We start from the raw sequence: 55,410 nt of genomic DNA on the forward strand, positions 1-55,410 counted from the left end.
ACCCGATGAAGGGCTAGCTCGGCGAAGCTCGACGTGCCTCACTGCTGCGGGCAGGGTGGCCGTCCACTTCGCGGATGAAGTTGCGCAAGTTGCAAGGACACCGGAATGGCGCGTGGCGCAAAGGCATGGCTGAAGCGAAACAGCGCGCGGGCATCTCTCCTGTTGCTGAACGCCGCGCTGCTTGTCCGCTACCGCCGGTTGACCCAGCGTTTCCTTGAGCGGATGCGGCATCTGCCGAATTTGCAGCCCCGGTGACGTTCACGGAAAAGATCCACTGGCGCAAGATTTTCGATGACGATCCTCGCTTTGCCGGCCTTCTCGACAAGCTCAAGTCCAAGGAAATCGTCAGGGAGCGGCTTCCCGGGCTCGCCATCCCGGAGGTGCTGTGGCAGGGCGACGATCCGCGCCAGATCCCTTTCGATGACCTGAAAATCCCATACGCCGTCAAATGCAACCACGGTTGCGCCATGAATGTCATCGTTCGCGATCCGGCCAACGCCGACCGGGAGACGATCATTGCCGAGATGACGGAATACCTTGGCCAAACCTATGGCGCCCGCAAGCTGGAGCGCAGCTATGCGCACATAGAGCGGCGGGTTTTCGTCGAAGCGCTTGTCGGCAAGGACCAGGATTATGACCCGGTCGACCACAAATTCTGTGTGCTGGCTGGCCGCGTCGCCTACATCGTCGTCGTCGCCTTCCGTTCCACGGCCAAGAATACCGGCCACCTGGATCGCGATTGGCGCCCGCTGAACATCGTCCAGGGCGCGATCGACTCGAGCCTGGAAATTCCCCCTCCCAAGAGCCTGGCGCGGATGATCGAGGCAGCCGAGGCGCTCGGCAGCGAGTTCGACATGGTGCGTGTCGATTTCTACGAGGAGGAGGGGGAGCCGATCTTCGGAGAATTCACGGTCTACCCACGCAGCGGCTTGCTGCAATTCGACCCGGCTGCCTTCGACCGCGAACTGGGCGCGCATTGGGATATTGGCGCGTCAGGTTACCTCAGTCGTTTGCCCAGCCGATTTGCCCAACGATACAAGGCGATGCTCGTCGCCGCCGGCTATCTCGACGTTTGAGATGGCTGCCTTGGGTGGCGTGCCACCCGAAGCTCGAAGAGCGAAGGGTGGTGCGGAGAACCCATACGATTAGAGATCGAGGCAAACTGATAGCTCAGCAGGTCAATAGCCGTGATTTCGAAGTGCTGCCTCAACTGAGCCGTAGCGGTCAATTTGCCCTGCTGGGATCAATCTTCGTGAGCCGCTGCCTGGTCTCGACCACGCGCCTTTGCGCAGATCGGATTCGGCAACACAAGGCGAGATTCATAGCGACGCCGCAGTCTTCATCGAGCAAGTTTTCAGCGCGCTTCCTGCTGCGACTCGGCCGATTACCGCTAAGGTTACCGGCAAGCTCTCCCACGTCCGGACTGGGTCGAGATCATTTGAAGAACTCTTTCAGTTGTTGAGTCGATTGTCGCCAGAGGCCTTCCGGCCTTCAGGACACGCCGCCTCGCCGATCGTATCCTGCTGGATAAAGCGAGGTTCTCAGCCACCATTTTCTCGCTGAGTACCAGCGCGAACTCGGTCTGTTTGATGCGCTGCTGAGCATCAGCGAGTTGCATCGTGAAAAGATCGGTTGCCATTGTTGATCCGGGATCCGCGAGATTCATGATTGCGTAACACATGGCGGCCGAAATCGTTCCTAGTTGTCGGGCGAAGCCGGTGCCGCAAAGGGCGGCTGAGTTTGAACTTCCCACCCGACCAGACGTCCGCGAGCGCCAAGGCATCGAGAGCCCAGTGATCGGAGGGCCACTACGAGCGGGCGCAACCCGACCACTTAAGTGATCAGCCTCGCTACAGCCTTGACAGGTACAGTCGCGGCCTCATCAAGGGGAGGTATCAATGGTCTCGGCGATTGGAAACCAACATCGGCAGGCAGCTGAAACTCGACCGAAACCCGCAAAGACAGAACCGGGCGAAGGATTTGCGCCAGGCAAAAGCGCAGACAGCGTAGGACATCGCGCCAAGGCAATGGCGGCAGAAAGTGGCGACACGGATTCTGGCGCCCAGGGGCGCGCCGCATCGACAATCGCCAGGATGGATATCACCGTTTTGGCTCCACAGAGCGAAGAGCCGCCTTTGGAGTAACCCGGGCGGCCGTGCCGCTGCCTCGGTCCTTGTGCAGCACGACGCGCGCTGGCTACGCTCGGTGGACATCGTCGTCTCGAAACACTTCGGGCGTTGCACTGCCGCGAGCCGCCTTCGCTGCTGGTCGAGGGGCTGTAACCCTTGGTGAGGCCGGCATCGCCTCGCCGGTCGTTGCGAGCCCACGATCGCGCGGCCAAGCGACCTTCCCTGTGTCGGTCTCTATTTGATACTAGGGGACGGCGGTTTCATCACGGGCAATTGCAGCTGGTCAATGGTTGCGACGATGCCGGCGGCAATGGCTTCCGCCTCATGGATCAGTTCCGGACCATAGAGCCCATTGACCATCTCTTCGCTCGGCAGCACGCCAGGAGGACAGTGCTCTTCCATTGTGCGCCGGATGAGCGTCAGCGCTGCCCGGCATTGGTCGGCTTCGATCTTCATAGCCCTTCAAAGATCCAATTCGTCTAAAATGTTCCGGAACTAATTTAGCGATAGCTAATTGAAGTCGTGGTTCTGCGAGTCAGTGCATGCGTCTGAAATTCATCAAGCCTATGGAACCCGAACTGGTCGACACGCCGCCGATGGGCGATGATTGGATTCATGAGATCAAATTCGATGGCTACCGCACCCAGGTCATCAAGGATGATGACGGGATTCGGCTGATCACCAAGAACGGTTATGATTGGACGGGCCGCTACATCCAACTTGCCGGTGAGGCGGAAGCGATCGAGGCGAAAGACTTCATCATCGACGGCGAGACCATTACGATCAATGAGGCTGGCCTATCCGACTTCCATGCGCATCAATCAGCCGCGACCAGCCGCAAGCCGTCGCGCGATCTGTATCTGCTAGCATTCGACCTCTTGCATCTGAACGGGCATGACTTGCGGAACACGCCGGTGGAAGACCGTCGCGAGATCCTCCGGGCGTTGATCCCGGACGGCGGCCGAATCCAGTTCAGCGAAGCGATGCCGGGCACTGGCGACGCCGTCTTTCATCTGGTCGACCAGGCTGGGCTTGAAGGTATCGTTTCAAAGCGGAAGGGCAGCAAGTATCGGTCGGGTCCGACGACGAACTGGCGCAAGATCAAGTGCTATGCCGAAAAGGAGATGGACATCATCGGCGTGCAGCGCGAGGCCGGCAAGCCTGCCATGGTGCTGATGGCCGACAAAGGCCACTATGCCGGCGGCGCCTTCGTCACCTTCAAGGCGGACAAGCGCCAGCGCCTATGGGACCGCGTGCAAGGCAAGATTGGCGGGCCGGCGCCGAAAGGGCTCAAGAGTGACAAGGCCGAATGGCTAAAGCCGGGCCTGGTCGGCCGCGTGCGGTTCCTAAAGGGCGAGGAGAAGCTTCGCCATGCCAAGCTGCTGGATTTCCGGGAGGAGACTTAGCCCGGAGGCTTGTCCCGGGGCTGTGCCGGTCCTGTCCCGTTCCACTGGATGAACTTCGCCTTCTGGCCGGTGATGGTCTCGATCGACTTCAACAGGGGTCCATGGACCTTACGTAGAGCTTGGTAGTGCTCGCCGTGGTACGCCAGGAGCGGCCCGACGATGCTCTTGTGCAGCGCTTCGGCTGCCGCCAGGAAGCGCTCGATTTCAGCCCGGGAAAGTTGTTCCGAAGGTTTGGTTCTGGCCATTGGCGCTCTCCATTGAGGGGTCGCCGCAACGAGGACTATAATCCTACATGCCGGACTGCCTGACAAGAGGGCTCGCCGGCCTTACCCCGCAGGTAGCAGTAGGGCGACGGCGTCAAGCGCAGCCATCAGGAGCAACCACCAGCAAAGATGAGCAACGGCAGGCCCGGCGACCTCCTTTGGCACACGGGACAAACAAGAAGGTCGCCGAGCCTTACCGGCGCTGCTTTGTGAGGGAGACGACGCCGGATGAGATGAGAGTATGCGATCGTGCTAATCTCTGCGAACCATGCGAACGAAGGAAAGCCTTGTGGCACCGACGTTGAGATCAAGGTCGGGCGGGGCGCTGATCGCTGCGGCAGGATTCTTCCAAAGCGGTAGTGAGTCCAGAGCGGAACATTAGCGTCGGCTAACGGTTAATTCGGCAGTGTTCCGAACCGTGATTGGTAGAGCGATGGTGACGTTTCATCTTGTCTATTTTTCCGGCCTGACGGCAGACCAGCTGCTAGGCAGCGCCGTTTCTATCCTGGCGTGTTTGCTGCTTTATAACGCTCTGGCTTCGGACGCCTGACTGATAGGTCGGCCAGCGGCCCGGCATCCTTGGCAGCCGGCGATTGCGATCCCGATGCCAACTTCAAGACCTATCACGAGGCCAAAGACAAGCTTGCCGACGAAATCAATGGCGAGGGCCGGACAGGACGCCACACGTCCAGGCAGGGCTCTCTGAGGGCATTGGCGATGCCCGTTGCCTCAAGGTGGCGAGCTTTTTCGTTAATAGGCCTCCGCGCTGGGCAATCTGTTCCGAGAGCTTCTGTGATGCCTCTATGACGCGGCAAACCTTGGAAAAGGTTTCCGTGGCAGGACCGGGGTACGATTCTAACCAACTAGGGCTGTATAGGCCACTAGCGCCCGACGATCCGGCTAATCATGTCGTCGTCAGGTGCGCTGTCGGTGAATTCCCGTAGGAGCGCCTTCGCGTGGTCTACCCAATGCTCTTCAGCCAGGTTCAGCTCCCGAACGGATCTCCTGAAGGTCTCGCACACCACATCGAAATCGAAGGCGTCAATGCTGTAGCCTTCCTCGTCATGGTCCATCGGCAGCTCCCCCAATGGGGGAAACTGTACGGAATCGTACGAAGCAAGTGCAAGGGCATTCAAAAGCAATTGGCTGATGCCGCCCGATCGTTCCACAATGTGTTGCTAATATGCAGCACCGACTGAATCTCCGATCAGCGGCACTTGTGGTTGGTTCCAACAGCTGCACGTTGACGGCAAGATGCCAAAGCCAACGACATGCGGGCGACGAAGATGGACAAGCGACAAAACACAAGAAATGTTGAGTTGGTCGGTCTTCTGGCCGTGCCGTTGTCAGTTCTAATCACGCTGCTGATAGCTGGAATGATCCTTTGCTGAAATGTTTGAGTGGCAAAAGGCTGGGGCGGCGGGTTTTTCCCCTTTGAAAGAAGTCACGATGTCCCAATCCGTCGAACCCCCGATATTGCCAGAGGATAGCCCAGACCGTGAGGTGAACTGTGAAGTCGCATTAGAAGCCGCGTTTGCGGCCTTGGTGACTGCGTCAGAAGCGCAAGGTTGGACGCCACAGGAAACGGCTGCAACTCTTCTCAAAATCGCGACGGGGCATGCCCACCGGGTTGAGGCCGCTGCGGCCCCAGCCGGCTCCCAAGGGAGTGCTTTGCGCGGTCGGTCGCTACCGACAGGAGTGTTGCAGCAGGTATTCCAGCAAGAGTGTTAAACCTCTTCAGTTTTGTCCCTCTCCTCTGCCAATGCGCTCTTATCAAAGCCAAGCCCCAGTGGCATCGGCATGATAAGGTCTGTGAGTTGCGGCTTACACTCGAAGAGGACTGCCCTGGCCAATAGGTGGCCGGCTCGCAAAGGTCTTTGAGACGTTCTGCAGCCAAATCCTGATCTAATGCCCGTCAAGGCCGGACGACGCGTATTTCTCATGTCCTTACCGCAGCCAATACCGAACACCAAAACACCACCGGCCGAATTGATGAAGGCTGACAGTGCTTTTGCCAACGCCGCCCGACCATCCTTAGTTGGTTGTTCTTGAGGTGTGAAAGCGGGCCCCTGTTTTCCGACCGCAGGTGTCTTGAAGTCTAGGCTTAGGCTTTCCTGCATCTCGGCCTCAACTGCTGATTTAGCAGAGCTTCCCTATGAGCGACCAAGTCATGAAAATCCAGCATGGCAGTTTCCGGCTTTGTATCCCGGCTGCCCCTGCGGCTACCCGCGTCGGCCTTTTCTATGGTAGCCAGTGAGTTCGTACAGAACGAATCCTAAGCATTTCAATTGGTGCGGACGACGGGAATCGAACCCGTACGATCAGAAATCGAGGGATTTTAAGTCCCTTGCGTCTACCAATTCCGCCACGTCCGCAGGCCAGCCCTTTTCAGACGCCAGCGAAAACCCGTCAAGCATCTTTTGCCGAGTGTCGAACTCATGAAAGGTGGTTCGTGTTTCAAACAATTGGTTGTCGCGAAAATCTCAGTCGCCGAGAACGCTCAGAATTTGTAGCTGAGATTGATACCGACCGCGTTCAGTTTCACATCCTGATCTCGATCGTTGAAGGGTTCCGCCACGTCATAGTGCTCGGAGCCGAAATCATAATAGCGATATTGCGCGCCGACGATGAATTTGTCGGTCAGCGCATAGTCGACGCCGGCACCCAAGGTCCAGCCGACATTCGTGCGTGTGCCGGCGAACGACGCGCCCGCGACTTGCGACGTTTCGATGCCGGCAAAGGCGACGCCGCCGACGCCGTAGACCAGCACGCGGTCGATGGCGAAGCCCGCTTTGGCGTTGACAGATCCGAACCACTTGATGTCCGTGCGGAATGTGCTGCCAAGGCCTGATACGGCCGTACCGTCGATGGCGGAATAACTGAGCTCCGCCTCGGCGCCGAGCACCGCCTGATCGAACTGCCACAGGCCGGCGACATGGCCGCCGACGAAACCGCCGTCAATGTCGGGCGAGATGGAAAACGGCGCGCCTTCCGTCACTGATATGTCGGACTGGCCCCAGCCGTAGCCGGCCTGCAGGCCGGCATAGTAGCCGGTCCAGTCGAAGCCTGGTTCGGTCATCGGCACCGCCATCGGGTCGGCGGCGAACGCCGGCCCGGCCAGAGCAATCAGAAATCCGGCACTGGCAATCGTCAGACAGCGCATCGAGTTCTCCGAAAAGGCGGTTCAGAAGGCGCCTTGTCGGAAGGTAATCCTATTCGCCGCAAAACGGAACCCATTGTTCAACAATCGGAATGCACCCGTTGCTGTGCTGGGTGCTCTAGCTGGGGGCGCTATTTGGCGTCAATGAAGTCCAGCGCCGCCTGGCTATATTCGTCCGGCGCCTGCAGCATGGCGAAATGACTGGCGTTGGGCAGGATGATGAGCTTGGCGCCCGGAATGACGGAGGCCATGTATTCGGTGTGTTCGCGCTTGATCGCCTCGTCATGGTCGCCGGCAACGATCGCGGTCGGCGTGGTTATCTTGCCGAGCTGTTCCTTGGTCCAGGCCGGCTCCGACTCCCACATGTGGCTGATCTGCGCCACGAAGGCATCGTACTGGTCGGGAGTCTTCGACAGTTTCTTGTAGTCGCGGCCCGAGCGGTCGATATAGGCGGCAAAGGTCTTGTTGGTCAGCACACCCGGATCGACGCCATCGGTGGTGACGTTGGCGGCCTGCGCAAAGAGCCGTGTCAGCCGCTCCGGATGATGCAGCGCGATGTCGATGCCGATAATGCCCCCGTCGCTCCAGCCGACAAGAGCGGTCTTGTCGATCTTGAGATAGTCGAGCAGCGCAAGATAGTCCGACTCCATGAGGTCATAGCCGTAAGCTTGCTCGGTGCGGGTAGAACGGCCATGGCCGCGGCTGTCGGCAATGATCACCTTGTGCGTCTTGGACATCGTCGCCACCTGGCTTGCCCAGATGTCGCCATGGCCAAGGCCGCCATGGATCAGGAGAATCGGATCACCGGCGCCGAAAACGGCGTAGTACATCTGAATGCCGTTGACCGGCGCATATCCGCTCTGTTCAGGCTTGGGCATGGCCGCCGGTTCGGGCAGCGTCAGCCAGCGCTCCTCGGCGGATGCAAAGCCGGCCGAGATCAGGAACAGGGTGACGAAGGCGAGTGCTTTCAGGAACCGGGTCATGACTTCACCTCAGGAGGTTTCGGCCTCATCATAACAAAAACCCGCCTCGCGGCGGGTCGTCGGCGCAAATCAGCACCATCGCCAGAATGGTAACATAAGTGCCGGCACAAGCCAAACTGAATGACCGCACCGTTGATGCTGTCGTCGGGGTGAGCAGGTGCGGCGCATCCGCCCGGACGAATCTCATCAAGCGGATTTCGTCCGTGATCGCTGGCCAAAACCTTGCCGGCTTGGCACAGTCTGGCAAACAGGAGTCTTTCATGGCCAAGCAGCCGTCGGCGACGAAACCCAAGCCCTGGACCGAGATGGCGACGCATCTGGTCGACGTCGCGACGGGGCGCAAGCCTGCCGATCTCGTCATTCGCAACGGCCGCTGGGTGAACGTGCACTCCGGCGAAATCATAGCCGGCACCGACATCGCCATATCAGGCGGCCGCTTCGCCTATTGCGGGCCGAATGCCAGCCATGCCATCGGCCAGGGCACCAAGGTGGTCGACGCCGGCGGTCGCTATCTCGTGCCCGGCCTGTGCGACGCGCACATGCATGTCGAGAGCGGCATGGTGACGGTGACCGAGTTCTGCCGCGCCGTCATCCCGCACGGCACCACCTCGATGTTCATCGATCCGCACGAGATCGCCAATGTGCTGGGTCTGCCCGGCGTGCGGCTGATGCATGACGAGGCCGTCGCCATGCCGATCAACGTCCATGTCCAGATGCCGTCCTGCGTGCCGTCCGCGCCGGGGCTGGAGCATGCCGGGGCCGAACTGACGGTCGCCGATGTCGCGGAAGCGATGACCTGGGAAAACATCATCGGGCTCGGCGAAGTGATGAATTTTCCCGGTGTCGTGGCCAACGATCCGGTGATGTCGGGCGAGATCGCCGCCACGGTGCGAGCGGGCAAGACGGTCGGCGGCCACTATGCGTCGCGCGATCTCGGCCTGCCGTTCCATGGCTATGTCGCCGGCGGGCCGGAGGACGACCATGAAGGCACGCGCGCCGAGGACGCGATCGCCCGCGTGCGCCAGGGCATGAAGGCAATGCTGCGGCTGGGCTCGGCCTGGTACGATGTTGCCTCGCAGATCAAGGCGGTGACCGAGAGCGGGCTCGACCCGCGCAACTTCATCCTGTGCACCGACGACAGCCATTCCGGCACGCTGGTGCATGAAGGCCATATGGACCGGGTGGTGCGCCACGCCATCCAACAGGGATTGAAGCCGGTGACGGCGATCCAGATGGCGACGCTGAATACCGCCCAGCATTTCAAGCTGGAGCGCGAGATCGGCTCGATCGCGCCGGGACGGCTGGCCGATCTGCTGATCGTCGCCGATCTCGCCGCCATGACCATCGACGAGGTCTATGGCCGCGGTATCAGGCTGGCCAAGGGCGGCAAGCTCGAGATCGACATCCCGGCCTATGATTACCCCAAATCGGCGAAGAACACCGTCAAGCTCGGCAAGAAGCTGAAGCCAGGCGACTTCGACATTGCGGCGCCCAAGGGCGCCAACGAGGTGCGGGTGCGGGTCATCGGCGTGATCGAAAACCAGGCGCCGACGCGGGCGCTGGAGGCCGACCTGCCGGTCGAGGACGGGCTGGTCGCCATGGACCGCCGCAACGACATCTGCCAGATCGCGCTGGTCGAGCGCCACCGCGGCACCGGCGGCGTCACCAATGCCTTCGTCTCAGGCTTCGGCTATATGGGCGACTGCGCCATTGCGTCGAGCGTCGCACATGATGCCCACCACATCATCTGCGTCGGCACCAACAAGGAAGACATGGCGCTGGCCGTCAACCGCCTGGGCGAGGTCGGTGGCGGCGTGGTGCTGTTTTCAAAGGGCAAGGAACTGGCGCTTGTCGAAATGCCGATCGCCGGGCTGATGTCGGACGAGCGCGCCGAAATCGTGGCGGCCAAGGCCGAGAAACTCACCGAAGCAATGCGCAAGATGGGCTGCTCGCTCAACAACGCCTACATGCAGCACTCGCTGCTGGCGCTGGTCGTCATTCCGGAGCTCAGGATTTCCGATGTCGGCCTGATCGACGTGACGACGTTCCAGAAGGTCGATCTTTTTATCTGAGATCAGCCCGCTGCTTGGCTCTCATCCGCCGGTGGCGATGGTCAGCACCTTGAATGGCGTGGTGATGATGATCTCGGCGACGGATCCGACTGCCTTGCCGAGGCCTCGGCCGAGATTGTCGATCTGGCCCTGCGTGGGTTCGTCCGATGCCAGGCCGGCTGGAGCGCGCAGACGGTCGCCGAGCAATTGCACCAGGAACGGGTTGTCGGCGAATTTGGCGTGGTTCAGGCGGTCGCCGCCCTTGATCTGGCTGAGGTCGGCCACAACGACGCCGTAACTGGCAATGTCGGCGGCGTTGCCGTAGTCGCCGACGCGCGGCTTGTCGCCGGATAGCAGGCTGGACAGTCTCAGAGCACGGTCGTCGGCGGAAAGCAGGATGACGAACGGCCTGTCGGGCTTGCCGTAGCGGATCATCTGCTTCTTGAAGACGTCGACATCGATATCGGGCGATGCCAGGACGACACGGCCGAGCTTGCCGTCGAGATCGCGGTCGCCGGTGATGGCGAGCTGGCGCAGCGCTTCCATCGTCACCCAGGTTCCCATCGAATGCGCGATGATGTCGATGCTCTTGACCTTTGTCTTGGCGAGCATCCTGAGCGTCGCCTCGAGGTCGTCGCGCGCGGCGTTGGCGCTGTCCTTGTCGTAGATATAGCCCGTGGTCTTGCCGCTCGAAGCCCACGAAAACAGGATCGGCGTGCCGGGATATTCGGTGTCGTGGGCGATCTGCGCCAGCCGGTAGACCCCGTCGTCGAAGCCGTTGTTGAAGCCGTGGACGAAGACCAGCGCGCGGTCGCCATTCATGGTGATGTTGGCGCCGACGGCCTTGGCGAATTGCGAGGCGTCGCCATAGTGGACGACGTCGGTGGCGGTGAATTGCTTGGCCGGGTTCGAATTTGCCGAGCCCTTGGCGCGCTCGATGGCGCCGACCTGGTGGACCTTCGGCACGGTGACGTCGACGCGGGCGTAGCTGGTGGTCAGCGAGCGATCGCCATCGAACACCTGGCGTGGGTCCTTGGTCGCCTGCTTGCGGGTGGTGGCGACGAAGATTTCGTGGGTGGCCGCGATGTCGGAGGCAGGCACCGAAACCGTCGTCTCGTTCAACAGGTCATGGGTGTTCGGGCCGGCGCAGCCGGCGGCAGCGAGCGCGAACGCAAGGACCAGGACAGTCTTCCAACGCTCGTTCACGCGGGCTCCCGCTGGCGCATTGGCGCCGATTTCAATGTCGTAGAGGCAGAGACCGGCCCGGTCCAGTTGAAAGTGATCGGGCCGAGCGGCATTCGCGACCTCACGCGGCGACGGTCGCCGCAAGGCGACAGCCTTATTGTCCGAGCGCGCTGATACGGTCGGTCACCGTCTGGTCGCTGGCAAAGCCGTCATCCTCGCGCAGCCGCTGGCCGATCATCTTCACCAGTTCGGGATTGTCGGCGAATTTGGTGTGGTTGAAGCTGTCGCCTCCCTTGACCTTGGAGAGGTCGACCACGGTGACGCCATAAGCGGCGAGGTCGGCGGCATCCTTGTAGTCGCCGACGCGTGGCCGCGAGCCGGCGATCAGGCCTGAGAGCCGCAGCGCCCGGTCGTCGTCGGAGAGCAGCAGGATGAACGGCTTGTCCGGCTTGCCGTAGCGGCGCATCTGGCTCTTGAAGACGTCGACGTCGATGTCGGGAGAGGCCAGCACGACATCGCCGAGCTTGCCGCCGAGATCGCGGTCGCCGGTGATGGCCATCTGGCGCAGCGTTTCCATGGTCACCCAGGTTCCGAGCGAGTGGGCGACGATGTCGATGCGCCGCGCGCCGGACTGCTGCAGCATGCGCAATGTCACCTCCAGCTGATCGCGGGCGGCGCTGGCGCTTTCCTTGTCATAGACATAGTCGGTGGTTCTGGCGCCGGATGCCCAGGAAAACAGCACCGGCGTGCCGGGATAGCCGGAATCGTGGACGATCTGGGTCAGGCGGTAGACCGCGTCGTCGAAGCCGGTGTTGTAGCCATGCACGAAGACCATGACGCGGCCGCCGCGCGCGGCAATGTCGGCATTGAGCGCGCTTGAGAATTGAGGCTGCGCATCGTAGCCGACGACCTCGGAAGCCATGAAGTATTTCGCCGGGTCGTTCGACTTGCCGCGCGAGCGGCGCTCGATCTGGCCGGTCTGGTGGGTGCCGGGAACGGTGACGGTGACGCGGGCGTAGTTCAGCGTCGCCGAGCGTTCGCCGTCGAAAACTTTGTTGGGATCGTCGGATTTCTTGCGTGTGGTGGCAATGAAGATCGAGTGATTGCCCGAGATTTCGGTCACCGGCGTGGACATGACGGCGCTGCCGAGCAGTTCCTCGGTTTTGCGGCCGCCGCAGCCGGCGATCAACAGGGCAAGTGCAAGAATGCAAATCGTCTTCAAACGCACGTCAAAAATTCCAATCGAAAGATGAATTCACATAGAATTCACTTTGAGGCCCAAAGGCCTGTCTACCCTCGGCCCGTCTACCCTCCGCGACACCTCCCGGACAGTGAGAGTGCGGCAGAAGTAAGTCGTGTCCAGCCGAAATGTGGTCAGCGTCGGGTCACAGCCATCGCACTGTTGCGCGAAAGCCAGAATGGCGGCAGGAACGCCGGAATGTTGGAGAAGGGCAATACCTCGGGTTTGAGCCTGATGCCCAGCACGTCGCGCATGAAGGCGCGGCGCGCCTCGATGCGGCGCCATGCCTCGGGATAGCGGGCCGCGATCTCCTCGCGCAGGGACTCATCGGCAAGCGCGATACCGTCTTCGATGTTGGTGGTGAAATAGCTGGTTCCGGTCGCCGGAATGATGTCGACCTGCAGCGCCATGCCCGATTGCAGCTTGATGTCCGAGCCGGAAAACACCGGCGAATGCATCCATTCGTCCATATGGACGAGATGGCCGGGATTGAGCGAGACGCCGAAGAACGGGTCGCCTATGCGGTCATGCACGGCTTTCCAAAGCGCTCCGCCGGCAACGCCTATGCCGATGGTCTCGTACCAGTCGACGACGGCGGCGAAATAGGGCGCTACCAGCTTGTCGATATAGTCGTCGATCTCGCGCGGCAGTTCCGCGGCGCTCTCGACCAGGAAGCCGGCGCGGGCGTTGAGCGAGCCCTGGATGCCATAGGCCATGGTGACGGGATCGCCGCGCTTGATGATGTCGAGGCGCGGGCTAGGCAAGCCGTAGGGCGCACGCCTGCCGGCGGACAGCATCGGGTGGCAGCACAGGGGCAGGCCGTTGATCCCCATCAGCCGCGCGGCCTGCAATTCGCTCATGCCGGGCTCAATATTCCCAAGCACGTTGCGCAGGCCCTGCGAGGAAAAGGTCGCGGCGAATTCGAAGGACGCCAATTGGTCTGCCTCGTTGATGGCGCGTAGGCCGTCGGATGGGTTCATCAACAGGTTGGCGGCGTTGACCACCGCGCCTCTGTCGCCGGCCAGTGTGCGCAGCGTATCGGCGATGAAGGACGGCAGGTCGAGCGTCGTCTCGCCAAAGCCGCCATCGCCGGCGCCGAACGGCTTCCAGCCGATGGCGCCGATTTTCTGGCCGGCCTTCAGGCCGCAGGCGGCAAGCGTGTCGGATAGAGAGGCCGAGCGGTCGCGTGGCTGCGCCGGCAGCGAGAAGGTCTGGTAGAGGACGCGCTCGTAAGGCCCGTCGCAGATTTCGGCATAGCCCCAGCCCTCATTGCCGACGAGAAGCTTTGGCTGGCTGCCGGGGACGATGACCAGCAACGTCTCCTCGAAACGCGGATCGTAACCACTGAGATAGGCGACATTGGCCGCGTGCTCGCGGTCGCCATAGACGGCAAAGGCGTCGAGCCCGGCCTCGGCGCCGCGCGCCAGCAGAGCCTCGATGCGCGCTTCGTAGGTCCGCCGCTGAACTAGCGGCATCACTGTTGGTTCGCCGAATTCAGGAAGGTCTACGGTCTTCAGGGCGACAGCCGAAACAGGCATGAAGATGGCTCCAATGGATTTCCTGCTGGCGCGTCAAAGCGGCCGGCCGCATCGGTGGCTGCAAACGGCGAATTGTGCAATAGGCTTCGCCTTCGAACCATTCGATCCAGAGGTGACGGCGCCATGAACAGTTTCTCCTCCCGTGTCGCCACCGCCGCAACCGCGATCCGCGAGATCTTTCCCGAAACGCCGCTGCAGGAAAACGACTATCTGTCGAAGAAGACGGGGGCTCGGGTGCTGTTGAAGCGCGAGGACCTTTCACCGGTGCGCTCCTACAAGATCCGCGGCGCCTTCAACTTTTTCCGCAAGGCGCTTGCCGCCGGCAACGAGGCCGAGCTGTTCGTCTGCGCCTCGGCCGGCAACCATGCGCAGGGCTTTGCCTTCGTCTGCCGCCATTTCGGCAAGAAGGGCGTGGTCTTCATGCCGGTGACGACGCCGCAGCAAAAGATCGACAAGACGCGGCTGTTCGGCGGCGATTTCGTCGAGATCAGGCTGGTCGGCGACTTCTTCGACGACTGCTACCGCGCCGCCTTCGAATTCACCGAAAGTTCCGGCGCGCATATGGTGCCGCCCTTCGACCACAAGGACATTATCGAGGGGCAGGCGACGGTCGCCTATGAGATCGCCGGCCAGATGCCGGGCGCGCGCATGCCCGACATCATCATGCTGCCGGTCGGCGGCGGTGGCCTGGCCGCGGGGGTGACGCACTATTTCGCCGATCAGCAACGTGACGCGCGCTACGTCTTTTGCGAACCGGCCGGTGCGCCGAGCCTGCATCAGAGCCTCGCCAGCGGCAAGCGCGTCCGGCTCGCCAATGTCGACAATTTCGTCGACGGCGCGGCGGTGGCCGAGATCGGCCGCGAGCCGTTGCGCCACCTCAAGGAGTTCGCCGCTCAGGCGGTGCGGCTGATCCCTGAGAACCGGCTCTGCGCCACCATGATCGAGATGCTCAACATCGAAGGTGTGGTGCTGGAGCCGGCCGGTGCCTTGGCGATCGACGCGTTGAAGGATTTTTCGCGCAAGGAAATCCGCGGCAAGACCATCGTCGCGGTGGTGTCGGGCGGCAATTTCGATTTCGAGCGGCTGCCCGACGTGAAGGAGCGGGCGCTGCGCTTCGAGGGGCTGAAGAAATACTTCATCATCCGCTTTCCGCAGCGGCCGGGCGCGCTACGCGACTTCCTCGAACTGCTCGGTCCCGACGATGATATCGCCCGCTTCGAATATATGAAGAAATCGGCACGCAATTTCGGCTCTGTGCTAATCGGCATCGAAACCAGGGACCGGCGCAATTTCGACCTGCTGAAGGCGAATTTCGAGGCCGAGGGCGTCCACTATCAGGACATCAGCGACAACGAGACCCTGGCCGGGTTCATCATATGAGCGGTGCCGTGTTCGTCGCGCTGTTTTCCGGCATCAATGTCGGCGGCAACCGCATCGTCCAGATGGCGGAGTTGCGGGCGTTATTCGAGGCGCTAGGCTTCACCGATGTCGCCAGTTATGTGCAGAGCGGCAATGTCGTGTTCCGGACCAAGAAGGGCGACGCCGCCACGCTGGCGAAACAGATCGAAATGGCGTTCGAGAAAAAATGGGGCTTTCACTCGCGCATCATGGTGCGCGATCTCTCCTGGTTCGAACGGTTGGTGAAGGAGAATCCTTATCCGGAAGTCGCCGGCGATCCGACCAAGCTTCACGCCTACACGCTGGAGCGCCAGCCGACGGCGGACGAGATCGCCAGGCTTGCCGAAAAATGCACCGGCCCGGAAAGCTTCGAGGTCAGGGACGACGTGCTCTACCTCAAGGCGCCGGACGGGCTCGGCAAATCGGTGTTCGCCAATCTCATCCCGCGCGTGCTGAAAGTGCCCGGCACCGCGCGCAACTGGCGCTCGGTGCTGGCGCTGCTGCAGATAGCGCGTTCGCTTTGAACCGCTTCTACGTTGCGGTCGCGATGCTAATTAAGCCTCGGCTAAACAGTTGTTTTTCTGCAACAATTTTCGATTATCCGGCCTAGGCAGCTTAATGAATACTGCATGTCTGTGCTATGCTCTTTCCGACGCATTGGGGAGTTTCATGAAACGTCTGCTTCTCGCATCTACTTTCCTGATTTCGGCTTGCGGCGCGGCGTTCGCCGCCGACGTGATTGAGACCGTACCGGCAGGGTTTGTCTGGTCGGGTGGCTATGTCGGCATCAACGCCGGCTATGGCTGGGGACGCGGTGACGCGGTCGACCAGACGGATTCCTTCTTCGACGAGGAGCTTGGTCAGACCCATGACGTCGATACCGACGGCTTCCTCGGCGGCGTTCAGGCCGGTTACAACTGGCAGTCTGGAGCATTCGTCTATGGCGTCGAAGCCGATCTGGGCTATCTCGGCCTCGATGGCGACAGGACTATCGTCGAAGAGCCCGACAATTTCGGATCGGCGAAACTGGGCGTCTATGGCGATCTGACGGCACGTCTGGGCTACGCCACCGACAGGCTGGTGATCTACGCCAAGGGCGGCGCGGCGGCGACTCACTACAAATTGAGTTATGGCGATACTTTCGATTTTGACGGGGTGCCCGACCCGGACAGCAGCGCATCGAAGAGCGGAGGCCGCTTCGGCTATACGATCGGTGGCGGTGTCGAATGGGCCTTCGCCGACAAATGGACCACGAAGCTGGAATACCAGTACTTCGACTTCGGTAAGGTCCGTTTGACAGATATCGAGGGCAACGACGCAAAGGTGAAGATCGACGCCCATACGATCAAGATCGGCCTGAACTACAAGTTCTGATCGATCCGTCGTTCCGACGGTTCAGATGGCGTCGCAACCAAGTGACGCCATAACGTCGCCCGGGGCTGGCAGCTTCCGGCGTTCGGCGTTGCGGCTGACAGCAGATCAGGTCGCCGGAGCCTGCTTCCACTCGAAAGTCAGTTCCTCGCGGAAGGCAAAGCGCTTGATGTGATCGGCAACAACGCTCTCCATGCGCTCCAGCGATCCGCTTTCCTCCGTCGACACCGTGATATGCAGCGCTGCCGCATCGGCATCGAGAACCGTGCGGCCGAGCGACAGATCGATGGTGCCGTGGTTTGGATCGAACACGACGGGAAATTTGTGCGCCCAGTGCTTGCACAGCTGCTGCAAATAGCGGCTGGCATATGCGGTGGTGACATCGGCACGGCTGGTCGGCATAAATGAATTCTCCTGGATGAGGCACTGGCTTTGCTTGGCTGGCGCGACAGGCAGGTAAATAGGTGCCGTTGGTCGAAATGGCAAAGGCGGCCGGCTTGTCGGCGCGGCCGCCTCGCTCAAGATGGCGTGATCGCTACCAGGTGCCGGTGTTCGGCATCGATGCCCACGGCTCGGCCTTGGGTTTGGCCGGGCCCTTCTGCAGCAGTTCGAAGGAGATGCCGTCCGGCGACTTGACGAAGGCCATGTTGCCGTCGCGCGGCGGCCGGTTGATGACGACGCCATTGTCCATCAGATGCTGGCAGGTGGCGTAGATGTCGTCGACCTCATAGGCGAGATGGCCGAAATTGCGGCCGCCCTTGTACTCCTCCGGATCCCAATTGTAGGTCAGTTCGATCAGCGGCGCCTTCTCAGTGATGCCGCTTTCTACATCCTCGGAGGCGGCGAGGAAGATCAGCGTGAAGCGGCCCTGCTCGTTTTCGTAGCGGCGCACTTCCTTCAGGCCGAGCTTGTTGCAGTAGAAATCGAGCGAGACATCGACGTCGGCGACACGGACCATTGTGTGGAGGTAGCGCATGGGATTTCCTCGGGGATGTTTGGGTTGCGAGGCAACATAAGGTCCACCCCGTCGGAGGGCAACGAGCATCGGACTGGAAAAGTGATCACCGGTTTTTGGAAAATCAGGTTGCTCTGACAAAAGCGTCCGACCACAAGTGGTTGCCGATTTCGGCAAAATCCGATGCAAATTGCCGACCGGTTGACGGCCTTGACGGATCGCCATTGCAGCCGGCAGCGACGCCGGCAAACAACAAGTCAGCTATTCCTGTATTCAACCGTGAAAAAAGGCACGGCAGGTCTTGCACACCCCGGAAGCGGCGGTGTTAATCTAATGTCAAGAATCACTTGCGGTTTTCTTGAAAAAAAGGGGGCGTTCTTATGGGGGATAAGGCCTCTTTCACGAGGCGGGATGAGAACCTTGACGACGCCCTGAAGAGTGACAGTGGCGGCGATAGCGCCGACCTTGTCGAAATCGCCGGCGCCATCAAATGGTTCGACGTGGCCAAGGGCTACGGTTTCATACTACCCGATGACGGTTCCTCGGGCGACATCCTCCTCCATGTCACCTGCCTTCGAAAGGACGGTTTTCAGACGGCATTGGAGGGCGCGCGTGTCGTGTGCCTTGTCAAGCATGGCGACCGTGGTTTGCAGGCTTTCCGGGTGCTGTCCATGGACACCGCCACCGCGGTCCATCCGGCCGAGATGCAGGAACAGCGCACCCATGTGGCGGTGACGCCGGAAAGCGGGCTCGAGCGGGCGCTGGTTAAGTGGTTCAACCGCACCAAGGGCTTCGGCTTTCTGACGCGCGGCGAGGGCACCGAGGATATCTTCGTCCATATGGAGACGCTGCGCCGCTATGGCATCACCGAGCTCAGGCCCGGACAGGTCGTGCTGGTGCGTTTCGGACGCGGTGACAAGGGCCTCATGGCTGCCGAGATTCACCCTGATATGGGCACCTTGCCGGTCGCGCATTAGGACGCGAGCCTTCCTGAGGAAGTCAGGACGGCGTTTTTCTTGGTTTCACCACGATCTTATCCGAATACCTGAGACCACTTTTAGGGATCATGGTCTTTGGTCGAGGATTTCCAATGGCGTACAGGAACTGGCTGACAGCGGGCGCGCTCTGCGTCATCGTTGCGGTAGCCGCAGGCGCTTACTTCTATTCCGGGCAGCCGACCGCATCCCAGCAGACGATCGCCGGCGGTCAGGCGATGATCCTTCCCGTCGATCCGACACCCTTGGTCGTGGCGACGAAAGGGGGCGATAAATCCTTTTCGATCGAAGTCGCCGACACCGACTCGGAACGCGAGGCCGGCCTGATGTATCGCCAGGATATGGCCGACAATCATGGCATGCTGTTCGTCTTCGAGATGCAGAAGCAGGTCGGCTTCTGGATGCACAACACGCCGATGCCGCTCGACCTGATCTTTGTTGGACAGGACGGCAAGGTCCGGGCCGTCAAGCACGGCACTCCATTGTCCGATGCAGTCATCTCGCCGGGTGTGCCAGTGCGCTTCGTGCTGGAGCTCAAGGCCGGCACCGCCGCCAAAAACGGCATCGACTATGGCGATCTGCTGCGCCATCCGGCCGTCGGCACGGTGTCCGGCCCCGGCATGCCGCCATCGGACAAGGGCAACGCGCCCACGCCCGGCGCCGGCTGAGCCGCTCCCGATGCAATTCTTCTCCCATGACGGGTTCGACTTCGCCTTCCTCGACCGCCAGCCGGCGTCGGGGGCGGGCGATCCGGTGCTGATGATCCACGGCTTTGCCTCCAGCCACTATGTCAACTGGGTATCGCCCGGCTGGTTCAAGACGCTGAACGATGCCGGCTATCGCGCCATCGCCTTCGACAATCGCGGCCACGGCTCGTCGTCGAAAAGCTATGACGAGGCCGACTACACCCCGGCCAAGATGGGCTCGGACGCGGCGGCCCTGCTCGACCATCTTGGCATCGGCCGCGCGCATGTCATGGGCTATTCGATGGGCGCGCGCATCGCGGCGTTCCTGGCACTGTCGGATCCCGACAAGGTGGCGACGCTTGTCTTCGGCGGGCTCGGGATCGGCATGGTCGACGGCGTCGGCGACTGGGATCCGATCGCCGAGGCGCTGCTGGCCAACGATCCGGCCGCCACCAGCCATCCGCGCGGTCGCTCGTTTCGCGCCTTTGCCGATCAGACGCGCAGCGACCGCCGCGCGCTGGCCGCCTGCATCGCCACGTCGCGCGAACTGCTCAGCGAAGACGACATGACGCGCATCGCCCAACCAACGCTGATTGCGGTCGGGACGACAGACGATATCGGCGGCTCGCCCGACGAGCTCGCCGCGCTGATGCCGAACGCCAAGGTGTTTCACATAGACGGCCGCGACCATATGCTGGCTGTGGGCGACAAGACCTTCAAGCAGCGGGTTTTGGAGTTTTATGCCGAAAATCCGCTTTAACCGGTAAGCGATTTTCGGGCGATATGGATTGGGCGGCCGGCGAGGGGTGGCAAACAATGGCACAATGGGGAAGAAGCGCCGACGCTCTGCCGGGCGCCGTCGTGACAAGCAAGTTCGGCAAGCGTTCCGTCATCCTGGCGCTGCTCGCCTTCGGTGCCGGTGTGATGGCGCTGACCACAATGGTGGCGCTTCCGACCCACGCATCCGAGCGTGCCCAGAACATCGCCACGGGTTTCTTCATGGCGGTTTTCCTGCTGGCAGGGCCGTTGGCGCATATTGCCGGATTGATTTTCGGACTGATGGCGCTGGTGCGTTCGAACGATAGCCGCGTGCTTGGGGTCGTCGGCATCCTGCTCAACGGCGGCTCCCTGGCGGTTGGCTTCCTGCTGCTTGTGGCAATGGCATCGACGATAGGCGCTTTCACCTGATCGGGGACGAGTAATGGCCGGATGGGGAAGAAGCACGATAGCAATGCCCGGCGTGGTGGGGCGGAGCAGCTTGGGCAAACGCTCGGTGATCCTGGCCCTGCTGGCGTTCGCAATGGATTTTGCGGCGGTGGTCACGCTGGCGTTGATGCCAGGCGAGGCGTCGCTGGCCGCTCAAAACGTCCTCGGCGGGGTTTTTCTGGTGGTGTTTCTCGTTGCGGCGCCGCTGGCGCACATCACCGGCGTGGTTTTTGGCTTGATGGCACTGGGACGTTCAAACGACAATCATGTCCTCGGCATCATGGGTATCCTCCTCAACGGGCTGTCGTTGGTGATCGGCCTGTTCTTTGTTTGGGCGGCGACCAAGTCCGTTGGCGCCTTCAGGTGATCGATCTTCGTCTGGCTTGCAGCCGGAGGCGGTGCCGCTTTGGTTGAACTTTTCGTCACCTATATGGAAATGCGCCAGGCCGATCTGGCGCCTGCGCGCGCCAACCCGGCGGCAAGTGCCAGGGTTGTGCGTGAGAGGCTGGACCGCGCCGCCTATCTCAGCCTCTACCGCGCTGTCGGCGAGCCGGTGCAGTGGGACCAGCGGCTGCGCATGCCGGCGGAAGAGCTCGAGCGCCTGCTGGCGCTGCCCTCGACATATATCCATGTGCTGCGCGTCGAGGGCGAAGCGGCTGGTCTGTGCGAATTCAACGGCGTCGGCCAGCCTGAGGTCGAGCTGGTTCATTTCGGGCTGGTCCCCGTCTTCCAGGGTCGCAGGCTTGGGCCGTTCCTGCTCGACCAGGCGCTTCGCGCCATCTGGTCGCACGCGCCGCAAGGGGTCTGGCTTCATACCGACACATACGACCATCCGGCTGCGCAATCGGTCTACAGGCGCGCCGGGTTCAAAGCCTATGCGCAGCGCATGGAGACATTTCCGGATTAGGATTTGAGCGTTTCTAGAGACCGCGCCAGGTTTTGCCTGGCCTGGGGCTCGAACCTCTGGCGGAATTCCTGCGTGTGAAAAATATGCTGGCGCGCGAGGAAAGTCTTGAGAATCGCGCCGCGACCGGCGCGCCACATCGGCTCCTCGACCCAGCCATATTCGCGGCGGACCGCTTGTTCATAGGCGTCGAAAGCGTCGGCTGACGCACCCAGGATCGCCAGGTCCATGTCGAGGAAAAGCGCTGCGTCGCGGAGGGCGTTCTCATCGGCAAGGCACCGTGGTTGAAGGCTGGGCAGTTCATGCGTGGCGGTGGCGACGATCATCGCCGCTATGCGGCCGAGGCGCTCCGGATCGGTGCGGGCGGCAAGTTTGTCCTGCGCAAGTGCCGCACTCCTGGCCTCGTTGTCCTTGGCGCGGCTGTCATAGATGGCGTCATGGAACCAGATTGCGGCTTCGACGGCGCCGGAATCATGCAGCGATGCTCGATATTCGTCCGCCAGCGCCAGCAACGCCTCTATATGGGCGAGGTTGTGATAGTGGCGATCCGGAGCTTGATAGAGCGCGGAGAGCGCGCGTTTCAGCGGAGCGTCGATCAAGGGTTCGTTTTCCATGGCGGCTTGAATTTCCGTGAACCAAATCCATTTCACCGAGCACTAAGGAAAATTGAGTTCAATCGTGCTATGATCTGGCTTATATGTGCCGCCGGAGAATAGGCAAGCGGCCAGGACGCAGGACAAGACGTCGATGAACAGCATCAGCATTTCCCGCCCCACAATGGTCCAGCCGATCGATCCGATCTGGCGTTCGGTCCGCGACGAGGCGATGGAAGCGGTCAACCGCGACCCGCTTCTGGCGGCGTTCCTCTATTCGACCATCCTCAACCAGGAGAGCCTGGAGGAAGCTGTCATCCATCGGCTCGCCGAGCGGCTCGCGCATCAGGACATCGGCTCCGACCTCATCCGCCAGACGTTCAAGTCGATGCTGGCCGACGACAAGGAATGGTCGTCGATCGTGCGTGTCGACATCCAGGCCTATTACGACCGCGATCCGGCCTGCGACCGCTTCATCATGCCGGTGCTCTATTTCAAGGGTTTCCATGCCATCCAGACGCACAGGCTGGCACATTGGCTGTGGAATCAGGGCCGCAAGGATTTCGCGCTCTATCTGCAGAGCCGCTCGTCCTCGGTGTTCCAGACCGACATCAACCCGGCCGCCCGCATCGGCAAGGGCATCTTCATCGACCACGCCACCGGCCTCGTCGTGGGCGAGACGGCGGTGATCGAGGACGATGTGTCGATCCTGCATGGCGTGACGCTGGGCGGCACCGGCAAAGCCGGCGGCGACCGTCACCCCAAGATCCGTTACGGCGTGCTGATCGGCGCCGGCGCCAAGATTCTCGGCAATATCGAGATCGGCCATTGCTCGAAGATCGCGGCAGGCTCGGTCGTGCTGTCGCCGGTGCCGCACAACAAGACGGTTGCCGGCGTACCGGCCCGCGTCGTCGGCGAGACCGGCTGCGACCAGCCTTCGCGGCAGATGGACCAGCTTTTGCCGTCGCAGTCGATGGACCAGGTCGTCAGCTTCGACATCTGATTTGCAACACCCGGCGTGCCGGACTGAGTCCGGTTGCCGGCGCCGTTGCCTCTGAAGCATGATGCCGAAAAGTGTGAGGCGGTTTTCGGACGACATCATGCTCTACCTCCTTGATTTAGAGGCGGATTTGGATTCGACCTGAAATCATCCGGCCCCAGGGTTCGCGTTCTATCCAGCCGGCTTGCCTTTACATCGCCATTGTCGACGTGCCAGAAGCGCGTTCCAACGAGCAAGCCCGACGATCGGAGAAGACTTTTGAAGCCGGACGAAATCAGAAAGCTGGACGCCTATTTCAAGCGCGTCTTCCAGAATCCCAAACTCGAGGTGAAGGCGCGGCCGCGCAAGGAAGATTCGGCCGAGGTCTATGTCGGCGACGAGTTCCTCGGCATCGTCTTCAAGGACGAGGACGACGGCGACTATAATTTCTCGATGGCGATCCTCGACATCGATCTGGCCTGATCGCGGAACTGGGGATCGGAGTTGCCTATCTCCAACGAAGTGGGGAGATGAAGAGCAAGCCTCGGCGATCCTTCCCACCCCCCTCTGTCCTGCCGGACATCTCCCCCGCAAGGGGGGAGATCGGCAGTTCCTCGGCTCTTCTTCTGCAACCTCGATAATTGGCGAAAGCAGTGATGGGGGCGTAATCTCCCCCCTTGCGAGGGAGATGTCCGGCAGGACAGAGGGGGGTGCTGTCCCGCCAACGTTCGTAAACTTCTGCGCCGCTTCGCTTCGCCCGAACAGAGGCAGGCTAGCGCCCCGTCTTCAGGACGCGCGTGGCCTCGGCGACGATAGCGGCGTCAAGCGCCGGCCAGTTGCCCAGCAACTCCCGGGGAAAGCGGTAGGTCAGGCTGAGGCTGTCGCCGACCTGGATGTCCCGCTCGCAGGGCGCCAGCGATTCCTCGGCGCTCGGTCCGCTCAGGCAGCGGGCGACGAACGGGTCCTTGCCGGCCCGGCCGGCGACCGCGAGCACCTCGTTGAGATAGCCTGATTTTTCCGTAAAACCGTAAATCGTCGTGCCGCCGGGGCCGGGCGCGCCGGGCTGGCTGATGAGCGCGCTATAGATCGGCGCGAAACGGCCGCTCATGTCGCGCGACATCATCTGCGGTTCAAACGACAGGAAGATGATGTTTTTGGCGGCCCCCGTGTGGTTGAAATCGTCGCGGGCGGCTTCGCTGTAGCCGTCCATCTGGGGATAGCGCAGATAGAGGTCGAGGCGCGAAGCGATGCCGTCGCGCCGCGCCTGCAGGAAGCGGATGGCGTTGGCCGGCACGGCAATGACATTGTTGCCGATCACTACCCTGTGGACCGTGGTGTCGTCGGTGTAGCCGGCCATGGCGATCGAGCGGCCGAACCATTTTCCGCCAAGGCTGATCGCCAGCGACAGCAGCGCCAATGCGGCAAAAGCATAGAACACCCGCTTCATCAGCACGGAATCGACGACGTTGAACTCTTCTGCGGTCGCTGCCTGCTTCATCGCAATCCCCATAGTCGCCGCCCTCTGTCCCTGGGCGGCACACATGCCGCGGCATGGCTCTTGCTGCGCTGGACGCGACTGTGCGATTTCATGGTAAACGGAAGGTAAAGATGAGCCTGCTGCTGCCCGTTCTCTTCGCTTTCGCCGTCGGCCTCACCGCCTGCGGGCTTACCGGGTCCGTGATGGAACTGGCGGCGGGCCGCCGGCTTGCCTTTGCCGAGCCGTATGTGTCGCCGGCGTACATCCTGCGCTCGCTGGCCGCGACCGCTTGCGCCGGGCCGTTCATGCTCGCCAACGATGCGCTCGATGCGCGGCGCGAGGGCCGCATTTCGACGCTGATGCTGATGTCCTGCGGCTGCACGGTGATCGCCTGGGCGCTGACGCTGGGCATCGTGCTGATCGCCATTGCCTCCTGGGGCATTGGCTCTCCTGGTGCGCTTCAGCTTTTGGTGGAATCGCTGGCGCGGTATTTGCCTTGAGGCAATTGCTGGGGGAAACCGCTACGCGGTTTTCGTAGGATTGTTCTAGGGTTTGTCCCGGCCTGCGACGAATCGGAGACTGCAAATGCCGACCTATGCAATCGACGGAAAGGCGCCCCGTTTCGATGATCCCGACAGCAACTGGATCGCGCCGGACGCGACGTTGATCGGCGACATCAGCGTCGGTCGCAATGCCGGCTTCTGGTTTGGCGTGGTCATCCGCGGCGACAACGAGGCGATCGTCATCGGCGCCGACAGCAATGTCCAGGAACACACGGTGATGCACACCGATCCCGGTTTTCCCCTGACGATCGGGCAGGGCTGCACCATCGGCCACCGCGCCTTGCTGCATGGCTGCACGATCGGCGACAACAGCCTGATCGGCATGGGCGCCATAGTGCTCAACGGCGCCAGGATCGGCAGGAATTGCCTGGTCGGCGCCGGCGCGCTGGTCACCGAAGGCAAGGAGTTCCCCGACAATTGCCTGATCGTCGGCTCGCCCGGGCGGGTGATCAGGACGCTGGACGATGCCGCTGTCGCCAGGCTGCGCGCCTCGGCCGCGCACTATGTCGCCAACGGCAAGCGCTTCAAGGCCGGGCTGAAGAAGGCCTGAACTCTATTCCTGTTTGGCGATGATCTTTTCCGAACGGCGGGTCAGCGCAGCAAAAACCGGTTCTCACTTTTCGCTGCCGCGGTCCTTCGGTTCGGGATCATGGTCTGAAATGGTGGAGCCGGCCCAGGGACGGGGCCGGCTCCTTAAAACCCGGTCGTTGGGGACGGGGAGGGTGGGGACTCGACCGGGCTTTCTCGTTAGGCACGTCGCATTATTCGATGTGCTTGACCTCTGTGATGGCGTCCTAGCGGACGCTGGCAACCGCGTCGGCGCGACCGTCATTGATCGTCACCCACACGCCGGAATTCTGGTCGGACTGGCGCTTCAGGTATGTATAGTCGGTGTCGGTCCAGGACAGCACCTTGGACTCCAGATTGTCGAGGATGAACTCGCCGAGGCTGGTGCGCACGGTCAGCACCGCGTGGCCGTCGCCATTTTGTTGGCGCGCCACGGTCATCAAGAGATTGCCGGCGGGAACGCCGATCGCCATCAATTCGCGGCGCTTCTCCAGCGCATAGTCCTCGCAGTCGCCGAAGCCGCTGTCGGGATAGGACCAGACCTCTTCCTTACCCCACATTTCCATATCGGTGCGCGGCACGATCCGGGTGTTGACCGAATTGTTGACGTCGACGATCGCCGCCCACAGCTTGCGGGTCAGTTCGACCGGTGCCTGCTTCGGCGTGCGCTGAGCGCACTCCTGCGGCAGCTTCTGGCAGAATTCGTAGTGACCGACCGGCTGTGTCGTGCGGCCGCCAGTGTGCATGTAGGCCGGTCCTGCTGCTTGCGCAGTTCCCCAAGCGGAAAGCTGCATCGCCATTGCCAAGAGCAACAGCTTGCCCCAAATCTTCGCCATTGGTCTGTCTCCCCGTTTGAGGAGACAATGACAGCGCTGGATTTATTTGACGCAAAAACCCGAAGTAGACATTGAGTAAAAGCTCAATAGAATACGCGTAAAATTTGACCTATTTTAATATAAAATCGTTCAGGTCTCGGCGTAAAACCGCGGTGTCGGGGCGCGGATTTCCGGGTGGAGCCGTGGATTTGCTGCGTGCCGCTACAAGCTGGAGAGGCAGGCGGAACGCCGGCAACAAAAAACCGGCCGCGCAGGGCCGGTTCGTTTTTGCTGCCTGTTGCCGATCGTTCAGGCGCGCGGGGCGTTGAACTCGGAATCGAGCGTTTCCGGGCGCTGGATGACGGCGAATTCGATGGCGACGCCATCCTCGAAATGACGCACCACCTGGCCACGCATGGTGCCCAGCATCACCTGGATGCCGAGCGCCGGCTTGACGTCGATCTCGACCGCCGCGCCCGACAGCGACAGGTCGATGATGCGGCACTGATACTGGCGCCCGTCGGTGAGCTGCAGCACGCTTGTCGGATTGCGCGGCGCCACGCGTTCGTGGCGGCGGTCTTCCGGCAGGTCGAGTTCATGCTTGTTGGCGAGCCAGGTCAACTGCGCGGCCAGTTTGTCCTTCTTGCGATCCGAGGCAATGACGGTCATGGCAAAGCCGTCCTGCGAAGTGCGCGTCACCACGCCCTCGATGCGGCCGATATGATCGATATAGGCAATGATTTTTTCGCCCGGCATGCCGACGCGCTCGGTGCGCAACGCGACATTGCCCGGTGACATATCGACGACCTGGCAAGGGTGTTCGGTGCGGTCCTCCAGCATGAAGCGCCCGTAGATCTTGACCCGGACGCGCTGAAAGTTACGCCTTTCGGCGCGGGACGGTGCGTATTCGACCGCCGCTGACCTCATGACTGCCTACACCCCGTTGGCATTCCCGCGTCGTGCGTGGAATCTCGGCCAAAACTACAGCCAAGCAGGTTAACAAAGGAGAAAAGTGGGTCGCCGATAGTTAAGATTAGCGCCGGCTTGGAGACTATTGCTCGCGCCCGCCGTCGAACACGACGAGGTGGCGGATACGGCGCGACCGACCGAGCGCCGAGATGGTCTCCGGCGCTTCGAGTTCGGGAGCCAACGACGGAACGGATATTTCCGGCCGGTTTTTCAGGAACATCGGGTCCTTGTCGGGATCGATGACGCGGATGGCATCGATCAGCGCATCGGTGATCGGGTCGGCGCCCAGCCAGAACGGCTTTTCCACGGCGCTGATGACGCCGAGGCAGCGCGGGTTCTCGACGCCGCCATCGAGCGGCAGCGCAAGCAGTTCGAAGTGGTTGGAACGGCCGTTGCGGCTGAATCCCTCATAAGTGATCGACACCACGGATTTCTGCTCGAAAACGCCGTGAATGAGGCGCGACACCAGCCGCTGGTCCTTCTCACGCCATAGCGAGGGGAACGAAAACCCCTTGAGCTCGCGGCCGTAGCCGGCGCAAAGCCTGGTGCCGGCAAGCCGGAACACCGCTTCGCCGCGCGTATCCCTTTCCAGGATGAAGGTGTCGGCCAAAAGCGCCTTGATGTCGGCCGGTTCGACCTCCGAACGCTTTGGGGCAGGACGTCCACCACGCAGGCGATTCCAATAATGGAACAGCGCGATTGATCCGTTCTGGTTCATGCTATGAAACTCCGCGCATTCTGCCGTCTGATGGTCCCATCGGTGAACAGAAAGGGCGCCCTCCGATGACCTACATGCGTTCCGGAGCAGGATGCGTGCCAGCGTCGTTAAGACTTGTTCACGGGTCGGGGGCGTTAAGGTTAACAAGTGGTTTACGTTGCGCGCACAGGCTCGCCATGGCACACCAAAACCACTCCAGAAGCGGTCGTTTCGCGACGACCAACAGCACTTCGGTCAATAGTTTTAGGGGAGCAGGGGGCTCGACCAGCCGTTCAAGGGAAACCTTGGACGGCTTCTTTTTGATTCGCGGTTTGTGATTCGCGCTTTGTGATTCGTAGTTTGTGATTTGTCCGGGCATGGCCTAGATGCTCGCGACACGCAAATCCCTGGATCAGAGCATATGAGCGAACCGGCCGGCCCCCTGGAGACCGAACAGACCGAGGAGGCGCCGCCGCCGCGCCGCGAGCCGGTGTTCAACCTGCCACCGGCGGTGCTGGCGGTGATCGGCATCTGCGTTGCCATCTTCCTGCTGCAGCAATATGTGCTGACCGAAGAGCAGCAGATAACATTGCTCACCGACGGCGCCTTCATTCCGGTCCTCTATACCGGCCAATACGGTTTCGACTGGTTCCTCTTCACCCGTCCTTTCACCTATGCCTTCATGCATGGCGGCGTTGCCCACATTGCCATCAACATGGTTGCGCTGGCCGCCTTCGGGTCGCCGCTGGCCAACCGTCTCGGCTGGTTCTGGTTCGCCTTGTTTTTCGCCGCCACCGGGCTGGCCGCGGTGGTGCTGTTCTGGGCGGTCCATCCATACGGCGAAGCACCGCTGGTCGGCGCTTCCGGGGCGATATCGGGCATGATGGGTGCGGCGGCTCGCTTCGGGTTCCGTACCGACCGCTCCTCCGGCAGGGCGGCCTTTGCCGGTCCCGTGCTGCCGATCGCAATCGTTTTGCGCATGCGCGGCGTCGTCAATTTTCTCGGCGCCTGGATGGTCATCAATCTCGCCACCGGCCTTTACGGTCTCGGGCTCGGAGAGCCCGGCCAGATCGCCTGGGAAGCGCACATTGGCGGCCTCGTCGCAGGCTTCTTCGGGTTGCGCTGGTTCGACCGGCGCTGGCGGGCGCCTGAATGGGAGATCCCCGACGACCAGCGCACCCCCGACTAGCGCACTCTATTGGCGCAGCCCACTGGCACACCCCACTGGCACACTTGAAAAGCAACCGATCACGGCGCACGATGTTCACTCTTATGTGAAGCCGGTCAGGGCGGGAGCTGGCTAGCCAAGCAGGAGGAGGAGGACGCCATGACGGTTAAGGCAATTCTCGAGAGAAAAGGCCATGACGTGTTCACGCTCGGGCCGAATGTAAAGCTCAGCGAAGCCATTCGAATCCTGGCCGACCACAAGATCGGTGCACTGGTCATCACCAACGGCGATCGCAAGATCGTCGGCATCCTTTCCGAGCGTGACATCGTGCGGGTCGTCGCCAGGGAAGGCGCTGCCGCACTTGATATAACGGTACGCTCGGCGATGACGCCGAAAGTGAAGATCTGCAACGAGAACCACACGGTCAACGAGGTGATGGAGATCATGACCAAAGGCCGTTTCCGCCATCTGCCGGTGGAAAAGGATGGGCTGCTCGACGGGATCGTGTCGATCGGCGACGTGGTCAAGCGCCGCATCGAGGATGTCGAGCGCGAGGCCGACGAAATCAGGGCCTATATCGCAACGGCCTGACCTGACGAAGAAACCGCCGTCCGAATACCGGCCGGCGGCGTTCATTCTATCGGTTGCCGAGCGGCCGAAAGGGGCTGAAAAGGCCAGCCCACTGCTCTGCGCTGCTTTGGGCGCTTGTCTCGCGAAGCGGTTTGCACTAGCGAAGACCGATACCCAAATTCGCGAAAATCGCAGTTTTCGCGAGCCAAAAGCGCAGGCCACCATGACCCTTATCGATACCCGCACGCCCGATGCCAAACGTTTTATTCCCGGCGCTACCGGCGATTGGGAGATCATCATCGGCCTCGAGGTCCATGCGCAGGTAACCTCGGAAGCAAAGCTGTTTTCCGGGGCGTCGACGACTTTCGGCGCGGCGCCCAACGCCAATGTCAGCCTGGTCGACGCGGCCATGCCCGGCATGCTGCCGGTCATCAATGAGGAATGCGTCAAGCAGGCGATCCGCACCGGCCTCGGATTGAAGGCGCAGATCAACCACAAGTCGGTTTTCGACCGGAAAAACTATTTCTATCCCGACCTGCCGCAGGGCTACCAGATATCGCAGTTCAAGCAGCCGATCGTTGGCGAAGGCACGATCGTCATTTCGGTCGGTCCCGACCGGCAGGGCGAGTTCGAGGATATCGAGATCGGCATCGAGCGCCTGCACCTGGAGCAGGACGCCGGCAAGTCGATGCACGATCAGCATCCCACCATGTCCTATGTCGATCTCAACCGCTCCGGCGTGGCGCTGATGGAGATTGTCTCCAAGCCCGACATGCGCTCCGCCGACGAGGCCAAGGCGTATGTCACCAAGCTGCGCACCATCGTGCGCTATCTCGGCACTTGCGACGGCAACATGGACGAAGGTTCGATGCGCGCCGACGTCAACGTCTCCGTTCGCAAGCCCGGCGGCGAATTCGGTACGCGCTGTGAGATCAAGAACGTCAATTCGATCCGCTTCATCGGCCAGGCCATCGAGTTCGAGGCGCGCCGCCAGATCGCCATCCTCGAGGATGGCGGCAAGATCGACCAGGAAACCAGGCTGTTCGACGCCGTCAAAGGCGAGACGCGCTCGATGCGCAGCAAGGAAGAGGCGCATGACTACCGCTACTTCCCCGATCCCGACCTTTTGCCGCTGGAGTTCGACCAGGCCTATGTCGACGCGCTGGCCAAGGAGTTGCCGGAACTGCCCGACGACAAGAAGGCGCGCCTGATCTCCTCACTTGGCCTGTCGATCTACGACGCCTCGATCCTGGTGTCGGAAAAGCCGATCGCCGACTATTTCGAGCAGGTGGCCTCGGGCCGCGACGGCAAGCTTGCCGCCAACTGGGTCATCAATGACCTGCTCGGCCAGCTTAACAAGGCCGGCAAGGACATTGAAAATGCTCCTGTAACACCGGAGCAGCTCGGTGCCGTGATCGACCTGATCAAGGAAGGCACCATCTCCGGCAAGATCGCCAAGGATCTGTTCGAGATCGTTTGGAACGAGGGCGGCGATCCGCGCCAGCTGGTCGAAAGCCGCGGCATGAAGCAGGTCACGGACACCGGCGCCATCGAGAAGGCGGTCGACGAAGTCATCGCCGCCAACCCCGACAAGGTCGAGCAGGCTCGCGCCAAGCCGACCATGGCCGGCTGGTTCGTCGGCCAGGTGATGAAAGCCACCGGCGGCAAGGCCAACCCGCAGGCGGTCAACGATCTGGTCAAGGCCAAGCTCGGTATCGAATAGAACAATGTTCGTCCGCACCGCCAGCGAACGTGACCTTGCCGCTGTCCGCGCGCTGCTGGTCGAAACCTGGCACGCAACCTACGACGCGATCTATGGCGCCCAGCGGGTGATCGAAATTACCGACGACTGGCATTCGATCGCCTCGCTCAAGGCGCGGCTGACAAGGCCGAACTCGGAATTCCTGGTCGCCGATGACGGCAAGCGTATCGGCGGCATGGCTTTTGCCGCCGCAACGACGGATGCGAAGATCGTGCTGCTGAACCAGCTCTATGTACTGCCGGCCTGCCAGCGGCAAGGCATCGGCCAGGCCTTGCTGGACGAGGTCGAAGCCAGCTTTCCCGAGGCGAACAGGTTGCGCGTCGAGGTGGAAGAGGCCAACGTGCCGGCCATCGCCTTCTACCGTTCGAAGGGATTTTTGCCCGTCGGCAGCACCGCCGATTGCGGCGGCGGTTCGGGGTTGCCGGCGCTGATCTTCGAGAAACCGCTGGGATAGGCGCCCGACGAAACGCTCAGTGCTGTCCTTTCAGCACGACCAGATAGCCGCGTTCCACCGGCTGCCGGAAGGCGATCTGTTCGGATGTGCCCGGATCTTTCGATTGCTTTTCGATGACGTAGCCGCCGGGGTGAGACTTGAGCCATTCCTCGGGCTTGTCGGCGTTCTCGAACGGCTTTTCTATTCGCCCAAGGAAACCGACCTCGCCCTGATAGTCGTAAGCGACGGCCCAGTCGGCGTCCTTTCGTTCGTCGATGAAGCTCGCCAGCGGCGCGAGATCGTAGCGTTTGAACACGGTTGCCGAGGCGGCGGCGTGGCCGACGGCGAAAAGGGCAAGCATGACAAAGGCCGTAGCCCTCAGCCTGGCGACTGAAATCTCGGCCATGAAGTAGCCCAGCAGAATGGTCGCGAACGGTAGTGCCGGCACGACATAGTGCGGCTGCTTGCCGGATATGGCGCTGAAGACCAGCAGCACCGCAATGAACGAGAACGACAGCAGGCGCAGGGCACGCATATCCGGGGATTTCGTGTCGATCAGGCTGCGTATCCGGGCAGCCGGCTTCAGCCGCCACACCGGGGGGATAAAGGCCCAGGGCACGAACATGAGCGGCAACAGCATCAGGTAAAAGTAAAATGGGCGGCCATGCGAATTGTGCAGGCTTCCGGTAACCCGACCTGCCGACTGGTTCCACACGAGATCGTAGACGAAACTGCCCTTGGTCAGGATGGTCGCGGGCGCCAGCCATATGGCGACCGGGACAAGGGCGGCGAGAATTGCCAGGCCGGCTCCGGCAAAGAATTGCAAAGGGGCAAGGCCGGCTCGCCGGTCACGCCAGAGGGGATAGAGTAGGACGGGCGCGCCGATGTGAATGAGCACGACCGGGCCTTTGGCCAGCACGCCGAGCCCGATGAACAGACCCGCCAGCACCGCCTGCCAGCGGTTGCCGGTCCTGGCGAAGCCCAGCAGCGCCAGCAGTGCGGCGACCACACAGGCCGTCAAAAGCATGTCGAACAGGATCAGGGTCGAATAGATGACAAAGACGGTGCTGCCGGCCACCAGCCAGGGGATGCGACTGGCGATGTCCGGGCGCTCGGGAAACAGGGTTTTGGCCAGAAGCGTCGTCAGCCAGATGACCAGCGACGAGGCGGCGAAGATGACGAGCATCGCCGCCGCGCGGCTCACACCGAAGATGTTCCAAGACAGATCGATGAGCCAGAACAACAGCGGCGGCTTTTGCAGATAGGGCGCAAAGTTCATCGTCGGTACGAAGACATGTCCACCGAGATACATCTCCCAGGCGACGCTGAGATAGCGCGTCTCATCGACCGGCAGTAGTGGACGGAAAGCGAGCGCGATGCAAAGCAGGGCCAGCAGGAAGAGGTAAGGCAGCAGCCGTTCAATTCGTGTCGGTATCAAGTTCGGGGACCGCCCAGGAAATGGTTTCCACGTCCGGTCGTGCACGATGCACCGTCTCCGGACTGGAGCAGAACCGCACCATGATTTTGGCCGAATTGCAACGATGCCGGCTTGGTATTGTGGATTACGCCTGCGTACCGGCAAATAGTTGAAAAATTTGACGATTGACTCCGAGTATGGCTTCAGGCCGAGCGCAGCGGCGGCGTCAATTCGCGCATCAGGAGTTCCAGCTCTCGCTGATCGCCGGTGGCGGTCTTGTCGAAGATCGTCGCCAGCTGTGATTTGACGGTGCCGTCCGAGACGCCGCTGGCAGCCGCGATTTCACGCCGTGTCAGCCCGGCGGCGACATGGCCGGCGACACGCTTTTCCGCTGCGGTCAGTCCGAACAGCGCAGCGATCGCTTCCAGCGCCGGCACTGATGCGGCGCCGGCGGCGGCAATGAAGATGGCCGCGGCGGCGCGCGGCGATATGCGGGCCAAAATGTCGCGTCGCGCCAGAGGCATGACATGCGCCACCGCCGGAGACATGGCCTTCACCAGCGGAATGTTGATGCCGGACGGTCCGAGCGCGAATTCGTCGCGCGTGCCGAGCTGGACGGCGCGACCGATGGCGGTGTTGGCGTTGGCATAAGCGAAGGACAGCTGGCCGCGCACCGAGGACACTGAGGCGGTTTCGGTGAGCAGGGCTTCGGCTGCCGGATTGGCGAAAATGATCTGCATATCGTCGGCGACGATCAGCACTGGATGGTCGAGGCTCTCAAGGATCGAGCGAAAGATGTCGGCCTTGCGCCGCTCGGCCTCGAACAGGTCGCCGATGGTCACCGCACGCCGGACATGGGGGGCCAGCCTGGACATCAGGTCGATATCCCTGGCTGAAATCTGGGGCCTGTCCTTGTCGGTAACCACCATCAGCGTGCCGGTGCGCGCCGGCTGCTTCATCAGCGCTACCCAGAAGAAATCGTCGAGACGGTTGGGTTCCACCCACTCGCGCACGATGCGGCTTTCGAGCCAGTTCTGGCGGGCGTCGGGGCCTTGCAGGGCGTAGACGCTATCGACGGTGAACGGCATGTCGATTTCCATCTTCGGCACCGCCTTGAAGAAGGGCACCTCGCAGGCGTAGTCGCGCTGCAGCGGCTCAAGCAGGACCGGATCGCCGCAGGAAGTCGAAAACCGGGCCGAGTTTCTCGCCGTATCGACGACCGCCAGCATGGCAAGCCGGCCGAGCGCCAATTTGCAGATTGATTCGAGCGTCGATGGCCAACGGCCGACATCGGCAATCGAATCGTAAATCGCTTCGACGATCTGCGGCAGGGCGCGACCGAATACGTTGGCTTGGACAGACACGTAGAGCCTCGTAAGTATTGCAGCGTAGTGGCAGGTAACACACTGTCTCTGCGTGGGGTCGCACACAACATAGCCGGCGTGGTTAAGTCTGTGAAACGTCTCACAGCGGCGTTCGGTGTATTGTGAGCGCTTACGGGCTGGCCAGAACGTGCCTGATGAGCCGTTGTCTAAGAGCGCTCGGGCCGGTCTGCGATACAAATCAAAGTGAACGGAATTGGAATTTTTCAGGGAATAAATGAGGAAACTTCCACATTGTCGATCAACCTGGTTCTGCCAAGCCACGCCGCGGCAAGCAGGCGGCCATCGCCGTCACGCCGCCACGAGGTGAGCGTCAGGCTCTCGCGCGCGGCGACATAGTCGACGCTGTCGAAGCCTGCCTCGAGAAGCGCGGCAGTGGCTTTACCGGTCACGCCGTTTTCATCGGCACCGGCCGCGAGCGCTGCCGCCGTCTGGCGCAAGATGACATTGAGCTGTCGCGCGACGTCGAGTTCGGCGGCGTCGAGATAGGCGTTGCGCGACGACATTGCCAGGCCATGCGCATCGCGCACGGTTGGCGCGCCGACGATTTCCACCGGAAGGTCAAGATCGCGGCAGAGCTTTCGGACGACGCAAAGCTGCTGGTAGTCTTTTTCGCCGAAGATGGCGTAGTCGGGCAGGGCTTGCAGAAAGAGCTTGGCCACGACCGTGGCGACGCCCTCGAAGAAGGTCGGCCTGAAATCCGATTCCAGGCCAGAAGACGGGCCGCCGACCGAAATCTTCGTCGCAAAGCCTGCCGGATACATTTCGGAAACCGTAGGCGTGAAGGCAAGCTGTGCGCCGGCCTCGGTCAGCCGGTCGAGATCGCGGGCCAGCTGCCGCGGATACTTGTCGAGATCTTCAGTGGGGGCGAACTGGGCCGGGTTGACGAAGATGGAGACGACGCAGCGATCGGCCGTTGCGAGCGCAGCCCCGACCAGCGAGATATGGCCGTCATGCAAAGCGCCCATGGTCGGCACCATGGCGACGCTCAGGCCTTCGCGCCGCCATTCGCGGATCTGCGCGCGAAGGCCGGGCACGGTGTCGACGACGAGCGGCTGGCGGATGGGGGGCCGGTTCATGCCTTGTCCTTGTCGCTCGCGGCTGAAAAGACGTGGCCCGGCCCGGGGAAGGTGCGGCTGCGCACCTCCGCCGCATAACGCGCCGCGGCATCGGCGACCGCGCTGCGCAAATCGGCGTATTCCTTGACGAATTTCGGCACCCGGTCGACCGTCAGGCCGACCATGTCGTCGATGACCAGGATCTGGCCGTCGCAATCGCGGCTGGCGCCGATGCCGATGGTAGGAATGGTAATGTGCCGGGTGAGGTCGGCGGCAACGGTCTCGACCGTGCCTTCGATGACCAGCGAAAACGCGCCGGCCTTTGCGACCGCGTCGGCGTCGCGCATGAGCGCGGCCACATTCTCCGGGGTGCGGCCCTTGATCTTGTAGCCACCGTCCTTTTCCACCGATTGCGGCTGCAAGCCGATATGGCCCATCACAGGAATGCCGGCCGCGACGATTGCCGCGATCTGGAGGGCGACTTCGACGCCGCCTTCCAGCTTCACCGCCTGGCAGCCGGTTTCCTCGGAGATGCGGCGCGCCGAGGCAAGGGCTTGCGCGGCCGAAGTCTCGTAGCTGCCGGCCGGCATGTCGACCACCACGCAGGCCTTTGCCGAGCCGCGCATCACGGCCTGGCCATGGACGATCATCATTTCCAGCGACGCGCCAAGCGTGGTCTTGTGGCCATGCAGCACCATGGCAACGCTGTCGCCGACCAGGAGAAGGTCGACATGATCGTCGAGCAGGCGGGCGACGGGATAGGTGTAAGCGGTAAGGCATACGACCGGCACGCCGCCCTTGCGGGCGCGTATTATCTCCGCACTGATCCTGGCGACAGCTAAGGCCATTCCTCACCTCCCGCAGCCGGCGTTGACTACAGCGCCGCGCGTCCCGTGGACGCGCAAAGGAGGCTGTATCACTTTGGTTGCGCATGACCCCGAAAATCGATTTCGATTTTCGGGGTCATGCGGCAGCGCCGGGCGATGAGAGCTTTAGGAAGACGCAGCCGGCTTGGCAAGCGTCGGTTCGCAGGTGCGAAATGGATCGGCCAATGACCGAGCGTTTCGGCATGCCGTCAGTGCCGCAGGCGCCGCAAAACCCTTGCCTTCGCGGAGTCCTGACGCCATAAGCAGGAAGCAGGCACCGCCGTGCGCCCCGCGAGGATCTGAATGAAAACTTTCCTTCTGCAGTTTTTCACCTGGTGGAACCGCCAGACGCTGGGAACCCGTTTCCACACCTGGCGCCACGGCAACAAGGTCGGCCAGGACCCTGCCGGCAACGTCTACTACGAAGGCGGCGTCGATTCGGAAGGCCGCACCCGCCGCTGGGTCATCTACGCCAATTATTCGGAGGCGTCGGCGATCCCCCCGGGCTGGCACGGCTGGATGCATCACCGCGTCGATGTGGCGCCGCCAAGCGATGACTATCGGCCGCGCGAATGGGAAAAGGCGCATGAGCCGAACCTCACGGGAACACCGGCGGCTTATCGCCCAAAGGGTTCCGTGCTCACCAATCAGCACCGTCCGCAGGTGACGGGCGACTACGATGCGTGGACGCCTGGTTCTTGACCGCCGGCCGGTCCTTTGTCGCCACAATTGGCGTTTAGCTGCTTGCTGATATGACAACGGCGAATAGCCTTGGGCGTGACAGAATCACCCGGGCCCAAACCACCGGTATCTCCGCATGAACATTTTCAGCCTGACATCGATGGCCGGACTGGCGGCAATTGGCGCTATCGCCATGTTCCCGACAGCGTTTGCCGCGGCGCAGGCGCCTGCGGCAGCACCCGCAATCTCCGATCGCATCACCAATCCGGTCGCCGAATTTGCCGGCATCGACAAGATCACCGGCCGTATCATCACCTTCGATGTCTACATCGACGAAACCGTGCAGTTCGGCGCTTTGCAGGTGACGCCGCGCATCTGCTATTCGCGGCCGGAGAATGAAGAGCCGAAGACCGATTCCTTCGTCGAAGTCGACGAAATCACGCTCGACCGCAAGATCCGCCGCATCTTCACCGGCTGGATGTTCGCCGAGAGCCCCGGCCTAAACGCCGTCGAGCACGCCGTCTATGACGTCTGGCTAAAGGGCTGCAAGCAGAAGTCGGATGTGCCCCCGCCCGACGCGGCCAATGCCGAGACGCCCAAGGTCGACACGTCCAAGCCAAAGCCCGCCGCTGCTCCGGCCGCCGAACAGCCGGACCCCACGGAGCCTGACGCGACCAACACCAACTGATCCTCCGGAACCGTCATGGCCACCATGCGTTGGGCCATGGACGACCGCGCATTTGCGCGCTTGGAGGATATTCTGATGTCGGACAGCAAACGGATCACGGCCAGCAAAGACGACCTGCTCGAACTCGAAAAGGGGTTCTGGACGGGCGACGAAGCTTACTACGCCGCCAATGTCGACACAGAATGCCTGGTAGCATTTCCTGAGATGGCACAGGCAATGGACAATGCCGATCTGGCCAAGACCGCGACCAAGCCCAACCGCTGGCGCGACCTTCAGATCGACCTCAAGGGTATCATCGAGCCCGGCAGCGACATTATCATGCTGACCTATGAGGCTCATGCGACACGAGAAAACGGCGAGCCCTACGCCGCGTTGGTCAGCACCGGCTATGTTCATCGTGTCAACGGCTGGAAGATGATGTTCCATTCGCAGACGCCGATGGAAACCGCGAAGGGCTGACCCCTTTCACCGGTCGAGCCGGCTCGGCCGCTCGGTCTCCGGTCAGGGATAAAAAACGGCTTCGCCCTTCAGCGCGTCGGCCAACATCTTCTCGTATTTGACGCGCGGCACGTCGACCGCGCCGAAGCGTTTGAGATGCTCGGTGGTGAATTGCGTGTCGAGCAGGGCAAAGCCGCGCGCCTTCAGCCGCTCGACCAGATGATACAGGCAGGTCTTGGACGCGTCGGTTTCCCGGGCGAACATGCTTTCGCCGAAGAACACGCGACCGAGCGAGACGCCATAGAGGCCGCCGACCAGCCGTTCCTCGCGCCATGCCTCGACCGAATGGCAGTGCCCAAGACGGTGCAGCTCGATATAGGCTTCGCGGATCGGCGCGTTGATCCAGGTCGAGCGGCGCTCCTCGCGCTTTTCGGCGCAGCCGTCGATCGTCGCCTCGAAATCGAAATCGAAGCGGATGTCGAACGGGTGCTTGCGGATCGTCTTCCGCAGGCTCTTCGGCGTGTGGAAGCCGTCGAGCGGGATGATGCCGCGCGTCTCCGGCCGCACCCAGAACACTTCCGGGTCGGAAGCGCTCTCCGCCATCGGGAAGACGCCCGAGGCATAGGCCTTGAGCAAGAGGTCGGTCGGAATGCGATAGCCGGGTGCGTAAGGGCGGGTCATCGCGGCATCATAGCGGCAATTCGGGCGCTATTCCTCTTTGGCCAGATACTTTTCCAGCCAGTGGATGTCGTAGTCGCCATTGGCGATATCGGCATTGCCGACCAGGTCGCGAAACAGCGGCAGCGTCGTCTTGATGCCATCGACGACGAACTCGTCGAGAGCCCGGCGCAGCCGCATCATGCATTCGACGCGGTTGCGGCCGTGCACGATCAGCTTGCCGATCAGGCTGTCATAATAGGGCGGGATCTTGTAGCCGGAATAGACACCGGAATCGACGCGAATGCCGAGACCGCCAGGCGTGTGGAAATGCGTGATCGTGCCGGGCGAAGGCGTGAAGGTACGCGGATCCTCGGCATTGATGCGGCATTCGATGGCGTGGCCGTTGAACTTTATGTCCTCCTGGCGCACTGAAAGCCCGCCGCCGGAGGCGACGCGGATCTGTTCGTGCACGAGATCGATGCCGGTAATCGCTTCCGTCACCGGATGCTCGACCTGCAGACGCGTGTTCATCTCGATGAAGTAGAACTCGCCATTCTCGTACAGGAATTCGATGGTGCCTGCGCCGGAGTAGCCGAGGTCGGCGATGGCCTTGGCACAGATATTGCCGATGCGGGCGCGCTCCTCGGCGTTGAGGGCCGGCGAGGGCGCCTCTTCCCAGACTTTCTGGTGGCGGCGTTGCAGCGAACAGTCGCGCTCGCCGAAATGCACGCCGCGGCCGGCGCCGTCGCCGAATACCTGCACCTCGATGTGGCGCGGCTTTTCCAAGTATTTCTCGATGTAGACGGCATCGTCGCCGAAGGCCGCGCCGGCTTCCGTGCTCGCTGTCTGCAAGGCGATCTCGAGATCGGCTTCGGTAAGGGCGACCTTCATACCGCGCCCGCCACCGCCTGCCGATGCCTTGATGATCACGGGATAGCCGATCTCGGCGGCAATGCGCCTGGCTTCCTTTTGATCGGTGACGGCGCCGTCGGAGCCCGGCACAACCGGAATGCCGAGCCGCTTTGCCGTGCGCTTGGCCTCAATCTTGTCGCCCATGATGCGGATATGGTCGCCCGACGGACCGATGAAGGTGATGTTGTGGGCGGCGAGGATATCGGCGAACTTTGCGTTCTCCGACAGGAAACCGTAGCCCGGATGCACGGCGTCGGCGCCGGTGATCTCGCAGGCGGCGACGATCTGGTGGATGTTGAGATAGCTGTCGCGCGACGGCGGCGGACCGATGCACACGCTTTCGTCGGCGAGCCTGACATGCATGGCGTCAGCGTCGGCGGTCGAATGCACGACCACGGTCTGGATGCCGAGTTCCTTGCAGGCGCGCAGCACCCGAAGCGCGATTTCGCCGCGGTTGGCGATGAGGATCTTCTGGAACATCCGGCCCGCTCTACTCGATCACGACGAGCGGCATGCCGTACTCGACCGGCTGGCCGTCCTCGAACAGGATCGCCGTCACCGTGCCGGCGCGCGGCGAAGGGATCTGGTTCATCGTCTTCATCGCTTCGATGATCAGCAGCGTCTGGCCTTCCTTGACCTTCTGGCCGACTTCGATGAAGGCCTTGGCGTCGGGCGAGGGCGCGAGATAGGCGGTGCCGACCATCGGCGAGGGGACCGCGTTCTTGGACGGGTCGGCCACTGCTGGTGCGGCAGCCGCGCCCGCCGCGGGCTGCTGCGCTGCCGGAGCATAACCGGCCTGCGGGGCGGCGATGGCGTGGACGGCCGGCGCCTGGCGCGACACGCGCACCTTCAGGTCGCCGAGCTCGACTTCGATCTCGGTGAGATTGGTGTCGTTCAGTATGCCCGCGAGATCGCGGATCAGTTGCTGGTCAACACCGGTCTTCTTTATCGACATTTTCGAGCCTTCTGTTTGTGGGCCGGTCATAGGCGTGCCGCCAGCGCCTGCAGCGCCAGCGAGTAGCCAAGCGGCCCGAACCCGCAGATCATGCCGACAGCGACCGGCGCGACCATGGAGACGTGGCGGAATGGTTCCCGCGCGTGGATGTTGGAGAGGTGAACTTCGGCGACGGGCAGCGGCGCGACAGCGCGGATGGCGTCGTGAATGGCAATCGAGGTGTGGCTGTAGGCACCCGGATTGATGACGATGCCGGCTGCCTTGTCGCCGGCTTCCTGGATCCAGTCGACGAGGTCGCCCTCATGGTTCGACTGGCGAAAATCAATCTCGAGGCCAAGCGCGGCGCCCGCCTGCTTGCAGTCGTCGGCGATCGCGGCAAGCGTCTTGCCGCCATAGATGCCCGGCTCGCGCTTGCCGAGCGCGTTCAGGTTGGGGCCGTTCAGGACGAAAATCGTTTTCAAAAATGCCGACCTTTTCCGACGCCGGCCTCAAGCCGGCGCGCAGGGCCTTCTATAATGGGCATAGCCGCCCGCGGAAAGAGCACAAGTGCGATCTTTCACTGTCCACAACAGGCGGAAATGTGCCCGTGAGAAATAGGCTCGCGTGCAAGATCAGAGCGCGGCTTTCGCCGCCTCGATCTTTTCAGCCAGCACTTCCTGGCCGAGCGCCCCGAACACCACCTCATTGCCGACCACGTAGGAAGGCGTTCCGGTGATGGCCAGCTTGTTGGCGAGGTCGAAGGTCTTGGAGAAAGCCTCGGTGATGGTCGGATCCTTCATCTTCTCGCGCAATTTCGCCTCATCGGCGCCTAGCGACAGCGCAACCTTGATGGCCGCCGCCTCGGTGGCGCGGCCCTGGCCGCCGAGCAGGGCGTTGTGGAACTCGCCGTATTTCTCCGGATGCATCAGGTGGAAAGCCATCGAGACGACGCTGGCCTTTTGCGAATCCGGCCCGAGGATCGGGAATTCCTTGAGCACGAAGCGCAGCTCCGGATCGGCCTTTGTCAGAGCCTGCATGTCGTCGATGGCGCGTTTGCAGAAGCCGCAATTGTAGTCGTAGAATTCGACGATGGTGACCTTGCCCTTCGGATTGCCGACGACGCCGTCGAAGGTCGAGTTGAAAATCTCGGACTTGGCCTTCTCGATGACGCCGAGGCTGGCTATGCGCTGCTCTTCCTTCTGCTTGGCCTCGAGCGCCTCCTGCACTTCGAGCAGCACTTCGGGGTTCTTCAGGAGATAGTCGCGGATAATGCCCTCGACCTCGGTGCGATCGATCTTGGTGTCGGCAGAGGCGGTCTGCACGGTCTGCGCCGTGCCGGCCTTGGCCACCTGCGGACTGCCGGCGACGAACCCGAAAGCGAGCATGGCAAGAGCAGCCGCCACTCCCGTCGTGCCGAGCAATATTGCCTTGTTCATCGTCTCATCCTCTTACCGGTTCCGGTCTATCCTAGTCGCCGCGGGCGACCGGAAGGTTCATTTCTTGAGTTTGCCTGAAGGGTTGTAGTTTATGATGTCCTGCGCCCGAATCCAGCCGGGCTCGCCACGCTTCAAGTCCTTTTGCGCGCGCATGGCGAAAATTTTCGCATTCGTGTAATCGCCGGAATAAAAGTGGCCCTCGGCGGTGGCGAGTTCCGCCGCCGGAATGTTGCCAAGCTCGCCATAGGCCTGGGCGAGATAGCGGTATCCGACCGTGTTTTCCTTGTCGCGCCCGAGACCGTTGTTGATCTGCACCACCGCCTTCTTCAGCGACTCGGGCGTGCCGATGGCCATCAGCGCCTGGCCGAGAGAAACGGGCAACAGGCCCGACCTCACCGGATCGAGGCTGACCGCCTTGGCATAGGCGTCCGCGGCGTCCTTGGGCTTGTTGGCCTTCATCAGGATGTCGCCGCGCATTTCCTGGAAATAGGGGTTCTTCGGCTGTTCCTTGATCAATGCATTGGCCTTGGTCAGTGCTGCACCCAGATTGCCGTAGAGATAGGCCATCTGCGCTTCGCCATAGCGCGAGGCGAGGCTGCCTGGGGCCTTGCGGATCAGCCGCGTGGCGGCGGCCTGGCCGCCCATATAGGCGGCGATCTTGATGCGCATCATGTCGTGCCGCTGCTGCAGTGCCGGGGGATCGACCTTGTCGACGTTAGGGCTCTGCTTGACCAGCACTTCGAGATTGGCGATGCGCTCCTGCGGCATCGGGTGGCTGATGCGGTAGGGATCGACCTGCGTGCCGGAAAGCGACAGCGCGCTCTGGAAGCGGGCGAAGGTCTTCAGCATGCCCATGCCGGACTGGCCGGTGGCATTGAGATAGGTGATGGCAGAGCGGTCGGCGGTCGACTCTTCGGTGCGCTGGTAGGCAAGAATGCTGCGCTGCGCCATCTCGCCGCCGCCCGCAGCAACGCCCATGCCGGCGCCGGCAAGGCCGCGGCTGTTGGTGGTGGCGCCGGCAACGATGGCGCCGGCGCCAAGCAGCGTGGCGATGATGGCCATGGTCTTGGCGCGCTCGAGCTGGTCGCGCAATTTCTGCTGATGGCCGCCGGCGATGTGGCCGGCCTCGTGGGCGATGACGCCGATGATCTCGTTGGGCGTTTCGGCCTGCATCAGCGCGCCGGTGTTGATGAACAGCCGGCGCCCGGTAACGAAGGCGTTGAAGCTCTGATCGTTGACCAGAACGATATCGACACCGTCATTGGCAAGACCGGCCGCCTTGAAGATCGGCCGCGCATAGTCGCGCACCAGCGCCTCGATCTCGGCATCGCGCACGACCGGCACCGCCTGCGCGAAGGCCGTCACCGAGCCGGTGACAGCGACGGCGGCGGCAAGCAAAAGCGTCGCGAAGCCGCGCGCTGTCTTCCCGATGGAAGATTTGGACATCGTCGATTTGGGTCGGCTCAGCATGAGGTCCACTGGTAAACGAGCGGGCGAACGATGAAAAGTCACGGCACCGAAACTAGGCGAACTTGTGATCCTCACATCAATCGGGCATTTGTGCGGCGCTGCCGCCGGTTGATGGCTTCGAGCGGCGGGCCGGACGGAAAGATTGAGGTCAAATGGTAGTTTCGCTGTCGCGCCGCGGTGAAGTCGAGCCGTTTCACGCCATGGACATTCTGGCCGAAGCCAACCGGCTGAAGGCGACGGGCGTGCCTGTCGTCTCCATGGCCGTCGGCCAGCCATCCGATCCGGCGCCCGTGGGCGTGAGGGAAGCAGCCGCAAATGCGCTGAGGATCGGACGCATCGGCTATACCGACACGCTCGGTCTGGCGGATCTGCGCAAGGCGATCGCCACGCATTATGGCGACCATTACGGGATCGATGTCGCGCCGAACCGGATCGCCGTGACCACGGGATCGTCGGCCGCCTTCAATCTGGCATTCCTGGCGATGTTCGATCCCGGCGACCGCGTCGCCATCGCAGCACCCGGCTATCCGGCCTACCGCAACATCATGGCCGCGCTCGGTATCCAGATCGTCGAGATCGAGCTCGGCAGCGACGCCTATCTTCATGCCGAACATTTGAAATCGGCGCACCGGGAAAAACCGCTGAAGGGTGTGTTGTTCGCCAGCCCGGCCAATCCGACAGGTGCGGTCATTCCCGTCGACGAGTTGTCGGCACTGGTGAGGACAGCCGAAGAACTCGGCATCGCGGTGATATCGGACGAAATTTATCACCGGCTGGCCTATGCCGCGCCCGACACCACGGCGCTGGCCCATGGCTCAGGCGTGACGGCGATCAATTCCTTCTCGAAATATTATTGCATGACCGGATGGCGCATCGGCTGGATGGTGCTGCCGGAAGCTCTGGTGAGGCCGATCGAGCGCATCGCCCAGAGCCTCTACATCTCGCCGCCGGAACTGTCGCAGATCGCCGCGATCGAGGCCTTCAAGGCGACCCAAGAGCTGGAAGCGGTGAAGGCGCGCTATGCCTGGAACCGCGAGCTGTTGATGCGGCGCCTGCCGGAACTCGGATTTCCCTTGGCGGCGCCGATGGACGGCGCCTTCTACGCTTTCTGCGATGTCACCCGGCATACCAATGACAGCATGGCCTTTGCGCGCAAAATGCTGGCCGAAGCGCATGTGGCGGCGACGCCCGGTCGCGATTTCGATCCGCTGGCAGGACACCGCACGATGCGCTTTTCCTATGCCGGCAGCCATGACGACATGGTCGAGGCGATGGCGCGCATCGAGCGCTGGCTGAAATAGCGGGGACGAGCATGCCGGATCTTAAACAAGCGCTGGCCGACGTCGCCGCCGAGATGGCCGAGCGCTCCGATCGCGGCGAGGTCGCCACCTACATTCCGCAGCTCGGCAAGGTCGATCCGAACAAATTCGGCATTGCCGCCGTGACCAATGACGGCCGCGTGCTGGTCGCCGGCGACGCCGACCAGGCGTTTTCGATCCAGTCCATCTCCAAGGTGTTTACGCTTACGTTGGCGCTCGGCAATGTCGGCGACGCGCTGTGGCAGCGTGTCGGACGCGAGCCGTCGGGCAATCCGTTCAACTCGATCGTGCAACTCGAGCATGAGAACGGCATTCCGCGCAATCCGTTCATCAATGCCGGCGCCATCGTCGTCTCCGACATACTGCTTGCCGGCCACCAGCCGCGCGAGGCGATCGGCGAAATCCTGCGCTTCATCCAGTTCCTTGCCGATGACGAAACCATCATCATCGACCGCGAGGTCGCGGCTTCCGAACGCGCCACCGGCTATCGCAACTTCGCGCTTGCCAACTACATGAAATCCTTCGGCAATCTCAACCATGCACCCGAGCTGTCGCTGGGCGTGTACTTCCACCATTGCGCGATCGCCATGAGCTGCCGGCAATTGGCGCTGGCCGGCCGCTTCCTCGCCAATGGCGGCAGAAACCCGGCAACCGGGCACTCCGTGGTGTCTGCCGAGCGGGCGCGGCGCATCGGCGCCATGATGCTGACCTGCGGCCACTATGACGGCTCCGGCGATTTCGCCTTCCGTGTCGGCATTCCGGGAAAAAGCGGCGTCGGCGGGGGCATATTGGGGATCGTGCCGGGTGTGGCTTCACTCGCCGTATGGTCGCCGGGCTTGAACGCCAACGGCAATTCCAAGCTGGGGTCGATCGCCTTGGAAAAACTGGCCAGGATGATGAACTGGTCGATTTTCGCCCCCTGACGCCTTCCATCATTCGCGCATGCAAAAATCCCGCGCCGTGGTTTGAACGGCGCGGGATTTTTGTCAGGAACCTATCTTAATCGGCTGAATAGCTTAGAAAAAGCCCTTCCGCTGCCACCAGCCGGCGCGCTTCGGCTTTTCCTCGGCCTTTGCCTCGTCGGCAACGCTGGAGGAAACCACCGGCACCGCGGTGGTATCCGCGGCCACGGCTTTGCGCCGTGACGGGCGAGCCTTGGCGGGCTCGTCGTCGACGGTCGTTTCCGTGGCGGCATCGGCCGCAGCGGGGGCGGCTGCTTCGACGGCAGCTTCCGGTGCAGCCTCGGCCGCCGTCTCATCGGCGACTTCCACCACAGCCTTCTTTGCCCTTGAAGCGCGCTTCTTCTTCGGCTTTTCGGCTGGAGCGTCGTCGTTCGCCGCGGCGGGAGCCGCTGCTTCTTCAACCGCTACGGCTGCTACGGGCTCGCTTGCGGCCGTTCCGACTTCAGCGGCCTCGGCCACCGAGGCGGTTTCGCCGGCTTCGGTCTCCGTGCCGTCTTCGCGACGATTGCGCTTGCCGCCGCGCTTGCCGCGACGGCGCTTCTTGCCCTGGGCGTCATCTGATGCTTCCACCGTTTCGACGGCGCCAACCTGGGCTTCGTCTTGCTGTGTTGCATCGTCATCGCCTGGTTCAGCGGCAAAGTCGTCGCTTGCCGCCGAAACCGAAGCACCTTCGGCGCCATGCTCGCGATCGCCATGTTCGCGTTCGCGATCCTTGCCGCCGCGCCGCCTGCGGCGCTTGCGACGCTTGCGGTCGCGGCCTTCGCCGTCCTCAGCCGATCTCGGCTGCTGCTGCTGCGATTGCGGCTGCGCCTGGCGCGGCTGCTCGGCCTGTACCACAACCTCGTCGTCTTCCTCCTCGATGACGATCTCGTCCTCGGGCTCTTCCGGCTCGACATAGGCCGGGAAGGTTCGCGCTTCGACAAAGCCTTCCGGCTTTTCGGCAATGGCGCCGCGGAAGATCGCGTAGTGCTGCACACCGACCGTATCATCGGCCTCGACGGTGATGGTCAGGCCAAAGCGGCTTTCGAGTTCCACCAGCGTGCCGCGCTTGTGGTTGAGCACATAGAGAGCGGTCGCCGCCGGGGTTCGCACCGTGATGTGGCTGCGCGAATCCTTGAGCAGGAATTCCTCGATCGCCCGCACCACCATCAGCGCCACCGACGAATCGGAGCGCACATGGCCAGTGCCGCCGCACTGAGGGCACGGCTTCATGGTTGATTCCAGCACGCTGGCGCGGATGCGCTGGCGCGACATCTCCATCAGACCGAAATGCGAGATGCGGCCGACCTGGATGCGGGCTCGGTCGTTCTTGAGGTGATCCTTCAGCCGCTTCTCGACGGAGCGGTTGTTGCGGTTCTCCTCCATGTCGATGAAGTCGATGACGATCAGGCCGGCGAGATCGCGCAGCCTCAATTGCCTGGCGACTTCTTCCGCCGCTTCAAGGTTGGTGTGGAGAGCGGTGTCCTCGATCGAGTGCTCCTTGGTGGAGCGGCCCGAATTGACGTCGATGGCGACCAGCGCCTCGGTCTGGTTGATGATGATATAGCCGCCGCTCTTCAGCGTCACCTGCGGCTGCAGCATGCGGTCGAGCTGCGCCTCGATCCCGTTGCGCACGAAGATCGGCGTCGTGTCGCGGAACGGCTGAACCACCTTGGCGTGGCTCGGCATCAGCATGCGCATGAAATCCTTGGCCTCGCGGTAGCCTTCCTCGCCGGAGACAAGAATCTCGTCAATATCCTTGTTGTAGAGGTCGCGCACCGAGCGCTTGATCAGGCTGCCTTCCTCATAGACGAGGGCAGGGGCGGTGGATTGCAGCGTCAGATTGCGGACGTTTTCCCAAAGCCGCATCAGATATTCGTAGTCGCGCTTGATTTCCGCCTTGGTGCGGCTTTCGCCGGCGGTGCGCAGGATGACGCCCATGCCCTGCGGCACTTCGAGATCGGCAACGACCTCCTTGAGGCGCTTGCGGTCGACGGCACTGGTGATCTTGCGCGAAATGCCGCCGCCGCGTGCGGTGTTGGGCATCAGCACGGAATAGCGGCCGGCAAGCGACAGATAGGTGGTGAGCGCAGCGCCCTTGTTGCCGCGCTCTTCCTTGACCACCTGCACCAGCAGGATCTGCCGGCGCTTGATGACTTCCTGAATCTTGTACTGGCGGCGCACCGGCTTGCGGCGGCTGCGCACCTCTTCCAGCGCATCCTCGGCGCCTACGGATTCGATCTCGTGGTCGTCCGGATGCGAGGACTGCACCTCTTCCAGCATGCCGCGGTCATTGTCCCCGGAGGTGGCTTCGCCACTTGCCTCGCTGGACGACCTTTCGTCACCCGGCTCCGCCGCAGGGACAGCTTCGGAGATCACATCCGCTTCGACGCTTGCCGCGATCGATGTCGGGCCGCCTTCCGACGGTTCGCTCCTGGATGTCTCGGCGTCGGAGGCTTCGCTGTCGCCATGCCCGGCATGATCGTCATGCCCGGCGGTATCGGCCGCGGCATGCTCGGAAGCAGGCGCTTCGGAGACGGCATCGCTGCCGGCATCGCCATGTTCGCCGTTCTCATCATCGGCGCCGGCGTCGCGCTTGTGTTCGCCTCGCTCACGACCCTTGCCGCCGCGCCGGCGGCCGCGCCGGCCGCGATCGCGGCTCTGGCGGTCGTCGCCGTCATTGTCCTCGTTCTCCTCGTCCTCGGCTTCCTGCGCTTCAGCGCGCAGCAAAGCCTGACGATCGGCGACCGGGATCTGGTAATAGTCGGGGTGAATTTCACTGAAGGCGAGGAAACCGTGACGGTTGCCGCCATATTCGACAAAGGCTGCCTGAAGGGAAGGTTCGACGCGCGTTACGCGGGCGAGATAGATGTTTCCTTTGAGCTGCTTCTTGTCCTGAGATTCAAAGTCGAATTCTTCAATACGGTTACCGCGGATAACGACAACGCGTGTTTCCTCCGGGTGGGAGGCGTCTATCAGCATTTTGTTGGGCATTATTTCGTTTCCTCCCGGCAGCCGTCAGCCGCAGCTTGCGAGGCAAAGCCCGCTGCTGCGTGTCTGGGATGTGGGTGCCGGATGTCTGAATGTCCGCCGGACGCCGCTTGAGCGCCATGGCGGTGCCGCCCGCAGCCACAATGGCGCGGTTTGATGCGGACCTTTCCATGATTGCGCTTGAAGCCATCGTCACCAGCAGAACCTTTTGAACCAAAGCCCGGACGAACCGGACCAGCTTGTTTGCTCATACAGAGCCGGCACGGGAACAAACCCGGCCGTTTTCCTCACGCAGGCGATTCCCCCGCCACGGGCGCACACCTGCGAAATTCGTCGCGATCACCTGAAGCCTTTTCGCGGGAAGCGAAAGGAGCCGCCTTTCATCTGACCTGTAGCAGGAAGCTGCGGGAGAAGCGGTTCCAGGATTGCAGTGATCCACCATCGCTTTTATGATTTGACGGGGTGGAAGGCAACCCCGATTTCGGATGCCGGCAAAAAGCAGTGCCGTAACGGAAGCACAGGCCTTAATCCTCAATGAAAAGGCTTGGTTAACCTTCTCTGGATACCAATCGTTAATCGAGTCTGCGGCCTGACCGGCATTTCGACCAACCACGCGGGCGCAAGGCGCCAAACCAGGAGCGACTGCAAGAAATGGGACTGGCGGGCACCACAGACAAGGGCCATGGCCGTGCAGGCCGTTTCCTGCGCGCTGCCGGTGTGCTGTTGCTGCTGGCGCTTTGCCTTGCTTTTGCGCCGGTTTCACGCGCCGCCGATGCGCCACTCGGCGCCACCGCCTACAAGATGGCCGGCGACGCAACCAAGATGCGCATCGTCATCGATTTCGACCGCGAGCCCGACATCAAATGGTTCCTGCTGCGCGGCCCCAACCGGCTGGTCGTGGACCTGCCGCGCACCCGATTCGCCATTGGCGCGAAGGACGCCAAGGCCCGCGGCCTGGTCAAAGCGGTGCGTTATGGCGATCAGGGCGAGGGATCGCGGCTGATCCTGACCGGCAAGGGGCCGTTCTCGGTCGACAAGCTCGAGGTGCTCAAGAACGAGGACGGCGCAGGCTATCGCATCGCCATCGACATGTCGGCAGCCTCCGACCGCGAGTTCGACGAAGCCCTTGCCAACCAGGCGCTGACCACTGGCTCGACCGTCTCCACCGACAAGGGCTCCAGGGTCGGCACAGGGCCGATCTCCAATCCCGGGCATCGCTTCACCATCGTCATCGATCCCGGCCATGGCGGCATCGACGGTGGCGCCGAAGGCCTCAACGGCACCATCGAGAAGAACGTGACCTTGGCCTTTGCCACTGAATTGCGCGACAAGCTCGCCACCGTCGGCAACTACGACGTGTTCATGACGCGCGACACCGACGAGTTCCTGCGGCTCGATGACCGCGTGCGCATCGCCCGGCAGCACGAGGCTGACCTTTTGATCTCGATCCATGCCGACACGATCAGCGTCAAGGGTATCAGAGGCGCCACCGTCTATACCGTCTCCGACAAGGCGTCCGATCCGCAAGCGCAGGCGCTTGCCGACCGTGAAAACCTCTCCGACCAGTTCGCCGGCATGGTGATCAAGGACGACAACAAGGAAGTCACCGACATACTGATCGACCTGATCCGCCGCGAGACGCATAATTTCTCGATGAGCTTTGCCCACACTCTGGTCGGCCAGTTGTCCACCAGCGTCGGCCTGATCAACAATCCGCAGCGTTCGGCCGGCTTCAAAGTGCTGAAAGCGCCCGATGTGCCGTCGGTGCTGGTGGAACTCGGCTATCTCTCGAACGCCAAGGATGAGGCGCAACTGCTCGACGCCGACTGGCGCGGCAAGGCGGCGCAGAGCATCACCAACGCCGTCGCCCTGTTTGCCTCCGCCAAGATGGGAACGGGAACCGGAGGCTGAGATGGTCGCCGCCGCCCACGACCGGAGGCAGCGTTGCACGGGGACAACACCAGGCGCTTTTATTTCCGGTGGGGGATGCCGAAACCGGGCACTGCCGTATTTTGCCCACATGGTGGCGACATGGGTTTTCCATCACGGATCGGGACAGTTGCGAAGGCTTGCGCGAAAGGCGGCTTCGTCTAGGAAATTCCCGGACCTCGGACTGGAGCGGGCATGATTCGTCTTATCGGCTATTTCTTTGGTATCGGCACGACGCTGGCGCTTATCGTCGCCGCGGGCGTGGCGATATACATCAGCCATCTGTCGAAAGACCTACCCGACTACGAGGTTCTGGCCAAGTACGAGCCGCCGGTGACGACCCGCATCCATGCTTCCGACGGCTCGCTGATGGCCGAATATGCGCGCGAACGGCGGCTCTATCTGCCGATCCAGGCGGTTCCGGACCGGGTCAAGGCGGCGTTCCTGTCGGCCGAGGACAAGAATTTCTACAACCATCCCGGCATCGACATCACCGGGCTTGGCCGCGCCATCTACGTCAACCTGCAGAATCTGGGTTCGGGCAGGCGCCAGGTCGGCGCCTCGACCATCACCCAGCAGGTGGCGAAGAACTTCCTCTTGTCCTCGGACCAGACCTACGAGCGCAAGATCAAGGAGATGATCCTGGCCTTCCGCATCGAGCAGGCTTATTCGAAGGACCGCATCCTTGAGCTCTATCTCAACGAAATCTTCTTCGGCTTCGGCGCCTATGGCGTTGCGGGCGCGGCACTGACCTATTTCGACAAGTCGGTCAACGAACTCACGGTCGCGGAAGCCGCCTATCTGGCGTCGCTGCCGAAGGGGCCCAACAACTACCATCCCTTCAAGCATGCCGACCGCGCCATCGAGCGCCGCAACTGGGTCATCGACCAGATGGTCGAGAACGGCTACGTGACGCGCGAGGAAGGCGACAAGGCCAAGGCCGAGCCGCTCGGCGTGACGCCGCGTCGTAACGGCTCCTATCTGTTTGCGGGTGAATATTTCACCGAGGAAGTGCGCCGCCAGATCATCTCGCGCTATGGCGAGAACGCGCTCTATGAGGGCGGCCTTTCGGTGCGCACGACGCTCGATCCGAAGATCCAGCTCATCGCCCGCAAGTCGATGCAGAACGGCTTGCTCAAATACGACACGCTGCGCGGCTATCGCGGACCGGTGACGCATATCGATGCCTCCGGCGACTGGGGCGTGGCGCTGGGCAACGTCAAGGGGCTGGAAGACGTGCCGGAATGGTCGCTTGCCGTCGTGCTCGACAGCTCGGCGACCGGCCTTTCCATCGGCCTGCAGCCGACGCGGCAGATTTCGGGCGATATCGTCAAGGAACGCATCGAAGGCGCCGTCAGCAAGGAAGACATGAGCTTTGCCATGCGCCATGTGGTCGATGGCAAGACGGTCAAGGCCAAGTCTCCGGCCGATGTACTGCAGCCCGGCGACGTCATCTTCGTGCAGAAGAACGAAGGGTCGGAAGGCGCCTACACGCTGCGCCAGGTGCCGGAAGTGGAGGGCGGCCTGATCGCCATGGATCCACATACCGGCCGCGTGCTGGCCATGGTCGGCGGCTTCTCCTATGCGCAGTCGGAGTTCAACCGTGGCACGCAGGCGATGCGCCAGCCGGGATCGTCCTTCAAGCCGATCGTCTATTCGGCCGCGCTCGACAATGGCTATACGCCGGCCTCGGTGATCATGGACGGACCGATCACCATTCAGAGCGGCACTACGACCTGGACGCCGAAGAACTATGACGGCACGGTGGCAGGCCCCGCGACCTTGCGTTCCGGCATCGAAAAGTCGCGCAATTTGATGACGGTGCGGCTCGCCAACGACATGGGCATGAAGCTGGTGGTGGAATATGCCGAGAGGTTCGGCGTCTACGACCATCTGGCGCCGTATCTGCCGATGGCGCTGGGCTCCGGCGAGACGACGGTGATGCGCATGGTGTCGGCCTATTCGATCATGGCCAATGGCGGCAAGTCGATCAAACCCTCGCTCATCGACCGCATCCAGGACCGCTACGGCAAGACCGTGTTCAAGCAGGACGAGCGCGGCTGCGAAGGCTGCAACGCGCCCGAATGGAACAACCAGCCCGAACCGGAACTGGTCGACAATTCCGAGCAGGTGCTCGATCCGATGACGGCCTACCAGATCACCTCGATGATGGAAGGCGTGGTCCAGCGCGGCACCGGCGCCACCATCGCCGAGCTTGGCCGCCACATCGCCGGCAAGACCGGAACGACCAATGACGAGAAGGACGCCTGGTTCATCGGCTATACGCCGAACCTCGTCGTCGGCCTCTACATGGGTTACGACACGCCGCGCGGTCTCGGCCATGGCGCCACCGGCGGTGGTCTGGCGGCGCCTATCTTCAAGGACTTCATGCGCGTTGCGCTGGACGGCACGCCCAATGTCGACTTCAAGGTGCCGGAAGGCATGAACCTGGTCGCCATCAACCGCAAGACCGGCATGCGTGCCGCGTCGGGCGATCCCGGCACCATCATCGAAGCCTTCAAGCCCGGCACCGGCCCCGCCGACAGCTATTGGGTGATCGGCATGGGCGCCGACGGGTCCAACGGCGCCGGCGGACCGCTATCGCCGCAGGCTACGGAAGCTATCCAGGCACCCGGCGGCGGACTCTACTGACGACCTGATTTTTTACGTCGAATGGGCTGGCTTGTTGAGCCGGCCCATTTCGCTTTACAGGCAGCAATGCCGTGCCTATGTATCGCGCCGACCCAAGCGCCACTTCAAAAACAGGACAGAACAACCAGCCATGCGCGCGGAAACGCAGAACATTGTCGACGAGATCAGGCAGGCGATCACCCTGCTGAGGAGGCATCTTTGACTGGGATCAGGCCATAAAGCGGCTTGAATACCTGAACGTGCGGGCCGAGGATTCCAGCCTCTGGAACGAACCGCTGGAAGCGCAGAAGCTGATGCGCGAGCGCCAGGGCCTCGAAGACGGGATCGCCGGCGTCAAAAGCCTGACCCAGGCGCTGGAGGACAATATCGGCCTGATCGAACTGGGTGAGGAAGAGGGCGACCAGAACGTGATCGCCGAGGCGGAAGCCGCCCTCCGCTCGATGCAGGGCGAGGCCAAGGCCCGCCAGGTAGAGACGCTGCTGTCGGGCGAGGCCGACGCCAACGACACCTATCTCGAAGTCCATGCCGGCGCCGGTGGCACCGAGAGCCAGGACTGGGCCTCGATGCTTTTGCGCATGTATACGCGCTGGGCCGAGCGGCGCCGTTTCAAGGTCGAGGTGCTGGAAGTCCATGACGGCGAAGAAGCCGGCATCAAGTCCGCCACGCTCCTGATCAAGGGCCACAATGCCTATGGCTGGCTGAAGACCGAGTCGGGCGTTCATCGCCTGGTCCGCATTTCACCCTATGACAGCAATGCGCGCCGCCACACGTCCTTCTCCAGCGTCTGGGTCTACCCGGTCGTCGATGACAGGATCGAGATCGACGTCTCGGAATCGGATGTACGCATCGACACCTACCGCTCATCCGGTTCGGGCGGCCAGCACGTCAACACCACGGACTCGGCGGTTCGCATCACCCATATCGCCACCGGCATCGCGGTTGCCTGCCAGGCCGAACGCTCGCAGCACAAGAACAAGGCGAAGGCCTGGGAAATGCTGCGCTCGCGCCTTTACGAGGAAGAGCTGAAGAAGCGCGAAGCGGTGGCCAATGCCACAGAAGCGTCGAAGAGCGACATCGGCTGGGGTCACCAGATTCGTTCCTATGTGCTGCAGCCCTACCAGTTGGTGAAGGACCTGCGCACCGGCGTCGAGAGCACCAGCCCGTCGAGCGTGCTCGACGGCGACCTCGACGACTTCATGGAAGCTTCGTTGTCGCAGCGCATCGAGGGCGGTGCCGGTGAAGCCGTGGCCGACCTCGACTAGGATATGTCCATATTCAGGTGAGGCCGGCCTGCGAATGGCTGATTCCTGCGCTTCCGCCACTTTCGACTCGGCTGACTTAAGAACATCCCTGGGCGGGGGAGCGAGGGAGGAACCATGACTCGCAGGCTCACCGGCAAATGCTTTTGCGGCGCGGTCCAGTATGAAGTGGCGGACGAGTTCGTCTATGCCGCCAACTGCCATTGTTCGAACTGCCGGCGCACCACAGGTTCCGCCTTCAAGCCCTTCGCCGGCATCGAGCGCGAGAAACTTGCCCTTGCCGAAGGGCATCACGGGCTCATCCATTTCGGCGA

At 62.2% G+C, this 55,410-nt stretch carries 56 protein-coding genes and 1 tRNA gene (2 of these 57 only partly in view); 30 read left to right on the forward strand and 27 right to left on the reverse strand.

What is annotated here, in order from left to right:
- Positions 1-17, forward strand: partial view of an NUDIX domain-containing protein gene (locus tag NKH22_RS01940; protein WP_023688346.1) — the 3' portion only. Its footprint begins 562 nt before the window's first position; the window shows 17 of its 579 coding nt (coding positions 563-579); its start codon lies off the left edge, out of view; the stop codon is at positions 15-17.
- Between the two features lie 234 nt (positions 18-251).
- Positions 252-1,076 carry an ATP-grasp fold amidoligase family protein gene (locus tag NKH22_RS01945; protein ID WP_023821392.1) on the forward strand — a complete coding sequence of 275 codons (825 nt, stop codon included), beginning with the start codon at positions 252-254 and terminating at the stop codon, positions 1,074-1,076.
- 1,287 nt (positions 1,077-2,363) lie between these two features.
- Here NKH22_RS01945 and NKH22_RS01950 read toward each other — a convergent pair.
- A complete protein-coding gene (locus tag NKH22_RS01950) occupies positions 2,364-2,585 on the reverse strand; it encodes a hypothetical protein (RefSeq protein ID WP_023681532.1) in 222 nt (73 codons plus the stop codon).
- Between the two features lie 86 nt (positions 2,586-2,671).
- Here NKH22_RS01950 and NKH22_RS01955 point away from each other — a divergent pair, with 86 nt between their 5' ends.
- On the forward strand, positions 2,672-3,535 hold the full coding sequence (locus tag NKH22_RS01955) for an ATP-dependent DNA ligase (RefSeq protein ID WP_023667527.1): 864 nt from the start codon (positions 2,672-2,674) through the stop codon (positions 3,533-3,535).
- Here NKH22_RS01955 and NKH22_RS01960 read toward each other — a convergent pair.
- From NKH22_RS01960 to NKH22_RS01980, 5 genes are all read right to left on the reverse strand, one after another.
- Positions 3,532-3,780, reverse strand: coding sequence for a hypothetical protein (locus NKH22_RS01960; RefSeq protein ID WP_023691191.1), 249 nt, complete (start codon positions 3,778-3,780; stop codon positions 3,532-3,534). The two genes, NKH22_RS01955 and NKH22_RS01960, sit on opposite strands and share 4 nt — an antisense overlap.
- Before the next feature lie 899 nt (positions 3,781-4,679).
- Positions 4,680-4,871, reverse strand: a complete 192-nt coding sequence (locus NKH22_RS01965; RefSeq protein ID WP_023667524.1) for a hypothetical protein — start codon at positions 4,869-4,871, stop codon at positions 4,680-4,682.
- A 1,216-nt stretch (positions 4,872-6,087) separates the two neighbouring features.
- A tRNA-Leu gene (locus NKH22_RS01970) sits at positions 6,088-6,173 on the reverse strand.
- A gap of 125 nt (positions 6,174-6,298) precedes the next feature.
- The gene (locus NKH22_RS01975) at positions 6,299-6,961 is read right to left on the reverse strand and encodes an outer membrane protein (RefSeq protein ID WP_023821390.1); all 663 of its coding nucleotides are present in this window, start codon (positions 6,959-6,961) and stop codon (positions 6,299-6,301) included.
- Between the two features lie 128 nt (positions 6,962-7,089).
- Positions 7,090-7,941, reverse strand: coding sequence for an alpha/beta fold hydrolase (locus NKH22_RS01980; RefSeq protein WP_352908868.1), 852 nt, complete (start codon positions 7,939-7,941; stop codon positions 7,090-7,092).
- Positions 7,942-8,201: 260 nt separating this feature from the next.
- Here NKH22_RS01980 and ade point away from each other — a divergent pair, with 260 nt between their 5' ends.
- Positions 8,202-10,013: an adenine deaminase gene (ade, locus tag NKH22_RS01985; RefSeq protein WP_023751503.1), complete on the forward strand. Its 1,812-nt coding sequence runs from the start codon at positions 8,202-8,204 to the stop codon at positions 10,011-10,013.
- 21 nt (positions 10,014-10,034) lie between these two features.
- Here the strand turns inward: ade and NKH22_RS01990 are convergent, their stop codons facing one another.
- From NKH22_RS01990 to NKH22_RS02000, 3 genes are all read right to left on the reverse strand, one after another.
- Positions 10,035-11,198 (reverse strand): alpha/beta hydrolase, encoded by a 1,164-nt coding sequence (locus tag NKH22_RS01990; RefSeq protein ID WP_352653771.1) that lies wholly within the window; start codon positions 11,196-11,198, stop codon positions 10,035-10,037.
- A 133-nt stretch (positions 11,199-11,331) separates the two neighbouring features.
- On the reverse strand, positions 11,332-12,405 hold the full coding sequence (locus NKH22_RS01995; RefSeq protein WP_023695396.1) for an alpha/beta hydrolase: 1,074 nt from the start codon (positions 12,403-12,405) through the stop codon (positions 11,332-11,334).
- A 146-nt stretch (positions 12,406-12,551) separates the two neighbouring features.
- Entirely contained in the window at positions 12,552-13,955 is a 1,404-nt protein-coding gene (locus NKH22_RS02000; protein ID WP_352757903.1) for an aminopeptidase P family N-terminal domain-containing protein, read from the reverse strand.
- Positions 13,956-14,078: 123 nt separating this feature from the next.
- Here NKH22_RS02000 and ilvA point away from each other — a divergent pair, with 123 nt between their 5' ends.
- The 3 genes from ilvA (at position 14,079) to NKH22_RS02015 (ending at position 16,727) form a co-directional block, all read left to right on the forward strand.
- Positions 14,079-15,335 (forward strand): threonine ammonia-lyase IlvA, encoded by a 1,257-nt coding sequence (gene ilvA / locus NKH22_RS02005; RefSeq protein ID WP_352757902.1) that lies wholly within the window; start codon positions 14,079-14,081, stop codon positions 15,333-15,335.
- Complete coding sequence (locus NKH22_RS02010) at positions 15,332-15,877, forward strand: DUF1697 domain-containing protein (protein ID WP_023815357.1); 546 nt, start codon at positions 15,332-15,334, stop codon at positions 15,875-15,877. Before ilvA ends, NKH22_RS02010 begins: the two co-directional genes overlap by 4 nt.
- Before the next feature lie 145 nt (positions 15,878-16,022).
- Positions 16,023-16,727, forward strand: a complete 705-nt coding sequence (locus NKH22_RS02015) for an outer membrane protein (RefSeq protein ID WP_023815356.1) — start codon at positions 16,023-16,025, stop codon at positions 16,725-16,727.
- Positions 16,728-16,832: 105 nt separating this feature from the next.
- Here the strand turns inward: NKH22_RS02015 and NKH22_RS02020 are convergent, their stop codons facing one another.
- A complete protein-coding gene (locus NKH22_RS02020) occupies positions 16,833-17,126 on the reverse strand; it encodes a DUF2218 domain-containing protein (RefSeq protein WP_023744840.1) in 294 nt (97 codons plus the stop codon).
- A gap of 133 nt (positions 17,127-17,259) precedes the next feature.
- Positions 17,260-17,700 carry a VOC family protein gene (locus tag NKH22_RS02025; RefSeq protein ID WP_023681520.1) on the reverse strand — a complete coding sequence of 147 codons (441 nt, stop codon included), beginning with the start codon at positions 17,698-17,700 and terminating at the stop codon, positions 17,260-17,262.
- Positions 17,701-18,059: 359 nt separating this feature from the next.
- Here NKH22_RS02025 and NKH22_RS02030 point away from each other — a divergent pair, with 359 nt between their 5' ends.
- From NKH22_RS02030 to NKH22_RS02055, 6 genes are all read left to right on the forward strand, one after another.
- Complete coding sequence (locus NKH22_RS02030) at positions 18,060-18,656, forward strand: cold-shock protein (protein ID WP_352757901.1); 597 nt, start codon at positions 18,060-18,062, stop codon at positions 18,654-18,656.
- A gap of 113 nt (positions 18,657-18,769) precedes the next feature.
- Positions 18,770-19,342, forward strand: a complete 573-nt coding sequence (locus NKH22_RS02035; protein WP_023681518.1) for a DUF192 domain-containing protein — start codon at positions 18,770-18,772, stop codon at positions 19,340-19,342.
- A 10-nt stretch (positions 19,343-19,352) separates the two neighbouring features.
- A complete protein-coding gene (locus NKH22_RS02040; protein ID WP_023681517.1) occupies positions 19,353-20,120 on the forward strand; it encodes an alpha/beta fold hydrolase in 768 nt (255 codons plus the stop codon).
- Between the two features lie 56 nt (positions 20,121-20,176).
- Positions 20,177-20,548, forward strand: coding sequence for a hypothetical protein (locus NKH22_RS02045; protein WP_023741428.1), 372 nt, complete (start codon positions 20,177-20,179; stop codon positions 20,546-20,548).
- A gap of 70 nt (positions 20,549-20,618) precedes the next feature.
- Positions 20,619-20,933: a hypothetical protein gene (locus NKH22_RS02050; RefSeq protein ID WP_023744842.1), complete on the forward strand. Its 315-nt coding sequence runs from the start codon at positions 20,619-20,621 to the stop codon at positions 20,931-20,933.
- A gap of 39 nt (positions 20,934-20,972) precedes the next feature.
- A complete protein-coding gene (locus tag NKH22_RS02055) occupies positions 20,973-21,473 on the forward strand; it encodes a GNAT family N-acetyltransferase (RefSeq protein ID WP_023691208.1) in 501 nt (166 codons plus the stop codon).
- Here NKH22_RS02055 and NKH22_RS02060 read toward each other — a convergent pair.
- A complete protein-coding gene (locus tag NKH22_RS02060) occupies positions 21,470-22,084 on the reverse strand; it encodes an HD domain-containing protein (protein WP_023681513.1) in 615 nt (204 codons plus the stop codon). The genes NKH22_RS02055 and NKH22_RS02060 overlap by 4 nt on opposite strands.
- A gap of 133 nt (positions 22,085-22,217) precedes the next feature.
- On the opposite strand from NKH22_RS02060, the gene cysE reads away from it, so the two are divergent.
- Positions 22,218-23,066: a serine O-acetyltransferase gene (cysE, locus tag NKH22_RS02065; RefSeq protein ID WP_023691209.1), complete on the forward strand. Its 849-nt coding sequence runs from the start codon at positions 22,218-22,220 to the stop codon at positions 23,064-23,066.
- 255 nt (positions 23,067-23,321) lie between these two features.
- The gene (locus NKH22_RS02070; protein ID WP_006200852.1) at positions 23,322-23,525 is read left to right on the forward strand and encodes a DUF3126 family protein; all 204 of its coding nucleotides are present in this window, start codon (positions 23,322-23,324) and stop codon (positions 23,523-23,525) included.
- 289 nt (positions 23,526-23,814) lie between these two features.
- On the opposite strand, the gene NKH22_RS02075 is transcribed toward NKH22_RS02070, so the two are convergent.
- Complete coding sequence (locus NKH22_RS02075) at positions 23,815-24,540, reverse strand: hypothetical protein (protein ID WP_023702480.1); 726 nt, start codon at positions 24,538-24,540, stop codon at positions 23,815-23,817.
- Between the two features lie 110 nt (positions 24,541-24,650).
- Here NKH22_RS02075 and NKH22_RS02080 point away from each other — a divergent pair, with 110 nt between their 5' ends.
- Together NKH22_RS02080 and NKH22_RS02085 are read left to right on the forward strand one after the other, a co-directional pair.
- Positions 24,651-25,019 (forward strand): DUF6949 family protein, encoded by a 369-nt coding sequence (locus NKH22_RS02080; protein WP_023667504.1) that lies wholly within the window; start codon positions 24,651-24,653, stop codon positions 25,017-25,019.
- 85 nt (positions 25,020-25,104) lie between these two features.
- Positions 25,105-25,632 carry a gamma carbonic anhydrase family protein gene (locus tag NKH22_RS02085; RefSeq protein ID WP_352670482.1) on the forward strand — a complete coding sequence of 176 codons (528 nt, stop codon included), beginning with the start codon at positions 25,105-25,107 and terminating at the stop codon, positions 25,630-25,632.
- A gap of 244 nt (positions 25,633-25,876) precedes the next feature.
- Here the strand turns inward: NKH22_RS02085 and NKH22_RS02090 are convergent, their stop codons facing one another.
- From NKH22_RS02090 to NKH22_RS02100, 3 genes are all read right to left on the reverse strand, one after another.
- Positions 25,877-26,485 (reverse strand): transglutaminase-like cysteine peptidase, encoded by a 609-nt coding sequence (locus NKH22_RS02090; protein ID WP_023667502.1) that lies wholly within the window; start codon positions 26,483-26,485, stop codon positions 25,877-25,879.
- 288 nt (positions 26,486-26,773) lie between these two features.
- The gene (locus NKH22_RS02095) at positions 26,774-27,391 is read right to left on the reverse strand and encodes a PilZ domain-containing protein (protein WP_023667501.1); all 618 of its coding nucleotides are present in this window, start codon (positions 27,389-27,391) and stop codon (positions 26,774-26,776) included.
- A gap of 124 nt (positions 27,392-27,515) precedes the next feature.
- Positions 27,516-28,151: a PAS domain-containing protein gene (locus NKH22_RS02100; protein ID WP_023695380.1), complete on the reverse strand. Its 636-nt coding sequence runs from the start codon at positions 28,149-28,151 to the stop codon at positions 27,516-27,518.
- A 400-nt stretch (positions 28,152-28,551) separates the two neighbouring features.
- On the opposite strand from NKH22_RS02100, the gene NKH22_RS02105 reads away from it, so the two are divergent.
- From NKH22_RS02105 to NKH22_RS02120, 4 genes are all read left to right on the forward strand, one after another.
- The gene (locus tag NKH22_RS02105; RefSeq protein WP_352908872.1) at positions 28,552-29,319 is read left to right on the forward strand and encodes a rhomboid family intramembrane serine protease; all 768 of its coding nucleotides are present in this window, start codon (positions 28,552-28,554) and stop codon (positions 29,317-29,319) included.
- Positions 29,320-29,457: 138 nt separating this feature from the next.
- Positions 29,458-29,889, forward strand: coding sequence for a CBS domain-containing protein (locus tag NKH22_RS02110; RefSeq protein WP_023667498.1), 432 nt, complete (start codon positions 29,458-29,460; stop codon positions 29,887-29,889).
- 202 nt (positions 29,890-30,091) lie between these two features.
- Complete coding sequence (gatB, locus tag NKH22_RS02115; protein ID WP_352740062.1) at positions 30,092-31,591, forward strand: Asp-tRNA(Asn)/Glu-tRNA(Gln) amidotransferase subunit GatB; 1,500 nt, start codon at positions 30,092-30,094, stop codon at positions 31,589-31,591.
- 4 nt (positions 31,592-31,595) lie between these two features.
- Positions 31,596-32,084 carry a GNAT family N-acetyltransferase gene (locus NKH22_RS02120; protein ID WP_023710580.1) on the forward strand — a complete coding sequence of 163 codons (489 nt, stop codon included), beginning with the start codon at positions 31,596-31,598 and terminating at the stop codon, positions 32,082-32,084.
- Positions 32,085-32,100: 16 nt separating this feature from the next.
- Here the strand turns inward: NKH22_RS02120 and NKH22_RS02125 are convergent, their stop codons facing one another.
- The 4 genes from NKH22_RS02125 to panB all read right to left on the reverse strand — a co-directional run bounded on the left by NKH22_RS02125 (position 32,101) and on the right by panB (position 36,768).
- Positions 32,101-33,501, reverse strand: coding sequence for an ArnT family glycosyltransferase (locus NKH22_RS02125; protein WP_352804481.1), 1,401 nt, complete (start codon positions 33,499-33,501; stop codon positions 32,101-32,103).
- A 182-nt stretch (positions 33,502-33,683) separates the two neighbouring features.
- Positions 33,684-34,844: a helix-turn-helix transcriptional regulator gene (locus NKH22_RS02130; protein WP_352804478.1), complete on the reverse strand. Its 1,161-nt coding sequence runs from the start codon at positions 34,842-34,844 to the stop codon at positions 33,684-33,686.
- A gap of 224 nt (positions 34,845-35,068) precedes the next feature.
- A complete protein-coding gene (panC, locus tag NKH22_RS02135) occupies positions 35,069-35,926 on the reverse strand; it encodes a pantoate--beta-alanine ligase (RefSeq protein ID WP_352804693.1) in 858 nt (285 codons plus the stop codon).
- Positions 35,927-35,937: 11 nt separating this feature from the next.
- Entirely contained in the window at positions 35,938-36,768 is an 831-nt protein-coding gene (gene panB, locus NKH22_RS02140; RefSeq protein ID WP_352804475.1) for a 3-methyl-2-oxobutanoate hydroxymethyltransferase, read from the reverse strand.
- A gap of 321 nt (positions 36,769-37,089) precedes the next feature.
- On the opposite strand from panB, the gene NKH22_RS02145 reads away from it, so the two are divergent.
- From NKH22_RS02145 to NKH22_RS02155, 3 genes are all read left to right on the forward strand, one after another.
- Positions 37,090-37,488: an NADH:ubiquinone oxidoreductase subunit NDUFA12 gene (locus NKH22_RS02145; RefSeq protein WP_352908875.1), complete on the forward strand. Its 399-nt coding sequence runs from the start codon at positions 37,090-37,092 to the stop codon at positions 37,486-37,488.
- A gap of 115 nt (positions 37,489-37,603) precedes the next feature.
- Complete coding sequence (locus NKH22_RS02150) at positions 37,604-38,155, forward strand: DUF2155 domain-containing protein (protein ID WP_023667490.1); 552 nt, start codon at positions 37,604-37,606, stop codon at positions 38,153-38,155.
- Between the two features lie 75 nt (positions 38,156-38,230).
- Positions 38,231-38,614, forward strand: coding sequence for a hypothetical protein (locus tag NKH22_RS02155; RefSeq protein ID WP_023667489.1), 384 nt, complete (start codon positions 38,231-38,233; stop codon positions 38,612-38,614).
- 42 nt (positions 38,615-38,656) lie between these two features.
- Here the strand turns inward: NKH22_RS02155 and aat are convergent, their stop codons facing one another.
- From aat to NKH22_RS02185, 6 genes are all read right to left on the reverse strand, one after another.
- Positions 38,657-39,274 (reverse strand): leucyl/phenylalanyl-tRNA--protein transferase, encoded by a 618-nt coding sequence (gene aat / locus NKH22_RS02160; RefSeq protein ID WP_023681498.1) that lies wholly within the window; start codon positions 39,272-39,274, stop codon positions 38,657-38,659.
- A gap of 27 nt (positions 39,275-39,301) precedes the next feature.
- Positions 39,302-40,645, reverse strand: coding sequence for an acetyl-CoA carboxylase biotin carboxylase subunit (gene accC, locus NKH22_RS02165; protein ID WP_023681497.1), 1,344 nt, complete (start codon positions 40,643-40,645; stop codon positions 39,302-39,304).
- A 10-nt stretch (positions 40,646-40,655) separates the two neighbouring features.
- Positions 40,656-41,120, reverse strand: coding sequence for an acetyl-CoA carboxylase biotin carboxyl carrier protein (accB, locus tag NKH22_RS02170; RefSeq protein ID WP_023681496.1), 465 nt, complete (start codon positions 41,118-41,120; stop codon positions 40,656-40,658).
- Between the two features lie 26 nt (positions 41,121-41,146).
- Positions 41,147-41,581 (reverse strand): type II 3-dehydroquinate dehydratase, encoded by a 435-nt coding sequence (aroQ, locus tag NKH22_RS02175; protein WP_023667485.1) that lies wholly within the window; start codon positions 41,579-41,581, stop codon positions 41,147-41,149.
- 150 nt (positions 41,582-41,731) lie between these two features.
- Entirely contained in the window at positions 41,732-42,535 is an 804-nt protein-coding gene (locus NKH22_RS02180) for a DsbA family protein (RefSeq protein ID WP_023667484.1), read from the reverse strand.
- Positions 42,536-42,592: 57 nt separating this feature from the next.
- A complete protein-coding gene (locus tag NKH22_RS02185; protein ID WP_023821371.1) occupies positions 42,593-44,005 on the reverse strand; it encodes a M48 family metalloprotease in 1,413 nt (470 codons plus the stop codon).
- Between the two features lie 152 nt (positions 44,006-44,157).
- Here NKH22_RS02185 and NKH22_RS02190 point away from each other — a divergent pair, with 152 nt between their 5' ends.
- Together NKH22_RS02190 and NKH22_RS02195 are read left to right on the forward strand one after the other, a co-directional pair.
- Positions 44,158-45,306, forward strand: a complete 1,149-nt coding sequence (locus NKH22_RS02190; RefSeq protein ID WP_023821370.1) for a pyridoxal phosphate-dependent aminotransferase — start codon at positions 44,158-44,160, stop codon at positions 45,304-45,306.
- A gap of 11 nt (positions 45,307-45,317) precedes the next feature.
- Positions 45,318-46,247 (forward strand): glutaminase, encoded by a 930-nt coding sequence (locus tag NKH22_RS02195; protein WP_023734404.1) that lies wholly within the window; start codon positions 45,318-45,320, stop codon positions 46,245-46,247.
- A 93-nt stretch (positions 46,248-46,340) separates the two neighbouring features.
- Here the strand turns inward: NKH22_RS02195 and NKH22_RS02200 are convergent, their stop codons facing one another.
- On the reverse strand, positions 46,341-49,259 hold the full coding sequence (locus tag NKH22_RS02200) for an Rne/Rng family ribonuclease (RefSeq protein ID WP_352908877.1): 2,919 nt from the start codon (positions 49,257-49,259) through the stop codon (positions 46,341-46,343).
- A 648-nt stretch (positions 49,260-49,907) separates the two neighbouring features.
- Here NKH22_RS02200 and NKH22_RS02205 point away from each other — a divergent pair.
- From NKH22_RS02205 to NKH22_RS02220, 4 genes are all read left to right on the forward strand, one after another.
- Positions 49,908-51,167, forward strand: coding sequence for an N-acetylmuramoyl-L-alanine amidase (locus NKH22_RS02205; RefSeq protein WP_023695365.1), 1,260 nt, complete (start codon positions 49,908-49,910; stop codon positions 51,165-51,167).
- Between the two features lie 213 nt (positions 51,168-51,380).
- Positions 51,381-53,837 (forward strand): penicillin-binding protein 1A, encoded by a 2,457-nt coding sequence (locus NKH22_RS02210; RefSeq protein ID WP_352908879.1) that lies wholly within the window; start codon positions 51,381-51,383, stop codon positions 53,835-53,837.
- Between the two features lie 130 nt (positions 53,838-53,967).
- Positions 53,968-55,099 (forward strand): peptide chain release factor 2 gene (gene prfB, locus NKH22_RS02215; protein WP_155921589.1). Its coding sequence is split into 2 segments (ribosomal slippage): positions 53,968-54,033 and positions 54,035-55,099, totalling 1,131 coding nucleotides; the frame shifts between segments, so codons are not numbered across the junction.
- 114 nt (positions 55,100-55,213) lie between these two features.
- Positions 55,214-55,410, forward strand: partial view of a GFA family protein gene (locus tag NKH22_RS02220; protein WP_023691227.1) — the 5' end (the start) only. Its footprint extends 223 nt past the window's final position; the window shows 197 of its 420 coding nt (coding positions 1-197); the start codon lies at positions 55,214-55,216; its stop codon lies off the right edge, out of view.

It is taken from the genome of Mesorhizobium sp. M1252, from assembly GCF_040318265.1.
Lineage (GTDB): Bacteria > Pseudomonadota > Alphaproteobacteria > Rhizobiales > Rhizobiaceae > Mesorhizobium.

Excerpts from the sequence above, each read along its gene's own strand:
- NKH22_RS02045 (WP_023741428.1), top strand. The coding sequence starts at position 20,177 with ATGGCACAATGGGGAAGAAGCGCCGACGCTCTGCCGGGCGCCGTCGTG.
- NKH22_RS02190 (WP_023821370.1), top strand. The coding sequence starts at position 44,158 with ATGGTAGTTTCGCTGTCGCGCCGCGGTGAAGTCGAGCCGTTTCACGCC.
- aat (WP_023681498.1), bottom strand. The coding sequence starts at position 39,274 with ATGACCCGCCCTTACGCACCCGGCTATCGCATTCCGACCGACCTCTTG.
- NKH22_RS02120 (WP_023710580.1), top strand. The coding sequence starts at position 31,596 with ATGTTCGTCCGCACCGCCAGCGAACGTGACCTTGCCGCTGTCCGCGCG.
- cysE (WP_023691209.1), top strand. The coding sequence starts at position 22,218 with ATGAACAGCATCAGCATTTCCCGCCCCACAATGGTCCAGCCGATCGAT.
- NKH22_RS02025 (WP_023681520.1), bottom strand. The coding sequence starts at position 17,700 with ATGCGCTACCTCCACACAATGGTCCGTGTCGCCGACGTCGATGTCTCG.
- NKH22_RS02155 (WP_023667489.1), top strand. The coding sequence starts at position 38,231 with ATGTCGGACAGCAAACGGATCACGGCCAGCAAAGACGACCTGCTCGAA.
- NKH22_RS02075 (WP_023702480.1), bottom strand. The coding sequence starts at position 24,540 with ATGAAGCAGGCAGCGACCGCAGAAGAGTTCAACGTCGTCGATTCCGTG.
- NKH22_RS02145 (WP_352908875.1), top strand. The coding sequence starts at position 37,090 with ATGAAAACTTTCCTTCTGCAGTTTTTCACCTGGTGGAACCGCCAGACG.
- NKH22_RS02200 (WP_352908877.1), bottom strand. The coding sequence starts at position 49,259 with ATGCCCAACAAAATGCTGATAGACGCCTCCCACCCGGAGGAAACACGC.
- NKH22_RS02195 (WP_023734404.1), top strand. The coding sequence starts at position 45,318 with ATGCCGGATCTTAAACAAGCGCTGGCCGACGTCGCCGCCGAGATGGCC.
- NKH22_RS01975 (WP_023821390.1), bottom strand. The coding sequence starts at position 6,961 with ATGCGCTGTCTGACGATTGCCAGTGCCGGATTTCTGATTGCTCTGGCC.
- NKH22_RS02000 (WP_352757903.1), bottom strand. The coding sequence starts at position 13,955 with ATGCCTGTTTCGGCTGTCGCCCTGAAGACCGTAGACCTTCCTGAATTC.
- NKH22_RS01950 (WP_023681532.1), bottom strand. The coding sequence starts at position 2,585 with ATGAAGATCGAAGCCGACCAATGCCGGGCAGCGCTGACGCTCATCCGG.
- NKH22_RS02185 (WP_023821371.1), bottom strand. The coding sequence starts at position 44,005 with ATGCTGAGCCGACCCAAATCGACGATGTCCAAATCTTCCATCGGGAAG.
- NKH22_RS01960 (WP_023691191.1), bottom strand. The coding sequence starts at position 3,780 with ATGGCCAGAACCAAACCTTCGGAACAACTTTCCCGGGCTGAAATCGAG.
- NKH22_RS02095 (WP_023667501.1), bottom strand. The coding sequence starts at position 27,391 with ATGAGGTCAGCGGCGGTCGAATACGCACCGTCCCGCGCCGAAAGGCGT.
- gatB (WP_352740062.1), top strand. The coding sequence starts at position 30,092 with ATGACCCTTATCGATACCCGCACGCCCGATGCCAAACGTTTTATTCCC.
- NKH22_RS02040 (WP_023681517.1), top strand. The coding sequence starts at position 19,353 with ATGCAATTCTTCTCCCATGACGGGTTCGACTTCGCCTTCCTCGACCGC.
- NKH22_RS02150 (WP_023667490.1), top strand. The coding sequence starts at position 37,604 with ATGAACATTTTCAGCCTGACATCGATGGCCGGACTGGCGGCAATTGGC.
- NKH22_RS01965 (WP_023667524.1), bottom strand. The coding sequence starts at position 4,871 with ATGGACCATGACGAGGAAGGCTACAGCATTGACGCCTTCGATTTCGAT.
- NKH22_RS02030 (WP_352757901.1), top strand. The coding sequence starts at position 18,060 with ATGGGGGATAAGGCCTCTTTCACGAGGCGGGATGAGAACCTTGACGAC.
- ilvA (WP_352757902.1), top strand. The coding sequence starts at position 14,079 with ATGAACAGTTTCTCCTCCCGTGTCGCCACCGCCGCAACCGCGATCCGC.
- NKH22_RS02080 (WP_023667504.1), top strand. The coding sequence starts at position 24,651 with ATGAGCCTGCTGCTGCCCGTTCTCTTCGCTTTCGCCGTCGGCCTCACC.
- accC (WP_023681497.1), bottom strand. The coding sequence starts at position 40,645 with ATGTTCCAGAAGATCCTCATCGCCAACCGCGGCGAAATCGCGCTTCGG.
- NKH22_RS02035 (WP_023681518.1), top strand. The coding sequence starts at position 18,770 with ATGGCGTACAGGAACTGGCTGACAGCGGGCGCGCTCTGCGTCATCGTT.
- NKH22_RS02085 (WP_352670482.1), top strand. The coding sequence starts at position 25,105 with ATGCCGACCTATGCAATCGACGGAAAGGCGCCCCGTTTCGATGATCCC.
- NKH22_RS02010 (WP_023815357.1), top strand. The coding sequence starts at position 15,332 with ATGAGCGGTGCCGTGTTCGTCGCGCTGTTTTCCGGCATCAATGTCGGC.
- NKH22_RS02210 (WP_352908879.1), top strand. The coding sequence starts at position 51,381 with ATGATTCGTCTTATCGGCTATTTCTTTGGTATCGGCACGACGCTGGCG.
- NKH22_RS02020 (WP_023744840.1), bottom strand. The coding sequence starts at position 17,126 with ATGCCGACCAGCCGTGCCGATGTCACCACCGCATATGCCAGCCGCTAT.
- ade (WP_023751503.1), top strand. The coding sequence starts at position 8,202 with ATGGCCAAGCAGCCGTCGGCGACGAAACCCAAGCCCTGGACCGAGATG.
- NKH22_RS02110 (WP_023667498.1), top strand. The coding sequence starts at position 29,458 with ATGACGGTTAAGGCAATTCTCGAGAGAAAAGGCCATGACGTGTTCACG.
- NKH22_RS01955 (WP_023667527.1), top strand. The coding sequence starts at position 2,672 with ATGCGTCTGAAATTCATCAAGCCTATGGAACCCGAACTGGTCGACACG.
- NKH22_RS02105 (WP_352908872.1), top strand. The coding sequence starts at position 28,552 with ATGAGCGAACCGGCCGGCCCCCTGGAGACCGAACAGACCGAGGAGGCG.
- NKH22_RS02090 (WP_023667502.1), bottom strand. The coding sequence starts at position 26,485 with ATGGCGAAGATTTGGGGCAAGCTGTTGCTCTTGGCAATGGCGATGCAG.
- accB (WP_023681496.1), bottom strand. The coding sequence starts at position 41,120 with ATGTCGATAAAGAAGACCGGTGTTGACCAGCAACTGATCCGCGATCTC.
- NKH22_RS02015 (WP_023815356.1), top strand. The coding sequence starts at position 16,023 with ATGAAACGTCTGCTTCTCGCATCTACTTTCCTGATTTCGGCTTGCGGC.
- NKH22_RS02060 (WP_023681513.1), bottom strand. The coding sequence starts at position 22,084 with ATGGAAAACGAACCCTTGATCGACGCTCCGCTGAAACGCGCGCTCTCC.
- NKH22_RS01980 (WP_352908868.1), bottom strand. The coding sequence starts at position 7,941 with ATGACCCGGTTCCTGAAAGCACTCGCCTTCGTCACCCTGTTCCTGATC.
- panB (WP_352804475.1), bottom strand. The coding sequence starts at position 36,768 with ATGGCCTTAGCTGTCGCCAGGATCAGTGCGGAGATAATACGCGCCCGC.
- NKH22_RS02180 (WP_023667484.1), bottom strand. The coding sequence starts at position 42,535 with ATGAACAAGGCAATATTGCTCGGCACGACGGGAGTGGCGGCTGCTCTT.
- NKH22_RS02205 (WP_023695365.1), top strand. The coding sequence starts at position 49,908 with ATGGGACTGGCGGGCACCACAGACAAGGGCCATGGCCGTGCAGGCCGT.
- NKH22_RS02100 (WP_023695380.1), bottom strand. The coding sequence starts at position 28,151 with ATGAACCAGAACGGATCAATCGCGCTGTTCCATTATTGGAATCGCCTG.